This is a genomic window from Pseudomonas sp. B10(2017), assembly GCF_002113295.1.
GTDB classification, from domain to species: domain Bacteria; phylum Pseudomonadota; class Gammaproteobacteria; order Pseudomonadales; family Pseudomonadaceae; genus Aquipseudomonas; species Aquipseudomonas pudica.
In genome coordinates this window covers 55,676-112,415 of the sequence record NZ_NEJU01000015.1, presented here as the reverse complement: position 1 = coordinate 112,415, position 56,740 = coordinate 55,676, and the positions used below count along the sequence as shown (strand labels likewise).

50 protein-coding genes (2 of these 50 cut by a window edge) are annotated in these 56,740 nt (G+C 62.6%); 15 read left to right on the top strand and 35 right to left on the bottom strand.

Annotated features, from left to right (window positions below):
• Positions 1-826, bottom strand: the 5' end (the start) of a protein-coding gene (locus CAF92_RS18435; protein ID WP_085601572.1) for a TonB-dependent receptor. It extends 1,220 nt beyond the left edge of the window; 826 of the gene's 2,046 nt are visible here — the first part of the coding sequence; its start codon is at positions 824-826; its stop codon lies off the left edge, out of view.
• A 165-nt stretch (positions 827-991) separates the two neighbouring features.
• On the opposite strand from CAF92_RS18435, the gene CAF92_RS18430 reads away from it, so the two are divergent.
• The gene (locus CAF92_RS18430) at positions 992-1,213 is read left to right on the top strand and encodes a VF530 family DNA-binding protein (protein WP_003252112.1); all 222 of its coding nucleotides are present in this window, start codon (positions 992-994) and stop codon (positions 1,211-1,213) included.
• A 1-nt stretch (position 1,214) separates the two neighbouring features.
• Positions 1,215-1,850, top strand: a complete 636-nt coding sequence (locus CAF92_RS18425; protein ID WP_085601571.1) for a Pr6Pr family membrane protein — start codon at positions 1,215-1,217, stop codon at positions 1,848-1,850.
• A gap of 119 nt (positions 1,851-1,969) precedes the next feature.
• Here CAF92_RS18425 and CAF92_RS18420 read toward each other — a convergent pair whose 3' ends face one another.
• The 3 genes from CAF92_RS18420 to CAF92_RS18410 all read right to left on the bottom strand — a co-directional run bounded on the left by CAF92_RS18420 (position 1,970) and on the right by CAF92_RS18410 (position 6,508).
• On the bottom strand, positions 1,970-2,731 hold the full coding sequence (locus CAF92_RS18420) for a siderophore-interacting protein (protein WP_046614773.1): 762 nt from the start codon (positions 2,729-2,731) through the stop codon (positions 1,970-1,972).
• Positions 2,724-3,269, bottom strand: coding sequence for a PadR family transcriptional regulator (locus CAF92_RS18415; protein WP_085601570.1), 546 nt, complete (start codon positions 3,267-3,269; stop codon positions 2,724-2,726). The genes CAF92_RS18420 and CAF92_RS18415 overlap by 8 nt, the downstream gene beginning before the upstream one ends.
• An 89-nt stretch (positions 3,270-3,358) precedes the next feature.
• Positions 3,359-6,508, bottom strand: a complete 3,150-nt coding sequence (locus tag CAF92_RS18410) for a transglycosylase domain-containing protein (RefSeq protein WP_046614771.1) — start codon at positions 6,506-6,508, stop codon at positions 3,359-3,361.
• A gap of 472 nt (positions 6,509-6,980) precedes the next feature.
• On the opposite strand from CAF92_RS18410, the gene CAF92_RS18405 reads away from it, so the two are divergent.
• Positions 6,981-8,399, top strand: a complete 1,419-nt coding sequence (locus tag CAF92_RS18405) for an amino acid permease (protein ID WP_085601569.1) — start codon at positions 6,981-6,983, stop codon at positions 8,397-8,399.
• A gap of 123 nt (positions 8,400-8,522) precedes the next feature.
• Here CAF92_RS18405 and CAF92_RS18400 read toward each other — a convergent pair whose 3' ends face one another.
• Together CAF92_RS18400 and CAF92_RS18395 are read right to left on the bottom strand one after the other, a co-directional pair.
• Positions 8,523-10,142, bottom strand: a complete 1,620-nt coding sequence (locus CAF92_RS18400) for an FMN-binding glutamate synthase family protein (RefSeq protein ID WP_085601568.1) — start codon at positions 10,140-10,142, stop codon at positions 8,523-8,525.
• 253 nt (positions 10,143-10,395) lie between these two features.
• Entirely contained in the window at positions 10,396-14,664 is a 4,269-nt protein-coding gene (locus tag CAF92_RS18395; RefSeq protein WP_085601567.1) for a DEAD/DEAH box helicase, read from the bottom strand.
• A 246-nt stretch (positions 14,665-14,910) separates the two neighbouring features.
• Here CAF92_RS18395 and CAF92_RS18390 point away from each other — a divergent pair, with 246 nt between their 5' ends.
• The gene (locus CAF92_RS18390; protein ID WP_085601566.1) at positions 14,911-15,324 is read left to right on the top strand and encodes an NUDIX domain-containing protein; all 414 of its coding nucleotides are present in this window, start codon (positions 14,911-14,913) and stop codon (positions 15,322-15,324) included.
• Here CAF92_RS18390 and metR read toward each other — a convergent pair.
• Entirely contained in the window at positions 15,308-16,225 is a 918-nt protein-coding gene (gene metR / locus CAF92_RS18385; protein ID WP_003258025.1) for a transcriptional regulator MetR, read from the bottom strand. The two genes, CAF92_RS18390 and metR, sit on opposite strands and share 17 nt — an antisense overlap.
• A gap of 196 nt (positions 16,226-16,421) precedes the next feature.
• Here metR and CAF92_RS18380 point away from each other — a divergent pair, with 196 nt between their 5' ends.
• The gene (locus tag CAF92_RS18380; RefSeq protein ID WP_085601565.1) at positions 16,422-17,417 is read left to right on the top strand and encodes an alpha/beta fold hydrolase; all 996 of its coding nucleotides are present in this window, start codon (positions 16,422-16,424) and stop codon (positions 17,415-17,417) included.
• A 117-nt stretch (positions 17,418-17,534) separates the two neighbouring features.
• Here the strand turns inward: CAF92_RS18380 and CAF92_RS18375 are convergent, their stop codons facing one another.
• The 12 genes from CAF92_RS18375 to CAF92_RS18320 form a co-directional block, all read right to left on the bottom strand.
• Positions 17,535-17,870: a GlpM family protein gene (locus CAF92_RS18375; protein ID WP_046614765.1), complete on the bottom strand. Its 336-nt coding sequence runs from the start codon at positions 17,868-17,870 to the stop codon at positions 17,535-17,537.
• Positions 17,871-17,895: 25 nt separating this feature from the next.
• Positions 17,896-19,224 (bottom strand): sigma-54 dependent transcriptional regulator, encoded by a 1,329-nt coding sequence (locus tag CAF92_RS18370; RefSeq protein WP_046614764.1) that lies wholly within the window; start codon positions 19,222-19,224, stop codon positions 17,896-17,898.
• Positions 19,221-21,125 (bottom strand): ATP-binding protein, encoded by a 1,905-nt coding sequence (locus CAF92_RS18365; RefSeq protein ID WP_046614763.1) that lies wholly within the window; start codon positions 21,123-21,125, stop codon positions 19,221-19,223. The genes CAF92_RS18370 and CAF92_RS18365 overlap by 4 nt, the downstream gene beginning before the upstream one ends.
• A 73-nt stretch (positions 21,126-21,198) precedes the next feature.
• Entirely contained in the window at positions 21,199-21,933 is a 735-nt protein-coding gene (locus CAF92_RS18360) for an amino acid ABC transporter ATP-binding protein (RefSeq protein WP_003258023.1), read from the bottom strand.
• A complete protein-coding gene (locus CAF92_RS18355; RefSeq protein WP_043206507.1) occupies positions 21,930-22,601 on the bottom strand; it encodes an amino acid ABC transporter permease in 672 nt (223 codons plus the stop codon). Before CAF92_RS18355 ends, CAF92_RS18360 begins: the two co-directional genes overlap by 4 nt.
• Positions 22,602-23,348, bottom strand: a complete 747-nt coding sequence (locus tag CAF92_RS18350; RefSeq protein WP_046614762.1) for an amino acid ABC transporter permease — start codon at positions 23,346-23,348, stop codon at positions 22,602-22,604.
• 142 nt (positions 23,349-23,490) lie between these two features.
• Positions 23,491-24,408 (bottom strand): glutamate/aspartate ABC transporter substrate-binding protein, encoded by a 918-nt coding sequence (locus CAF92_RS18345; protein ID WP_025340398.1) that lies wholly within the window; start codon positions 24,406-24,408, stop codon positions 23,491-23,493.
• A 323-nt stretch (positions 24,409-24,731) separates the two neighbouring features.
• Positions 24,732-28,880, bottom strand: coding sequence for an NEL-type E3 ubiquitin ligase domain-containing protein (locus tag CAF92_RS18340; protein ID WP_085601564.1), 4,149 nt, complete (start codon positions 28,878-28,880; stop codon positions 24,732-24,734).
• 285 nt (positions 28,881-29,165) lie between these two features.
• Positions 29,166-30,698, bottom strand: coding sequence for a glycerol-3-phosphate dehydrogenase (gene glpD, locus CAF92_RS18335; protein WP_085601563.1), 1,533 nt, complete (start codon positions 30,696-30,698; stop codon positions 29,166-29,168).
• A gap of 252 nt (positions 30,699-30,950) precedes the next feature.
• Positions 30,951-31,706, bottom strand: a complete 756-nt coding sequence (glpR, locus tag CAF92_RS18330) for a DNA-binding transcriptional repressor GlpR (RefSeq protein ID WP_046614760.1) — start codon at positions 31,704-31,706, stop codon at positions 30,951-30,953.
• 282 nt (positions 31,707-31,988) lie between these two features.
• Positions 31,989-33,488: a glycerol kinase GlpK gene (gene glpK, locus CAF92_RS18325; RefSeq protein ID WP_046614759.1), complete on the bottom strand. Its 1,500-nt coding sequence runs from the start codon at positions 33,486-33,488 to the stop codon at positions 31,989-31,991.
• A 51-nt stretch (positions 33,489-33,539) separates the two neighbouring features.
• On the bottom strand, positions 33,540-34,391 hold the full coding sequence (locus CAF92_RS18320) for an MIP/aquaporin family protein (protein WP_015271568.1): 852 nt from the start codon (positions 34,389-34,391) through the stop codon (positions 33,540-33,542).
• A gap of 302 nt (positions 34,392-34,693) precedes the next feature.
• On the opposite strand from CAF92_RS18320, the gene ybaK reads away from it, so the two are divergent.
• Positions 34,694-35,164 (top strand): Cys-tRNA(Pro) deacylase, encoded by a 471-nt coding sequence (gene ybaK, locus CAF92_RS18315; RefSeq protein ID WP_085601562.1) that lies wholly within the window; start codon positions 34,694-34,696, stop codon positions 35,162-35,164.
• Positions 35,165-35,305: 141 nt separating this feature from the next.
• Here the strand turns inward: ybaK and CAF92_RS18310 are convergent, their stop codons facing one another.
• Complete coding sequence (locus CAF92_RS18310) at positions 35,306-36,415, bottom strand: ABC transporter ATP-binding protein (protein ID WP_085601561.1); 1,110 nt, start codon at positions 36,413-36,415, stop codon at positions 35,306-35,308.
• Positions 36,412-37,332, bottom strand: coding sequence for an ornithine carbamoyltransferase (gene argF, locus CAF92_RS18305; RefSeq protein WP_013973960.1), 921 nt, complete (start codon positions 37,330-37,332; stop codon positions 36,412-36,414). Before argF ends, CAF92_RS18310 begins: the two co-directional genes overlap by 4 nt.
• A gap of 397 nt (positions 37,333-37,729) precedes the next feature.
• Between argF and CAF92_RS18300 the strand changes: the two genes are divergently transcribed.
• Both CAF92_RS18300 and grxD read left to right on the top strand, forming a co-directional pair.
• Positions 37,730-39,838: a molybdopterin oxidoreductase family protein gene (locus tag CAF92_RS18300; protein WP_085601560.1), complete on the top strand. Its 2,109-nt coding sequence runs from the start codon at positions 37,730-37,732 to the stop codon at positions 39,836-39,838.
• A 91-nt stretch (positions 39,839-39,929) separates the two neighbouring features.
• A complete protein-coding gene (gene grxD, locus CAF92_RS18295; RefSeq protein ID WP_003254949.1) occupies positions 39,930-40,265 on the top strand; it encodes a Grx4 family monothiol glutaredoxin in 336 nt (111 codons plus the stop codon).
• Positions 40,266-40,322: 57 nt separating this feature from the next.
• Here grxD and bfr read toward each other — a convergent pair whose 3' ends face one another.
• Together bfr and CAF92_RS18285 are read right to left on the bottom strand one after the other, a co-directional pair.
• A complete protein-coding gene (gene bfr / locus CAF92_RS18290) occupies positions 40,323-40,796 on the bottom strand; it encodes a bacterioferritin (RefSeq protein ID WP_003258014.1) in 474 nt (157 codons plus the stop codon).
• Between the two features lie 200 nt (positions 40,797-40,996).
• Positions 40,997-41,215: a bacterioferritin-associated ferredoxin gene (locus CAF92_RS18285; RefSeq protein ID WP_003254947.1), complete on the bottom strand. Its 219-nt coding sequence runs from the start codon at positions 41,213-41,215 to the stop codon at positions 40,997-40,999.
• Between the two features lie 224 nt (positions 41,216-41,439).
• Between CAF92_RS18285 and CAF92_RS18275 the strand changes: the two genes are divergently transcribed.
• Positions 41,440-42,042 (top strand): peroxiredoxin, encoded by a 603-nt coding sequence (locus CAF92_RS18275; RefSeq protein WP_003254945.1) that lies wholly within the window; start codon positions 41,440-41,442, stop codon positions 42,040-42,042.
• Positions 42,043-42,202: 160 nt separating this feature from the next.
• On the opposite strand, the gene rnt is transcribed toward CAF92_RS18275, so the two are convergent.
• Both rnt and pyrC read right to left on the bottom strand, forming a co-directional pair.
• Positions 42,203-42,814 carry a ribonuclease T gene (gene rnt / locus CAF92_RS18270; protein ID WP_225917480.1) on the bottom strand — a complete coding sequence of 204 codons (612 nt, stop codon included), beginning with the start codon at positions 42,812-42,814 and terminating at the stop codon, positions 42,203-42,205.
• 59 nt (positions 42,815-42,873) lie between these two features.
• The gene (pyrC, locus tag CAF92_RS18265) at positions 42,874-43,920 is read right to left on the bottom strand and encodes a dihydroorotase (RefSeq protein WP_046614753.1); all 1,047 of its coding nucleotides are present in this window, start codon (positions 43,918-43,920) and stop codon (positions 42,874-42,876) included.
• A gap of 130 nt (positions 43,921-44,050) precedes the next feature.
• Between pyrC and CAF92_RS18260 the strand changes: the two genes are divergently transcribed.
• Together CAF92_RS18260 and CAF92_RS18255 are read left to right on the top strand one after the other, a co-directional pair.
• Complete coding sequence (locus CAF92_RS18260) at positions 44,051-44,968, top strand: OmpA family protein (RefSeq protein WP_046614752.1); 918 nt, start codon at positions 44,051-44,053, stop codon at positions 44,966-44,968.
• A 273-nt stretch (positions 44,969-45,241) separates the two neighbouring features.
• Complete coding sequence (locus tag CAF92_RS18255; RefSeq protein WP_013973956.1) at positions 45,242-46,459, top strand: argininosuccinate synthase; 1,218 nt, start codon at positions 45,242-45,244, stop codon at positions 46,457-46,459.
• A 70-nt stretch (positions 46,460-46,529) separates the two neighbouring features.
• Here the strand turns inward: CAF92_RS18255 and CAF92_RS18250 are convergent, their stop codons facing one another.
• Positions 46,530-47,012, bottom strand: a complete 483-nt coding sequence (locus tag CAF92_RS18250) for a hypothetical protein (protein ID WP_046614751.1) — start codon at positions 47,010-47,012, stop codon at positions 46,530-46,532.
• A 366-nt stretch (positions 47,013-47,378) separates the two neighbouring features.
• On the opposite strand from CAF92_RS18250, the gene CAF92_RS18245 reads away from it, so the two are divergent.
• Positions 47,379-47,999, top strand: a complete 621-nt coding sequence (locus tag CAF92_RS18245; RefSeq protein WP_046614750.1) for a response regulator transcription factor — start codon at positions 47,379-47,381, stop codon at positions 47,997-47,999.
• 43 nt (positions 48,000-48,042) lie between these two features.
• On the opposite strand, the gene CAF92_RS27480 is transcribed toward CAF92_RS18245, so the two are convergent.
• From CAF92_RS27480 to metG, 7 genes are all read right to left on the bottom strand, one after another.
• Positions 48,043-48,219 carry a PA3496 family putative envelope integrity protein gene (locus tag CAF92_RS27480; RefSeq protein ID WP_003258006.1) on the bottom strand — a complete coding sequence of 59 codons (177 nt, stop codon included), beginning with the start codon at positions 48,217-48,219 and terminating at the stop codon, positions 48,043-48,045.
• Between the two features lie 104 nt (positions 48,220-48,323).
• Entirely contained in the window at positions 48,324-48,962 is a 639-nt protein-coding gene (gene nth, locus CAF92_RS18240; protein ID WP_025340388.1) for an endonuclease III, read from the bottom strand.
• Positions 48,963-48,966: 4 nt separating this feature from the next.
• The gene (locus CAF92_RS18235) at positions 48,967-49,491 is read right to left on the bottom strand and encodes an Rnf-Nqr domain containing protein (protein ID WP_085601559.1); all 525 of its coding nucleotides are present in this window, start codon (positions 49,489-49,491) and stop codon (positions 48,967-48,969) included.
• Positions 49,484-50,086 (bottom strand): RnfABCDGE type electron transport complex subunit G, encoded by a 603-nt coding sequence (locus CAF92_RS18230; protein ID WP_085601558.1) that lies wholly within the window; start codon positions 50,084-50,086, stop codon positions 49,484-49,486. The genes CAF92_RS18235 and CAF92_RS18230 overlap by 8 nt, the downstream gene beginning before the upstream one ends.
• Positions 50,083-51,057: an RnfABCDGE type electron transport complex subunit D gene (locus CAF92_RS18225; RefSeq protein ID WP_085601557.1), complete on the bottom strand. Its 975-nt coding sequence runs from the start codon at positions 51,055-51,057 to the stop codon at positions 50,083-50,085. The genes CAF92_RS18230 and CAF92_RS18225 overlap by 4 nt, the downstream gene beginning before the upstream one ends.
• On the bottom strand, positions 51,054-51,602 hold the full coding sequence (locus CAF92_RS18220) for an Rnf-Nqr domain containing protein (protein WP_046614746.1): 549 nt from the start codon (positions 51,600-51,602) through the stop codon (positions 51,054-51,056). Before CAF92_RS18220 ends, CAF92_RS18225 begins: the two co-directional genes overlap by 4 nt.
• A gap of 106 nt (positions 51,603-51,708) precedes the next feature.
• The gene (gene metG / locus CAF92_RS18215) at positions 51,709-53,748 is read right to left on the bottom strand and encodes a methionine--tRNA ligase (RefSeq protein WP_046614745.1); all 2,040 of its coding nucleotides are present in this window, start codon (positions 53,746-53,748) and stop codon (positions 51,709-51,711) included.
• Between the two features lie 158 nt (positions 53,749-53,906).
• Between metG and apbC the strand changes: the two genes are divergently transcribed.
• Positions 53,907-55,001 (top strand): iron-sulfur cluster carrier protein ApbC, encoded by a 1,095-nt coding sequence (apbC, locus tag CAF92_RS18210; RefSeq protein WP_085601556.1) that lies wholly within the window; start codon positions 53,907-53,909, stop codon positions 54,999-55,001.
• Positions 55,002-55,169: 168 nt separating this feature from the next.
• Here apbC and CAF92_RS18205 read toward each other — a convergent pair whose 3' ends face one another.
• A complete protein-coding gene (locus CAF92_RS18205) occupies positions 55,170-55,379 on the bottom strand; it encodes a cold-shock protein (RefSeq protein WP_003254922.1) in 210 nt (69 codons plus the stop codon).
• 328 nt (positions 55,380-55,707) lie between these two features.
• Between CAF92_RS18205 and dcd the strand changes: the two genes are divergently transcribed.
• Together dcd and CAF92_RS18195 are read left to right on the top strand one after the other, a co-directional pair.
• Positions 55,708-56,274 carry a dCTP deaminase gene (gene dcd, locus CAF92_RS18200; protein ID WP_046614743.1) on the top strand — a complete coding sequence of 189 codons (567 nt, stop codon included), beginning with the start codon at positions 55,708-55,710 and terminating at the stop codon, positions 56,272-56,274.
• A 93-nt stretch (positions 56,275-56,367) separates the two neighbouring features.
• Positions 56,368-56,595: a hypothetical protein gene (locus CAF92_RS18195; protein WP_085601555.1), complete on the top strand. Its 228-nt coding sequence runs from the start codon at positions 56,368-56,370 to the stop codon at positions 56,593-56,595.
• Positions 56,596-56,605: 10 nt separating this feature from the next.
• Here the strand turns inward: CAF92_RS18195 and pdeM are convergent, their stop codons facing one another.
• Positions 56,606-56,740: the 3' end of a ligase-associated DNA damage response endonuclease PdeM gene (gene pdeM / locus CAF92_RS18190; RefSeq protein ID WP_085601554.1), read on the bottom strand. The gene runs 519 nt beyond the window's last position; the window shows 135 of its 654 coding nt (coding positions 520-654); the start codon falls outside the window, past its right edge; its stop codon occupies positions 56,606-56,608.

The following is a 56,740-nucleotide window of genomic DNA, read 5'->3' as shown; positions in this document are numbered from 1 at the left end:
AGTGGTCCTGCTTCATGTCCAGGCGCACACCCGGCTCGGCCACCGAGCCATAGTTGCTGTCGTAACGGCTATACGACAGGCCGGCGTAACCGTGGTCCCAATGGTAGGCACCACCCACGGCGCCACCGTCCTGGCGGCCGTCGCTGTTTTCCAGGCGGTGCTTGCTACCGGGTTCGTCGGCGTCGCGCACCTTGGAACTGCGCGCGTAACCGGGGATGCGCAGGTCGTTGAACTGGCGGCTGTTGGCATCCAGGTGCAGGGCGAAGGTACCGTTGCCGGCCTCCAGCTTGCCTGCGCTGCTGCGGGTGGTATCGGCGCCGCCGTAGCGCAGTTCACCGGCACCTTGAATGCCCTCGATGGGAGCATCCGGGATTCGATTGTCGAAGGTATTGACCACGCCGCCGATGGCGTTGCCGCCGTAGAGCAGGGCAGCCGGGCCACGGACGATCTCGACGCGGTCAACGGTCACCGGGTCCAGCGGCACGGCGTGGTCGTAGGACAGCGATGAAGCATCCAGGGCGCCGACGCCATTGCGCAGGATGCGAATGCGGTCGCCATCCAGGCCACGAATTACCGGGCGACTGGCGCCTGGGCCGAACCAGGTGGAGGCGACGCCGGGCTGCTTGTTCAGGGTTTCACCAAGGCTGCCGTGCTGCTGTTGCAGCAGGTTGTCGCCTTCGAGCACGGTACTGGGGGCGGCCAGTTGGGCGTTGCCCAAAGGGTTGGCGGTGATGACCTGGGGATCGAGTTCCACGGCGTGGCTGGGTGATGCGGCCAGCCACAGCGCGATGGCGAGGGGAGAGAGGCGAAGCGGTGTGTACAGCATGGGGATGGGGCGTTCCTTGGCAGATGCTTTTGTATTGTTACAATATAACATCTCTATTTCAGCACAGAGTTTTTGCGCCTGGCCAGCGGTTTTTCTGTCGACTCACCTGATCCCACCCACCACTACACTCGTGTAAGGTGCGCATCTTTCATACGGAGCACTGGCATGAGCACGGCCCAACACAATGCGCTGCACGGCAAGACCCTCGAACAGATCCTCACCGAGCTGGTGGCGCACTACCAATGGCAGGGCCTGGCCGAGCGCATCGATGTGCGCTGCTTCAAGAGCAACCCGACCATCAAGTCGAGCCTGACCTTCCTGCGCAAGACGCCGTGGGCACGGGAAAAGGTCGAGCAGCTGTACGTGAAGCTGCAGCGCCAGGCCTGACATGCCGCGCCGTCCCTGGCTGACCGGCATGGCCGTGCTGGGCTGGTTCGGCCTGACTGTGCAGGTGTATCTGGTGCTACTGGCGCGCTGGCAGGAGCAGGCCAGCCTGGTGGGTGGCCTGATCAATGTGTTTGGGTATTTCACCGTGTTGACCAATACCCTGGTGGCAACGGTGCTCAGTTATGCGGCGTTTGGCCGGGAAGGCGGTGCCAAACGTTTTTTCCTGTCGCCTGCGGTGAGTTCCGCAGTAGCCGCCAGCATCGTGCTGGTGGCATTGGCCTACAGCGTGCTGTTGCGTCACTTGTGGCAACCGCAGGGCTGGCAATGGCTGGCGGACGAGTTGCTGCACGATGTGATGCCCGTGCTATATGCCTTGTACTGGTGGTGCGAAGTGCCCAAGGGCAGGTTGCGGCTATGGCATCTGCTGGCCTGGGCGGTGTACCCGGCGGCGTATTTTGCCTACGCGCTGTGGCGGGGGAGCGAGATTGGTGTGTATGCCTACCCGTTCATCGATGTGGCGAGCCTGGGGTATGGGCAGGTATTGCTCAATGCCCTGGGGGTGTTGGCGGGGTTCTGGGGGATTGGGCTGGTGTTGCTGGGGCTGGACAGGTGGCGGGGGCTGCACAGGTTGGCTTGACCTGCACTGGCCCTATCGCCGGCAAGCCAGCTCCCACAGGAATTGCGCAGCCCTTGAACGCTGCGGGGTACCTGTGGGAGCTGGCTTGCCGGCGACAGGGCCGGGGCAGCAATAATCAATCACTCGTCGTCCGCAGTCCCGTCGGCACGCCAGTAGGCCACAGCCTTGAGCGCATCCTCAGGCAAACCTTTCTCCAGCAACAGTGCCTTGGCCTGCCGGGTCAGGGCTTTTTCCAGTGCCACCCAGCCAAACAACCGGCCTTGCGGCAAGGTCAGGTTCTTCACCAGCGCCAGCAAGTCATCCTGTTGGCGACGTACCCAGATCACCTCCACCTGCGCCTTGCTTGGCAGTGGCTGGCGTTCCTGCTCGTCTTCGATCTGGATAACCGCCAGTACCTGGCGGCCCGCTGGCAACTCCTCCAGGCGGCGGCCAATGGCCGGGATGGCGGTTTCGTCGCCGATCAGCAGGTAGCTGTCGAAGATGTCCGGCACCACCATCGAAGCCCGCGGCCCGGCGATGTCCAGGGTTTGCCCGGGGGCCGCCTGGGCGGCCCAGGTGGATGCAGGGCCATCGCCGTGCAGCACGAAGTCGATATCCAGCTCATTGGCCACCAGATCGATGCGCCGTGGCGTGTATTCGCGCATGGTAGGCCGCGCGCCACCCTCTCGACCCAGATTACGAGCCTCGATGGCCTGCTGTTGCTCCGGCGTTTCGGCGAACAGCAGTTTGATGTGGTCGTCGCTGCCCACGCTGGTGAAGCCCTGCAGCTCGGCTCCCCCGAGGGTGATGCGGCGCATGCGTGGGGTCAGTTCGGTGACCCGCAGCACCTGCAGGCGGCGTTGGCGGATTTCGTGGTTCACGCGGTGAATGGTGTCACTCATGGGGTGTCTCCCTGACAGGTTCGGTCGGCCCGGAGGCGATGGCCTTTGCGGTGTGGTTGAGCAGGTCGCGGACCCGCTCGATTTCTTCCGGTGTCCAGCGGCCACTGTGCATGTGCAGCGCGTGGCGCAGGTTACCGACCGCTTCATGAATCTCTGGTGGGCGGTCGTGGCCACGCAGGGCGCGCTTGCTGACTTCGATGCGCATGCGCACGCCGTCCAGTGCTACGGCCTGTTCGGCCAGGGCGGTGCGGCCGGCTTCGGTAATGGCATAGAGGCGTTTGCTGCCCTGCACCTGGCCGCTTATCAGCTCGGCCTCTTCCAGGAAGTTGAGGGTGGGGTATATCACCCCGGGGCTTGGGCTGTAGCTGCCGTCGAACAGGTTTTCGATCTGTCGGATCAGGTCGTAGCCGTGGCCTGGCTGCTCGGCGAGCAGAGCCAGCATCAGCAGCTTGAGGTCGCCGGGTGCGAAGACGCGAGGGCCGCGTTCGCCACGACCTGGGCGCCGCTCGAAGGGGTCATGGGGGGTATGTTCGCGCATGGGGGCAGGGCTCCGTCGTTTGCGATATATCGTAAGATATTACTCAAGATATATCTGAAGACAAGCCCTCAATTGCAGATGATTATCATCTAGTTGTTCGATGTGTCCTCTTGCGGCGTGGCTGTGTGCATGGCCACCTGCGGCGGCTTGCACTCGTTCGGATTGCCCGGTTGCAGGTACGGCATGAGAATCGGAGCCATGCCCTTGAGTACCTGCACTGGCAGCGCCGAGGTGAACTTGAAGGCCTCCGCAGAGCGCCCCGGCACGAACGCAGTCAAGGTGCCGAAGTGGTTGTCGCCCAGGAAGAACACGAAGGTGGCGGTACGGTTCAGCGAGCGTGAGCCGATCAGCCGGCCGCCGGCACCAAAGCTTTCGATTCGGTTGTCACCGGTACCGGTCTTGCCACCCATCACCAGTGGCGTGCCGTCCTGCAGTTTGAAACTGCCGGAAATACGCCGCGCGGTGCCGGCATCCACCACCTGCGACATGGCGCCTTTGAGGGCGCGCGCCACTTCGACCGGCAGAATTCGCACACCCCGGTCCGGGTCGGTGATCAGCTTGGTCTCGTAAGGCGTATTGGCCGCGAAGTGCAGGGTGTCGATCCGCAAGGTCGGCAGGCGCACGCCGTCGTTCTGGATGATGCCGACCAGTTCGGAGAGGGCGGCGGGGCGGTCGCCCGAGCTGCCGATGGCGGTGGCCAGGGAGGGTACCAGGTGGTCGAATGGATAGCCCACGCGCTTCCAGCGCTGGTGAATGTCGAGGAACGCTTCGATCTCGACCATGGTGCGAATGCGGCTGTCACGGGCGCCCTGATGGCGGCTCTTGAACAGCCAGCCGTAAACCTCCTGGCGCTCGAAGCGGCTGGCATTGACCATTTCGGTCAAGGTTGAACCGGGGTTCTTAAGCAGGTAACCCAGCAGCCAAAGGTCCAGCGGGTGGACCTTGGCGATATAGCCCTGGTCGGGCAGGTCGTACTTGCCAGGGCCATAGGCGTCGTACATCTCCGACAGGCGGCCATCGGTCAGTTTGCCCAGGACGATCTTGTCACCCTTGAGGTGGGCGCGGACGAAGGCGTTGAAAGTTTCCTGGCCAGCCTCGGGGAACAGGTAGCGGTGCACGGCCGCCAACCGTTGTGGGGTCACGCGCATGCTGTCGAGGAAGGTGTCCAGGCGCTGCTGCGAGGTCTTGCGCTGGTATTTCTTCCAGAAGCGCATCAGGTAGTTGGTGCCTTCCTTGTCGGCGAAACGGGCCAGGTATTCCTGGCGGCGCGGGTCGGAGTCGTCCTTGAGCAGCGGTACGCGGTTGTACGGCTGCTGGTAGGTCACGTAGCGCACCAGGTCGCGCATCAGGCGGATGAACGGAAGGTTGATCGACTCGCGCAATGCATCCTTGAGGGTTGGATTGCGGCTGTTGTCTTCCTTGCGGAAGTTGTTGAACACATGCATGCCGCCACCGGTGAAGAAGGCTTCGCCGGTGTTGGCCGAATACTTGCGTTCCAGCGCCGCATCGAGCATCGCGTCCAGGCTCTGGTTCTTGCTGTTCTGCGCCAGCCATTCCAGCGACCACTGGCTGATACGGTCAAGTTCGGCGACTTCGACTTTCTTCAATTCGGCGGCAGGCTTGCCGGCGTACTTGTCGTGCAGCTCGGCGATGATCTCCAGGTAGGTGGTGAGCACCCGCAACTTGGCGGTGGAGCCCAGCTCCAGCTTGCTGCCCTCGTTGATGTCGAAGGGCTGATCGGTGCTGTCGGTCTGCACCCGCACCCGCGAGCCGTCGGCGGTGCGCTCGAACAGGGTGAAGCTGTAGCTCACCTGATCGGTGGTCTTGGCGGTGAGCAGGCGTTCGCCGATCAGGCCGATCTGCGCTGCAAATTCGGGGTCGGCAAGGTTTTTCAGGTATTGGCTGACCTGCAGCTGCAGGTCGGACTGCAGGGTACTGGTGGCCGAAACGTCGAGCCGGTCGAGGTCGTACAGGGGGCGGTTGAGCATGGCCGCCAGGCGGTTGCGTGCCAGGCTGATGCCCTTGTTGGTGACGATCGGCACGATGGTCGGTTGCGCCACCCAGTCGCGGTATACCGCCTTGCTGGCCAGTGCAGCGTCGGCCAGTGGCTGCTCGATGATCTTGTTGGCGGCCAGCACGCGGATGTGCGCGTCGGTCAGTTCGGCCAGTTCGAGCCGCCCTTTGGACAGATAGTGCGACGGCCGGCGCTGGGCAATCATCAGCGACAGCACCTGGCGCAGGGCCAGGCCGCGTGCGGCCATGCTCTCGGGGTCGCTGGCGGTGGAGTTCAGGGCCTGGTTGACCTGGTCGAAGTCGGCGCCGTACCACACCCGCAGCCCCTCGGCCATGCCATGTACTTCGCCATGCCCAGGCACTGCCGACAGCGGCACGCTGTTGAGGTAGTCCCGCACGATGCGCTGGCGTGCCTCCGTGGTGTCAGGGCCACCCTGGTAGGCACGCACGCTGGCGGAAATCATCTGGCGGATCTTCTCGGCGCCGGAAACGGTCAGGCCGTCTGGTGAATGGCGGTACTTTTCCAGCTGCGTGGCCAAGGTACTGCCGCCAGCGGACTGGCCGGGCAGGGCCAGGTACTTGGCCACCTGGCTGTAGGCGGCCTTGGCGAAGCGTGGCCAGTCCACGGCCGGGTTGTTGCGTGGGTCCTTGGTGTCGAGCAGGTCGCGGTTCTCGATGAACAGCAGGCTGTTGACGATCACCGGCGGGATCGCCGCAAAGTCCGGGTACAGGTGTTGCGGGTAGTTGTACTGGTACAGCATGTCGCCGCGGCAGTCGGTGATCGACAGGCCAGCCTGGATTTTCTCGATATAGGGGGCGAACAGCCCATGGTCGACGTAGTTCATCAACGCCGGCGAGAACCTCACCTGCTCGCTGATCAGGTAGTCGCGCTTGAGCAGGCGCGGCAGGAATTCGCCCAGGGCGCTGTAGCCCAGGCGTTTATCGAACGGCCCTTCGCCGGGGTACACGATGGCATCGCTGGGGCCTGGTTGCAGCGAATAGGTGAGGGTGCTGGCCAGCTTGCTGAATTCCCGCGACTGCAGGTTGGAGGTGCGGAATTCGTCATACGCAGCGAAGCCGATGGCCACCAGCGCCACCAGCAGGATGAGGATGATCAGCCGCCACCATAGCCGACGCTGACGGGGGGATTTGGGTTGTGGCGTCTCGGCCGGAGGTATCTCGGGTGCTTCCGTTCTGCTTGGTTCCGATTGCCACAGTGCGCCCATAGTCTTCTATCCGGCCAGGTATTTTCGTCTTGCTTGTCTGAAGCTTAGACGTTGAGCGGGTCAGGTGAAAAATTTGTAAGAGACGGGAAAGTGGCGTAGGGCTATGCGGCTTTGGTGTGGGTTTCTTCATACGGCGATGTTGCTATGGTGGCCGGGCGATTTTGGGGCCGCTTGCGCCCCATTCGCAGCACAAGGCTGCTTCTACAGGGGAATGCGTATCCTTTGTAGGAGCAGCCTTGTGCTGCGAATGGGGCGAAGCGGCCCCAGAGATCTTGCTGAATTTTCCTGTTTATACAGCGAAAAACCCTGCAACGGTCTTCCTATACTGCTCGCCCCCTTCGCCTTGCCGGGCGCTCTATTCCGGCACACGGGCCGGCCCACAAGGCCAGTTCGGCAAGCCAACGCCATGCCTATCGGCCTGGCCGGTGCTGCACGAAGGTCAAATCCAATAACAAAATGAGGTTGTATTGCTATGCCAGTCGGCAACCACCCTGCCCACGGCCAGGCCACCGAAGGCGGCCCGCTCAAGCGCGAACTGGGCGAACGGCACATCCGCCTGATGGCGCTGGGCGCCTGTATCGGTGTCGGTCTTTTCCTCGGTTCGGCCAAGGCCATCGAAATGGCCGGCCCCGCCATCATGCTGTCCTACATCATCGGCGGCCTGGCCATTCTGGTGATCATGCGCGCCCTTGGCGAAATGGCCGTGCACAACCCTGTCGCCGGTTCGTTCAGTCGTTATGCCCAGGACTATCTCGGCCCGCTGGCGGGCTTCCTTACCGGCTGGAACTACTGGTTCCTGTGGCTGGTGACATGCGTTGCCGAAATCACCGCAGTGGCCATCTACATGGGCATCTGGTTCCCCGACGTACCGCGCTGGATCTGGGCCCTGGCGGCGCTGGGCAGCATGGGTGCGGTCAACCTGGTGGCCGTCAAGGCCTTTGGTGAATTCGAATTCTGGTTCGCCCTGATCAAGATTGTCACCATCATCGCCATGGTCCTTGGCGGCATCGGCATCATTGCCTTTGGCTTCGGCAATGACGGCGTGGCAGTAGGTATCTCCAACCTGTGGAGCAACGGCGGCTTCATGCCCAATGGCGTGACCGGCGTGCTGATGTCGCTGCAGATGGTGATGTTCGCCTACCTGGGCGTGGAAATGATCGGCCTGACCGCCGGTGAAGCACGCAACCCGCAAAAGACCATTCCACAGGCCATCGGCTCGGTATTCTGGCGCATCCTGCTGTTCTATGTCGGTGCGCTGTTCGTGATCCTGTCGATTTACCCGTGGAACGAAATCGGCAGCCAGGGCAGCCCGTTCGTCATGACCTTCGAGCGCCTGGGCATCAAGACCGCCGCCGGCATCATCAACTTCGTGGTCATCACTGCAGCGCTGTCGTCGTGCAACGGCGGCATCTTCAGCACCGGGCGCATGCTCTACAGCCTGGCGCAGAACGGCCAGGCCCCGGCGGCCTTCGCCCGTACGTCGAAGAACGGCGTGCCGCGCAACGCGCTGCTGCTGTCGATCGGCGCGCTGCTGCTGGGCGTGCTGGCCAACTATCTGGTGCCGGAAAAGGTCTTCGTCTGGGTGACTTCGATCGCCACCTTTGGCGCGATCTGGACCTGGGTGATGATCCTGCTGGCGCAGCTGAAGTTCCGCGCACGCCTCAGCGCCACTGAACGCAAGGCACTGAAATACCGCATGTGGCTGTGGCCGCTGAGCTCGTACCTGGCGCTGGCCTTCCTGGTGCTGGTGGTCGGCCTGATGGCGTACTTCGAGGATACCCGCGTGGCGCTGTACATCGGCCCGGCGTTCCTGGTGCTGCTGACGGTGCTGTACTACGCGTTTCGCCTGGCGCCGAAAGACGCGCAGGGTGTAGCCAGTACTGCTTCCTGATCTGAAATGGCTGGGGCCGCTTTGCGGCCCTTTCGCGACACAAGGCCGCTCCCACAAGAGATAGCGTACTCCTGTGGGAGCGGCCTTGTGTCGCGATGGGCTGCGTAGCAGCCCCAGGTTCAATCAGGCCGCCACCTCGCTGTGCGGCTCGAAGCTGTCGGCCCGTGCCAATTGCCACATGCGCGAATAGAACTGCCCGTTCACCTCGCCAGTCAGCAGTTCACCCGGCTTCAAGAACACATGCATCTGTGAGAACAGCTTGATCTCGGTGGCTGAAATGCGCCGTACCAGGTGCTTGGCCTCCAGCTGCGCCGGGTGCTCCAGGCCTGCTGCCGCAAGCATTTCGGCCAGGGCACGCAGGGTATTGTGATGGAAGTTCAGCACCCGCTGGGCTTTGTCCGGCACCACCAGCGCGCGCTGGCGCAGTGGGTCTTGCGTGGCGACACCGGTCGGGCACTTGTTGGTGTGGCAGCTTTGCGACTGGATGCAGCCGATGGCGAACATGAAACCGCGCGCCGAGTTGGCCCAATCGGCGCCAATGGCCAGCACGCTGGCAATGTCGAAAGCGCTGACGATCTTTCCGCTGGCGCCCAGCTTGATCTTGTCGCGCAGGTTCAGGCCGACCAGGGTGTTGTGCACGAACAGCAGCCCTTCGCGCAGCGGTACACCAATGTGGTCGGTGAACTCCACCGGTGCCGCGCCGGTGCCACCTTCCTTGCCGTCGACGACGATGAAGTCCGGCAGGATGCCGGTTTCCAGCATGGCCTTGGCGATGCCCATGAACTCCCATGGGTGGCCCAGGCAGAACTTGAAGCCTACCGGTTTGCCGCCAGACAGCTCGCGCAGTTGGGCAATGAACCGCATCATCTCGATGGGGGTGGAGAAGGCGCTGTGGCGCGACGGTGATATGCAGTCTTCGCCCATCAGCACGCCTCGGGTTTCGGCAATTTCCCGGGTTACCTTGTGCTTGGGCAGGATGCCGCCGTGGCCGGGCTTGGCGCCCTGGCTCATCTTGATCTCGATCATACGCACCTGCGGGCTGCGCGCCTGGGCGGCGAAGCGTTCGGGGTCGAAACGCCCGTCCGGCGTGCGGCACCCGAAGTAGCCACTGCCCAGTTCCCAGACCAGGTCGCCACCATGCTCGCGGTGATAGGGGCTGATGCTGCCTTCGCCAGTGTCATGGTGGAAATTGCCCAGCTTGGCGCCCTGGTTGAGGGCGCGGATGGCGTTGGCGCTGAGCGAGCCAAAGCTCATCGCCGATATGTTGAAGATCGATGCCGAGTACGGCTGGCTGCACTGAGGCCCGCCGACGATGACCCGGAAGCTTGCCGGGTCGGCCAAGGGCGCCGGGCGCATGGAGTGGCCGATGAATTCGAAGCCGGACTCGTACACGTCGATCAGGGTGCCGAAAGGTTTGTCCGAGGCTTCGTTCTTCGCCCGTGCGTACACCAGCGAGCGCTGGGCGCGGGAGAACGGCAGGGCGTCGCTGTCAGCCTCCAGCAGGTACTGGCGGATTTCCGGGCGAATGGCCTCGACCAGATAGCGGATGTTGCCCAGGATCGGGTAGTTGCGGCGTACCGCGTGGCGTTGCTGCAACAGGTCGAACAGGCCGATCAGGCTGAGGATGGCGGTGCTCAGGGTGAACGGCCACAACCATTCGTGGTGGATGAAGGGCAGGGTCGCCAGGGTGAACAGCACACAGGCGGCGAAGAAGGCATAGCGGCTGAGAAGTGACAGGCTCATACAGGGTCCTTGCGATGGCGCGGTCAGGCTCAGGGCCTGGGGCAAACCCCGAACATAGCCAAGTTGCACGGCTGTGCAAATTAAAATCGGGGTAGCGAAAATCATTCTCGCCAAGCCTGGCAATAGTGTTCAGGCCAAGACGGGCTTTTGTAGGAGCAGCCTTGTGAACATTGTCTTCGTCAATAATGGCTTCTTCGCAGCACAAGGCTGCTCCTACAGGTGCTGTGCATGCCTGAAATCAGCATCAAGGGATTCAGATAGAGTCGCGCAGCAGCTTCTGCCGCCAGCATTCCTGCTCTTGTGCCGGCGCTTCGACCAGGTACGAATAGTGCCCGGCCACCCGCACCGCTATCGGCACTCCGTCGCGATACAACAAACGGTTGCCACTGACCGCTGGCACTTTCGCACCTGGCAGCAACGACCCGACCAGATTCAGCGGGTCACTGGCACTTGCCACCACCAGTGCCCCGTCCAATTCACGGCGTCGTACCTGCCGCAGCAGCCCCACCGCCTCCGTCAAGGCGAACTGTTCGCCGGCCAGCCCGGCAATGAAGCGCCCGCCACGAATCTCGCCACGTGCTTCCAGCCGGTGATAGCAGCGCAGCAGTTCGCGCCAGGGCGGCAGCACATCGCTTTCGCGCTCCAGCAGGCGCCAGCAAACCACGCCATAGCGCCGAAGCAGGGCCCGGGCGATGTGCTCCAGGCGCTGGCTGTCGTCTACAGCGCCCCTGCGTAGCAAGGCCCAGCGCCCGGCCTGGGACATGCTGCTGGACAGCGGCGGGTGGCCGCGCCGGCTGTTGCGCGCTGTGCGTTTCGCCGCCGGGGTGATCAGGCTGCGCAGGCCGGTGAAGCTGTCGGCCCCCACCAGGCCTGCGCCTACCAGCTCCTGTAACGCCGTCTCCAGTTCGCTGGGCAGCAGGTGGGCGTCGTGTGCCAGCTCGTCGAAGAACAGCGCGCCATGTGTGTTCAGCACCTCGTGGACGCGTTGCGCCCGTGTACCGAGGCTATCAAGTGCTGGCAGGGGGGCAAGGCTGCGCCACAACCCAAGATGCTCGCGCGGCAGCAGCACCAGTGGTGTGCTCGACAAGGTGTTGCTCGACACGGTTGCCGCCAGCCGGCTCCAGGCGAACTGCCCGCTGCGGCAGGCATCGTCGAGCCAGTGTGGGCTGTAGTCCTTGATACGTGCCGGCAGCAATTCGGCCTCCCAGGCTCCGGCTGCACTCGGGAACCCTTGCAACTGGCCAAGTACCTCGGTCACGGCTTGCGGGCCGCGAAGGCGCGTGTCATCAGCCAGGTGCTGCCAGTCGAACAGAAAACGCATGAAGTCTTGCAGGCTGACCGGCTCGATCTCCCGGCGCAGGCGTTTTACCGTGTAGCGGTGGATGCGCGCCAGCAAATGGCGCTCGCACCACTGCAATTCGCTTGCGCCGGGGCTGAAATACCCACGCAGCACATAGCCTTCGGCCTCCAGGTGGGCCAGTGCCTGTTCGATGGCCGGCAGCGGTTTGCCAAGTGCTGCCGCAATCTGCGCACGGGTCAGCGGGCCATGGCCGCTCAGGCGGGCTCGGAGCAGTTCGACCAGCGCAATGTCCGGCTCGATGGCCTGATCGAAGCCTGGCAGTACCTGCAACGCAGGCTCAAGCCTGGAGCCGGGATACAGCACCTGCAGCAGGTTCAACCGCTCACGCGCCAGCCACAGTTTTTCATCCACCAGGTGCAAGGCCCGGCCGGCCTTGGCCAACTGCCTGAGCAGCAGCTCCCAGCTGGCATTGCCCTGCACTTCGTCCTGACTGATGGCCCCCAGGCCCATCAACGCTTCATGCATCTCATCGGCATTGCCCGGTTGCGGCCATGCCTCGGCTGCGACGGCGGCAATGGCATCGGCATCCAGCGCGCCCAGGTCGTCGCCGCTCTGCACTTCGCTCCAGCGCCGGCTGAGCACCGCCTGAGTGCGCCGTTCTTCCAGCGGCGCGTCATCCAGGAAGGCATAGGGCCGTGCATTGAGGATGGCTGCCGCCAGCGGCGAAGGAGCGGGCAGGTCGCGACACAGCAGGCGCACCGTGCCGCTTTCCATACGCCGCAACAGCGCCAGCCAGCCTTCGCTGTCCATCGCCTCGTGCAGGCAGTCGTCGAGTGTTTGCTCGACCAGCGGATGATCGGGAATCTGCCGCTCGCCGACGATGTTCTCCAGGCAGGCGATCTGGTCGGGGAACACGGCGGCAATCAGGTCTTCACTCTTCATCCGCTGGATCTGTGGCGCCACCTTGCGACCGCCGACAAAGCGCGGCAGGGCCATGGTCACGCTGGCGTTCCAGCGCCAGCGCACCCCGAACAGCGGGGCATCGAGCAGCGCCTGGACAAGAATCGGCTCGGCGCTGCGGCTATTCAGGTAACGCCACACGTCGTCCAGTTCGAAACTGTGGCTGGAAGACAGCGACAGCACGATGGCGTCTTCGCTGGCAGCCGCCTGCAGCTCGAAGTTGAAGGTGCGACAGAAGCGCTTGCGCAGGGCCAGGCCCCAGGCGCGGTTGATGCGGCTGCCGTAAGGCGAATGGATGATCAACTGGGTACCACCGGACTCATCGAAGAAACGCTCCATCACCAGCGTGTCCTGCGAGGGCAGGGCGCCGAGCACTTCGCGGGTGCGGGCCAGGTAGTCGAGCAGCTGGCCAGCGGCGTCTTCGCCCAGTTCGAAGGTAGCCTGCAACCATGCCAGCACCTCGGCCTGGTTGTTGTCAGCCAGCTGTTGGTCGATCTGCGCCTGCAGTCGGGCCACTGCGGCAGACAGCTCATCGCTGCGCCCTGGGGCCTCGCCCAGCCAGAACGGGATGGTAGGTGGCAGGCCCTGGGCATCCTCCACCCGCACCTGGCCCGGCTCGACCCGCAGGATGCGATAGGAGGCATTGCCCAGCTGGAAGATATCGCCGGCGATGCTCTCGACGGCAAAGTCTTCGTTGACGGTGCCAATGTTCAGCGCCTGCGGTTCGAGCAGCACGGCGTAGTCGGCGTTGTCGGGAATGGTGCCGCCGCTGGTCAGGGCGGTAAGCTGGCTGCCGCGTCGGCCACGCAGTGTGCCGCTCACCGCATCGCGGTGCAGGTAGGCACTGCGCACGCCCTGGCGGCCGTTGTAGCCCTCGGCGAGCATGCGCAGCAGGGCCTGGTAATGTTGCTGGTCGAGTTCGGCGTATGGCGTGGCCTGGCGCAGGCAGTCGAACAGGGCCTGTTCGTGCCAGGGCTGGTTGCTGGCTTCGGCGACGATCTGCTGGGCCAGCACATCCAGCGGCGCCCGGGGAATGTGCAGTTCGTCCAGTTCGCCCCGGCGTATGCAGTCGAGCAGGGCCACGCATTCGATGAGGTCATCGCGCGAGGTCGGGAACAAGCGCCCCTTGGGCACGCCATCGACCTGGTGTCCGGCGCGGCCAACCCGCTGCAGCAAGGCCGCGATCGAACCTGGCGAAGCGATCTGGCAGACCAGGTCGATGTCGCCGATATCGATGCCCAGTTCCAGCGAAGCAGTGGCCACCAGCACCTGCAGCTGGCCATTCTTCAGGCGTTGTTCGGCATCCAGGCGTAGCTCCTTGGCCAGGCTGCCGTGGTGCGCGGCAACCGCCTCCTTGCCCAGGCGGTCGCTGAGGTGGCGGGTGATGCGCTCGGCCAGTCGCCGGGTGTTGACGAACACCAGGGTGGTGCGGTGTTCGCGCGCCAGGGTGGCCAGGCGGTCATAGACCAGGCCCCAGACATCGGTGGCCATCACTGCCCCCAGCGGCACTGGCGGCACCTCGATGGCCAGGTCGCGCTGCCGAGCATGGCCGACATCGACGATTGCACAGGGGCGGCCGTTGCCGACCAGGAACTGTGCCACCCGCTCGACCGGGCGTTGCGTGGCCGATAGGCCGATGCGCCGCAACGGCCGGTTGCACAAGGCCTGCAGGCGCTCCAGGGTCAGTGCCAGATGAGCGCCGCGCTTGTTGCCGGCCAAGGCATGGATTTCGTCGACGATTACAGTATGCACGCTGGCCAGGCCTTCACGGCCAGAAGCCGAGCCCATCAGCACGTAGAGCGATTCGGGGGTGGTCACAAGGATGTGCGGCGCCAGCTTGCGCATGGCGGCACGCTCCTTTTGAGGGGTGTCGCCGCTGCGTACGGCGGTGGTGATGCGCGGGGCATTCAGGCCTTGGTCCGCGAGGGCTTGGCTGATGCCTTCGAGCGGGGCTTGCAGGTTCAGGCGGATATCGTTGGACAGCGCCTTGAGTGGCGAAACGTAGACCACCTGGGTTTGCGCTGGTAGCTCGCCGTGGCGCTCCAGGCCTTGGCGGAACAGTTCGTCGAGCACGGCCAGGAACGCACTGAGGGTCTTGCCCGAGCCGGTCGGCGCGGCCAGCAGCATCGACTGGCCCGCATGGATCAACGGCCAGGCCTGGGCCTGGGCATTGGTCACCGTGGCGAAGTGGCGACGGAACCAGGTGCTCACGGCGGGGTGGAACAGCTCGAGCACCGGGTGGTGTTTGGCGGGCAGGTTCATGTGTTGGTTATGGAGGGTGTGGGGCGGGTTGGCAAGGGGCCGTTCGTCTGGCCGGTCGGCTATGTCCTGTGCCGGCCCTTTCGCGGGCATGCCCGCTCCCACAGGTACTGCGTTGCTCTCAAGAGCTGTGGAGGACTTGTGGGAGCGGGCGCGCCCGCGAAAGGGCCGGCACAGGAAACACTGGCCTTGTCAGGCCTGGAACCCCATGGGATCCTCCCCGGCCATTGTTTCAAGCGAGCCCAGCCCATGCCCAACACCATCCGCATCGCCGCCGCCCTGTTGATCGACCCCCAGGGCCGCACACTGCTGGTACGCAAACGCGGGACCCAGGCCTTCATGCAGCCCGGTGGCAAGATCGATGCTGGCGAAACCCCGGTGCAGGCGCTGGTGCGCGAGCTGCATGAGGAACTGGGCCTGCACATCGACCCGTCCCAGGCCGTGCACCTGGGCCAGTTCAGCGCCCCGGCCGCCAACGAGCCGGGCTTCGAGGTACAGGCCGAACTGTTCCGTGTCGACAGCGCCGCAGCCGTGCTGCCGGCTGCGGAGATCGAGGAGGTGGTGTGGCTGGCCGCAGACCAGGTACCCGCCATGCAGCTGGCACCCCTGACCCGCGACCTGATCCTGCCGCTATACCGCCAGGCCGTCAGCGCACCGCGCTGACACCATCGAGGGTGGCGAACGAGGTGTCCTTCGCCGTCAGCAGGAAGTCGCGCATGTATGGCGCATCGAGCATGTCGGTGCGCACGGCAGCATAAAGCGTGGCGAACAGGCCTTTTTCACCCAGGCGCTTGCCCTTCACATACCCGCGCGAACTGTACTCGTGCAGCGCCCAGTGCGGCATGCCGCACACGCCTCGGCCGCTGGCCACCAGTTGCATCATCATCACCGTCAGCTCCGACGTGCGCACGGCGGCGGGCTCGATGTCGGCCGGCTCCAGGAAGCGGGTGAAGATGTCCAGGCGATCGCGCTCCACCGGGTAGGTGATCAGGGTCTGGTCAAGCAGGTCCTGCGGCACGATGTAGGGCTTGCTGGCCAACGGATGCTGGTTGGCCACCGCCAGCATCGCCTCGTAGGTGAACAGCGGCACGTAGGTGATGCCCGCCAGGTCCAGCGGGTCGGAGGTCACCACCAGGTCCAGGTCGCCGCGGGCCAGGGCCGGCAGTGGGGCGAATGCAAAGCCGGAGGCCAGGTCCAGCTCCACCTCCGGCCAGGCGTCACGGAACTGGTCGATGGTCGGCATCAACCACTGGAAGCAGCTGTGGCATTCGATAGCCATGTGCAGGCGCCCGGCGGTGCCACCGGCCAGGCGCGCGATGTCACGTTCGGCGCCGCGAAGCAGCGGCAGGGTGGCATCGGCCAGTTGCAGCAGGCGCAACCCGGCGCTGGTGAAGCGGATCGGCTTGGTCTTGCGCACGAACAGCGGCAGGCCCAGGCGCTCTTCCAGCTCCTTGAACTGGTGCGACAGCGCCGACTGGGTCAGGTGCAGGCGCTCGGCGGCCTCCACCAGGCTGTCGGCCTCGCGCAGGGCATGAAGGGTTTTCAGGTGACGGATCTCCAGCACAGCTGACTCCGGTGTGTGGGCTTGAGGAAACAGGGGGTGAGTTGAGTTTCCCTCATGTTGCTGCGCCTGTCGACTGGGCGTTTGGCCGCACCGCCTGGCGGGAGTCATCAAACTGTCACTGAAGTGTGGCAGCGCGCCCGAACAGAATTCATCAGACTCGCGCTCTACTGGGGATTTGCATTCTGGTGTTTCTTTCATGCGGGCTTATTGGCTTCTTCTTTTCTTTGTATTCGGCGTACCTGCGAGTTTCGCTGAACAGCGTTGTGATGCCCACGTGCCGGTGCAGCGGGCCGAGCTGGGCGCGGTCAGCCTGGTGTACCAGAGCGTCGGTGCGCCACGCGACCCGGCCTTGCTGCTGGTGATGGGCCTTGGCGGGCAACTGATCCACTGGCCGGACGACGTGGTCGAAGCTTTGTGCCGCCAGGGCTTTCGGGTAATTCGCTATGACAATCGCGATGTTGGCCTGTCACGCTGGAGCCAGCTGCCACCGTCGGCCAACCTGACGGTCGAACTGCTGCGCTACAAGCTGGGCCTGCCGGTGGCTGCGCCATATACGCTGACCGACATGGCGGACGATGGCCTGAGCCTGATGGATGCGTTGGGCGTGCACCAGTTTCATGTGCTGGGGGTGAGCATGGGCGGCATGATTGCCCAGCACCTGGCAGCCATGGCGCCCGAGCGCGTGCGCAGCCTGACGTTGGTCATGTCCAGTTCAGGGGCGGCGGGGTTGCCGGCGCCGGATCCGGCGCTGGTGCAGCTGCTGGCCCGGCGCAGCGCGCCGAACCGCGAAGTGGCCATCGAACAGCAGGCCGACCTGCTGGCGGCGCTGGGCAGCCCCGAGGTGCGTGACGACCGTGCGGCCTTGCTGCAGCAGGCGGCCGTGGCCTATGACCGGGCGTTCAACCCTGAAGGCGCCAAGCGCCAGATCATGGCGATACTGGCCGAGCCGAGCAGGGTCGAGTTGTTGAACCAGTTGCGGGTGCCGACCCTGGTGGTGCATGGCACGGCCGACCCGTTGCTGCCGGTGATGCATGGTGTGCACCTGGCCGCGCATATCCGGGGTAGCCAACTGCGTTTGATACCGGGGTTGGCGCACCGCTTCCAGGAGCCGTTCAAGGCGCCGTTGCTGGGGGCAGTGTTGCCCTACCTGCAGGCACATCGGCAGGATGTCACGCATATCGCAGGGCTCTGAATCGACGCTGGCCTCTTCGCGGGTAAACCCGCTCCCACAGGTACGGCACAGACCTCAGACAATGTGAGTAACCTGTGGGAGCGGGTTCACCCGCGAAGAAGCCAGCGCCGATTCCGATCAGTGCATCCGCACCCACAAGGTCACCAGCACGGTGGCGGCCATCAGCCAGGCCACCGTGGCCAACGCCAGCGATGCCTCCAGGCGCATGCGGTCGACCAGCACATACAAGGTCGCCAGGTACACGAAATACGGAATGATCGACCACATGCCGAACAGGATGGTGGTCTTCAGGTCGGTAATGCTGCGCCCCTTGCCAACTATGTAGTGGGCAATCAGGGCAAAGGTGGGGAATAGCGGCACCAGCCCGGCGATGTAGTAATTGCGTGTTTTCGACAGCACCGCCAGCAGGAGCACCACGCCAGCGCCCAGGGCAGCTTTGAATACCAGGTCCACGATGTGTTTCCAGGTTGGGTTGAGGTCAGCCGAGGCCGTATTTCTTCACTTTGTCGAACAACGTGGTCTTGGCCATGCCCAGCTCCTGGCTGGCCTGGCTCAGGTTGCCGCCAGTGCGTTGCAGGGCGTCGCCGAGCAGGTTGCGCTCGAACGCTTCCACCGCCTCGGCAAAGCCCAGGCCTTGGCTGGCACCACCGCTGGGGCCTTTCTTGAACGCTGGCAGGCCGAGGGCATAGCGTTCGGCGACGTTGCGCAGTTCACGCACGTTGCCCGGCCAGTCGTGGGCCATCAGGCGCGACAAGGTCTGGCTGTCCAGCGCAGGCGTTTCGCGGTCGAAGCGCAGTGCCGATTGCTGCAGGAAGTGCTCGAACAGTTGCAGGATATCTTCGCGGCGCTCGCGCAGCGGCGGCAGCTCCAGGGTAACCACGTTCAGCCGGTAATACAGGTCGCTGCGGAACTGGCCGCTCTGGCCCATGGCATCCAGGTCGGACTTGGTGGCCGCGATCACCCGGCAGTCCACCGGAATGCTCTGGTTCGAGCCCAGCCGCTCCAGGGTGCGCTCCTGCAGCACGCGCAACAGCTTGATCTGTAGGTTGATCGGCATGCTCTCAACCTCGTCGAGGAACAGCGTGCCGCCATTGGCATGTTCAATTTTGCCGATGCGGCGTTTGCCGGCACCGGTGAAAGCGTTGGCTTCGTGGCCGAAAATCTCGCTTTCGAACAGGTTTTCCGGCAGGCCGCCGCAGTTCAGTGCCACGAACGGCTGGCCCTGGCGGCGGCTGAAGTCGTGCAGGCAGCGGGCGACCAGTTCCTTGCCGGTACCTGTCTCGCCTTCGATCAGCACGTTGGCCGAGGTATCGGCGACGTTGGCGATCAGTTCGCGCAAGTGCTCCATGGCTGGCGAGCGGCCAATGATGCGCCCCTCCAGGCTGCTTTGCTCGGCCAGCTGGCGGCGCAGGGCCACCACTTCGCGCGACAGCCCGCGCTGTTCAAGGGCGCGGCGCACCACATCGACCAGGCGCTCCGGGGAGAAAGGCTTTTCCATGAAGTCGTAGGCGCCATTGCGCATCGCGCCGACCGCCATGTCGATATCGCCGTGGCCGGTGATCAGCACCACCGGCAGGCTGCGGTCGCGGGCCTTGAGGCGGTTGAGCAGCTCCAGGCCATCGATGCCCGGCAGGCGGATATCGCTGACGACGATACCGGCGAAGTCGTCGCCGATGCGTTCCAGCGCCTGCTCGGCGCTGCCCACGCCTTCGCAGGCGATGTCTTCCAGGGCCAACGCCTGTTGGCAGCCGAGCAGCACATGCGGGTCGTCTTCGACGATCAGGACGGTAAGAGGCGCTTGGTTCATGGTTGCTCTGCCGATTCGCTAGGGGGTGAGACCAAGGGCAGGGCCAGGACGAAGGCCGTGCCGCCGCTGGCGGGGTGCTCGACGTTGAGGCTGCCCTTGGCGGCGGCGGCAAGGCTCGCCGACAGGGTCAGGCCCAGGCCCAGGCCGTGTTCGCCCGGTTTGGTGGTGAAGAAAGGTTCGAAAAGATGCTTGCGCGCCTCGGCATCGATGCCGTGGCCATTGTCGCGCACCTGCAAACGGTACTTGTCGCCCTGCAGCTCGCCTTCCAGCCACAGTTGCGGAAGCGGCTGGGCGGTCATGGCATCCAGGGCGTTGCCGATCAGGTTTACCAGGATCTGCTCCAGGCGGGTCTGGTCGATGGCCAGCTGTTGGTCCTCGAACTGATTGTGCAATTGCAGGTGGCAGGCGCTGATGCGGTTGGCCAGCACCTGCAGGGTAGCGTCCACGGCCTTGGCCAGCGAGGCCTGGCCGCTGTCGTCGCTGCGTCGGGCGAACGAGCGCAGGCTGGCGGTGATGCGGCCCATGCGGTCGATCAGGTCGTTCATGGTGCGCAAGTTGGTGCTGGCGGTTTCCAGTGCCCCACGCTCGAGGAAGCGCACGGTGTTGCCGGACAACGTGCGCAGCGCGGCCAGCGGCTGGTTCAGTTCGTGGGCGATGCTGGTGGACATCTGCCCGATGGCGGCCAGCTTGCCGGCCTGTACCAGTTCATCCTGGGCGTGGCGCAGGGTCTGCTCGGCATGTCGGCGCTCGCGAATCTGGCCCTTAAGGCGCTCGTTGCTGGCGCGTAGGTCGGCCGTGCGTTCGGTAATCCGTCGCTCCAGCTGGCTGTTGGCTTCCTGCAGGGCCTCGCGGGCTGCCAGGCGGGTGGCGATGACCTTGCGCCGTTCGTTCCAGGCGATGCCCAAGATCGCCAGCAAGGCGAAGGCAACGCCCACCAGCACGCCCTGTACCATGGATTCGCGGCGCAAGTCTTGCAGCGGTGTCAGCAGGGTGAAGTGCCAAGGCGTGTCGACCAGGCGCCGGGTCTGGGCCAGGTAGGCCATTTCGCTGGCCTTGCCCTGTGCGGTTTCGCTGTTGGCCGGGAAGGTCAGCTTTTCCACACCATCGGCCAGGGTTTCCCGAGCCAGAGGCTGCAGTTCGTTCAGCGGCCACCAGTAGTACTGCAGGCTACGGGCCAGGCGCTCCTTGATCTGCGGGGTCAGTGGGCGTACCGACTTCAGGCGCCGTGCCGGGTCGCTGGAAAGAATGATGATGCCGTTCTCGTCGCTGACGAACGCTTCCAGGCGGGCACGTTGCCAGCGCTCCTCGAGAGTGTCCAGGCGCACTTTTATCACCGCCACGCCAATGATCTTGCCGTGCTCCTCCAGTCCGTGGGCCAGGTAATAACCGGCCTCGCCGGTGGTGCTGCCGATACCGTAGAAACGCCCGGGCTCGCCGCGCACGGCGGTCTGGAAGTAGGCACGGAACGACAGGTCCTCACCCAGGAACGAGTCGGCATCGCGCCAGTTGCTGGTGGCCTGGACCCGGCCATTGGTGTCGAGGACGAAGATGGCCCGGCTGCGGCTGCGCCGGTTCAGGCCTTCGAGGTATTCGTTGACGATCTGCCGCGAGCCACCGTCAGGGTCGGTGAGCAGGTGCGAGACGCTGTCTTCCAGCTCCAGCAGGCTCGGCAGGTAGGTGTACTTGCTGATTTCGCTCTCGACCGTGCGCGCGTGAAGCTCCAGCTGGCGCTCGCCGTTTTCGCTGAGGGTGCGGATGCCGTTGCTCTCGCTGATCAGGTAGCCAGCCATTCCCAGGCCGACCATCAGCAGGATGATCAGTGGCGGCAACAGCAATTGGCGGAGCAGGCGGGATTTCACGGCAGGCTTGGCAGGGAGAAGAAGCGAAGGATCGCATTTCATCACAGTGGCCTTGTCACGACCAGCGCCTGCTGCCCGAAAGGACAGCGGCGCCGACCGCTTCAGTGAGGCAAAATCAGTGTTGCAGGATCTTGCTGAGGAAGTGCTGGGTACGCTCGTGGCGGGCGCTCGGGTTGCCGAAGAAGTCTTCTTTCTGGCAATCCTCGATGATGTTGCCCTTGTCCATGAAGATCACGCGGTTGGCCACCTTGCGGGCGAAGCCCATTTCATGGGTCACGCACATCATGGTCATGCCTTCGTGGGCCAGCTCGACCATCACGTCCAGTACTTCGTTGACCATCTCCGGGTCCAGTGCCGAGGTCGGTTCGTCGAACAGCATGACGATCGGGTCCATCGACAGGGCGCGGGCGATGGCCACGCGCTGCTGCTGGCCGCCGGACAGCTGGCCCGGGTGCTTCTTGGCGTGGGCACCGAGGCCGACACGGTCGAGCAGGGCCAGGCCCTTCTTGGTCGCTTCCGCTTCGCTGCGGCCAAGCACCTTGCGCTGGGCAATGGTCAGGTTCTCGGTGATGGACAGGTGCGGGAACAGCTCGAAGTGCTGGAACACCATGCCAACGCGCGAACGCAGCTTGGGCAGGTTGGTCTTGGGGTCGGCGATCGAGGTGCCATCGACCACGATGTCACCTTTCTGGAACGGCTCCAGGGCGTTGACGCACTTGATCAGGGTGGACTTGCCCGAACCCGACGGGCCGCATACCACCACCACTTCACCCTTCTTGACCTCGGTGCTGCAGTCGGTCAGTACCTGGAAGTCCCCGTACCACTTGTTGACGTTCTTGATGGAAATCATACGGTGATCCTTTTTTGCAGGCGCTTGACCAGCCACGAAGCGGAGAAGCTGATGAGGAAGTACACGACACCGGCGAAAATCAGGAACTCATGGGAGCGCCCGATGATGTCACCGTTGGAGCGTGCCGAGTTGAGGAAGTCCACCAGGCCCACGGTGTATACCAGCGAGGTGTCCTGGAACAGGATGATGCTCTGCTGCAGCAGCAGCGGGGTCATCTTGCGGAAAGCCTGGGGCAGGATGATCAGGCGCATGGTCTGGCCGTAGGTCATGCCCAGCGCCTGGGCGGCGCCCATCTGGCCCTTGGAGATCGACTGCACGCCGGCGCGGACGATTTCGCAGAAGTACGCGGCCTCGAACATCATGAATGCCACCACGCAGGAGGTGAAGGCACCCACCGGGGTGTCTTCACCAGTGATCCAGCGCAGCACGAACGGTACCGCCAGGTAGAACCAGGTGATGACCAGCAGCAGCGGGATCGAGCGGAAGTAGTTGACATAGGCGCCGGCCAAGTTCGACAGCAGCTTGCTCGACGACAGGCGCATCAGGGCCAGGATGGTACCCAGCACAATGCCGCCGACCACGCCCATGACCATCAACTGCAAGGTCATGACCATGCCTTCCCACAGGGCAGGCAGGGCCGGGATGATTTCGCTGAAATCCATGTCCATTTATTTGCCCCCTACGGAAATCAGGCCGGGCACCGAGACTTTCTTCTCGACCATGCGCATCAGCAGCATCAGGCCCATGTTCAGGGTGAAGTAGATCAGCGTGGCCAGGGTGAAGGCCTCGAACAGGTTGGCCGAGAATTCGGCGGTCTGCTTGGTTTGTGCCAGCAGCTCCATCAGGCCGATCAGCGACGCCACCGACGAGTTCTTGAACACGTTCAGGAATTCCGAGGTGAGCGGCGGAATGATGATCCGGTAGGCTTGCGGCAGCAGCACGTTGGTGTAGATCTGCGGCAGGCTGAAGCCCATGGCGCGGGCGGCGGCTTCCTGGCCCCGGGGCAGCGCCTGGATGCCGGTACGTACCTGTTCGCACACGCGGGCGGCGGTGAACAGGCCCAGGCAGATGACCACGCTGATCAGCGCCGAAGTGGTCGGGTTGAGGTCCTGCTTGAACCATTCCTGCAGGCCTTCTGGCAGCAGGTCCGGCACCAGGAAGTACCAGATGAACAGCTGCACCAGCAGCGGTACGTTGCGGAACAGCTCCACGTAGGCAGTGGCGATACCTGCTACCACACGGTTCGGCACGGTACGCATGACACCGAGGACCGAGCCCAGCAGCAAGGCGATGATCCAGGCGGAGATGGCGATGGCGATGGTCCATCCCAGGCCGGTGATGTACCAGTCCAGATAGGTTTCGCTGCCCACGCCGGTGGACTTGAAGAACACGCCCCAGTCCCAGTTGTAATTCATCGGGATTTCCCCTCAGACGATCGTTTCACGGGCACCTTCGAGCATCCGAGGGCGCTTGGCGCCCTCGGATGAAAGGTTAGACACTAATGAGTGGCCTGCAGTATTGATTGGTGCTGTTGAGCACCAGGCCACTATCTGAGAGTCAGGACTTCTTCTCGTCCGCAGCCTTGTCGGTCGGCTCGGCGATCAGTTTCTTCAGCTCGTCGCTCATCGGGAACTGCAGGTTCAGGCCCTTTGGCGGGATTGGCTGCTGGAACCACTTGTCATAGCTCTTGTTGACTTCGCCCGACTTGAAGTAACCAACGATGGCGTCATCGACCGCTTTCTTGAAGGCCGCGTCATCCTTGCGCACCATGCAGCCATAGATTTCGTACGACTGCGGGGTACCGGTGATGACCCAGTCCGACGGCTTGCGAGCCTTGGCCATTTCGCCGGCGAGCAGGGCGTCGTCCATCATGAAGGCCACGGCGCGGCCGCTTTCGAGCATGTTGAAGGCTTCACCGTGGTCCTTGGCGGAGATCACGTTCATCTTCATCTGCTTGTCGGCATTCATCGCCTTGAGGATGCGCTCGGAGGTGGTACCGGCGGTGGTCACCACGTTCTTGCCGGCCAGGTCCGGGAAGTCCTTGTATGCCGGCTGACCGTCCTTGACCTTGGTCAGCAGGCGGGTACCGACTTCGAAGATGCCGACCGAGAAGCCGACCTGCTGCTGGCGCTCGACGTTGTTGGTGGTGGAGCCGCACTCGAGGTCCACGGTGCCGTTCTGCACCAGCGGGATGCGGGTCTGGGAGGTGACGAGGTTGTAGCGGACCTTGATGTCCGTGCCCAGCTGCTTCTTCAGGGCGTCGACGACAGCCAGCTGGATGTCATGCGAGTAGCCTACGGGCTCGGGCTTGCCGGCCAGGTAGGAAAACGGGATGGAGGAGTCGCGGTGGCCCAGGGTGATGGTGCCCGAATCCTTGATCTTCTTCAGGGTGCCGGTCAGTTCCTCGGCCATGGCCGGCGAAGCGATCACAGCGGCCGCGATGGCGGCGCCCAGCAATTGACGAACGATGCGCATCAAATTTTCCTCGACGTGTTTGTTTTTTTTATGGAGCCGTTGGCGGACTCTTCGTTCAACGAATACAGAAATAAACGATTGCATTCGGCTACCAAGTGTAGAGCATGAGTCGTGCCAAGCCCTGACATTGATCATAACGCCGCGGATTCATTGGGAATCAAACTTTATTGCGCATCTTGTGACGGTACGTTTCATCCGCCATTCCGAATGAATTGCTGTTTTCTGTTCGGAAATCCGAACGAATTTGCAATTCCCCGGCTACCAAGCACTGGGGCGATCAGGCCGCCGTCACGAGAGGCCTGATCGCAGCGCTGTCCGCCATTTCAGTGGGGCATCAGCCGCTCTAGCGGCGACTGGTTCCAGCGCGCCCAAGCCTCGGTAGTGAGGGTGCGTATCAGCGTTGATTCCTCGGCGGCAAGTTCGCGCATCAGGTTCCGGGCGCGGTCTTCATAGCCTGCTTCCTGGCCGGCCATGGCTTGTGCCTCGAGCGCTTCCATTCGCTCGTGATAAGGCCGTGCTATCGCCTCGAAGCGGTCAGCATAGGTTTCTCGCAAGTAGTTCTGCCAGTAAGGGCGGCTTGCCAGCGCGTCCAGCATCGACAGGGTACTGTAGGTTTGCAGCACTTCTATTTCTGCCGCGTTCAGATCCCGCGTTGTAACGTGGGCGAATGAAGCGAAGTGCATTTCATCCGGTGGTGCTGGCAAGTCAAGTGCCCCTGTCAGCTGCAGGCGATAGAAAAGCCGAACTTCGATTTCATCCACTCCGCGCCCTGCTTCGCGCAGGGCCTGGACGTGGCGGTTGGCAATATCGTCAAGCAGGTCCAGGCGGTGCAACTGGCCTCCCAGATACAGCAGGCGGCTCTCTCTCATTGCAACCGGCACGCCTTCGATGCCCTGAAAGGCCAGCACACCCACCTCCATCTGGTTGAGCAGCAGCAACAGGCGATCCTCGCAGGTACGCGGCCCGTCGGCCTCGCGAAATAACTGCTCGCGTAACGCTTCGTTGTTTTCGCAGGCTTCGAGGATATGCCAGATGCGGCGTCGATAATGCCGGGGATGGGCCTCGAAGTCCTCGCTCTGGGCGAAGTCAGCCAAAAATCTGAACAGGCCTCCCGAACCCGGCTCCTCGCTCAGGCGGTCCCAGGCTGCCTCACGTTCTGCACGTAGCAGCACGTTTCTGGATGCTACCCAGTTCGCGCGGGTCTCCTCACCGATCGGCTCGTGGACATACGACGCGCTGCCTCGGGCACCTGCTTCGCTGGCTCCTTGTGCCTGGTCCAGATACTCGATGCTGTCTTCGCTCAAAGGGTTGTCGTGCAGATTCAGCCGTTGCAGGCGCAGGCGCAAGCCGCGCATCTCGCGTTGCAGTTCGCTGATTCTGTTGTCGCGCAAGTCGATATGGGCGCGTAGCGCCACGTTCTGGTGGACCAGGCCAATGTCCGCCTGACCCGTTGCTCGCAGGTGCAGGTCCCGCACATGTGGCAAGGCCGAGAGGTCGGGCATGCCGTTGAGCGGGTTGTTGTTGAGTATCAGCGTGTTCAGCCGTTGCAGTTGAGCCAGGCGGCTGTTGCCTGCGGCATCCAGCGCAATCAGGTTGTTGCTCAGGTTCAAGCGCCGTAGCTGGCCGAGAGCCTCGATGCCCTCGGGGACCAAAGTCAGCCGGTTGCCGCTGAGGTCCAGGTCCACGACGTTGGGGAACAGCCTGAGGAACCGCGCGTCGATCTGTTGCAAGCGCATGTTGCGCAAGGTCAGCCGGCGCACATGTCGGTATTCCACACCCTCCGGCAGGCCTGGCAACGCATTGATGTGCTCGCCATCGATGGTCAGTTCATACTGGTCGTTGCCGTCCACCAGTTTGCGCCGCCAACTGCGGCGAAGGGTATCGGCTATGCGGCGTCTGCGAATGGCGTCGATTGGCGATTGCCAATCGGCCTGCCAGATCTGTAGTGCTTCGCGCAGGTCGGCAAGCTGGCGTTGCAGCGCCTGGTAATGGTCCCACAAGCTCTCCCCGCGCTGGCGCACCGCTTCCAGATAAGCGTCCAGTTGCAGTTCGGAGAGTGTGGGGAATATTTGATGGATCCCTTGGCGAATAGCGCTCTGGCTGCTTTCACCTCCGCCGCTGAGTGCATAGGCCAGCCTGCCGTCGGCGAAACGCCGGGGCGGCCTGATATTTGCGCGGATGCCGGAAATGCCGAGCAGGCTAGCCGTAGAGTTGCGATCCTGTTCGGCCGCCATGGCCAGTACGTCACGTAATTGCTTGAGCTGCAGGTTGCGGTTTCCCAGGCGGGTTTTCTGCTCGTCGTCCAGGCACCCCAGGACCGCTGCCAGCAAGGGCTTCCCCTGGCTGTCTTCGCCTGCCAGGGCGTAGCCTTGCGTGTTTTTGACAATGGTTCGTACGTTCTGCGCGGTCTCGCTCTGGCTGGCAAATATCAGTAATCCATCCTGGGCGCCTTGGCGTAACTCTATTCGCACGGAGTCTGGCCATGGGGCGTCCCGTTCGATGAGGCGCAGCGCCAATAGGTCGCTATCTGTGTTGGCCAACTTTTGCAGACGCAAGCCAAGGCAAGCCCGATCAATACGGCTGGCGCTTTCATACCACCGCGCATGTTGCGCCATGCTCAGTGGCATCCGTCCGGAAACTCGCAACTGTTCTATCTGGGCGGTACTACTATGGTCGATGATTTCCTGGGCGCCCCTAGGTGACAAACCCCGGAAAACCCCGATCAGCCTGGCCTGGTCGGCAGATTGCGGTGTTTGCCACGCCTGAAGTTGCTGCTCGAAGGCGTGTCCTTTCAGGGTCGGATCCTGCTGGTGCAGCTTGATCCGGTCGTGGAGATCGAGCAGCCGCGCGGGTGGTGCAGCGTTCTCCAGGCAAAGTCGGCGCAACTGGTCCACGTTGAGGCCTGTGGCCTGTAGAAGTATCCGGCCATGATCTGACAAAGTATCGGCAAAGTGCTCCCCTTGCAGGCTTTCCAATAATACCGAGACATCTTCCTCGGCAGGCAGGTAACGGGAGTTTCTGGCCAGCCTGATGCCACCGGCAGGCAACACCATTGGCGCAAGACTGTCGACAAAAGGTGTTCGTCTCAGCGTGTGCAGAGCCCCTGCAGTCAGGCCTGTGGTCGCTATGCCCTGGGCTATGTTGAACAAATGCTCCAGCGCTCCTTGGCGGTTACCTAGCTGCCAGTCCTGATAGCCTTCATAGACTTCATCGAGCAATTGCGCCGCGCTGACGACCAGTAGCAGGTCACCGAGCACCGGTACGACCAAAGCTGCCAGCCCCAGCAGGTCCAACCCGGCGCTCAGCATGTCCTGCAAGCGCCGGTGCCTGCTCAGGCGATCTTCAAGGTCCGTTGGAACAGCAAGGTAGGCTGCATCATCGAACATTCGCCCGAGCAGTAGCCCCCGTACATGTGCGAACACATTCCCCTTGACGGGCAGGTTTCGCCCGTCGAGCTGCAGTTTCATTGCTCCAGGCGACGCTGCGAGCCGTTGTGCAAGTTCCCTGGCGAACTCGCTTGTGTCCCGTGCCGTGATGAAACGCCGGAAAAACTGGCGGAATGACCACTGCTTGAGGCGAGTGGCCAGGTCGTTGTAAACGCTGTCCCAACTGTCGTAAAAGCGCAGGCTTTGCCCGGCGGCATCGGGTATCCAGACGATGATTTCGTCGATGTCTTCAGCCGGAGCAGGGCGCCACTCAAGTGTGATGACCCCCGTCACGCACTTGCCGAGCAGATAAAGTTGGCGAGCTGTCAGCGTGCCCTTGCCATAGGGTGCAAGGGCAGGGGCTTCGAGCATCGGCCGCAGCCGAAGCAGATCCCGCTCGTCCAGCTGCCCCTTGAACCGGGCCTCGTAAACCGCTGCCTGCATGCGCGTACGTACGCCGCTTTCAAAAAGGTGCTTTATTGTCGTGCGCGCTTGATCGCCCGACTGGCCACGGCCAGCCTTGGGCTCGAGCACCGTCCTGAGCAGCGTCTGATACTTGCCGCCCAGGTCCAGTGAGCGGCACAGGCGAACGAAGTGCTCGAAGGTCATGGCCAGCTTTTCGCCTTTCTCGTTCTCCAGGTGCGCTTTGCGCAACAGCCACGGTTCAGCTTCGTGTGCTTCGAAATTATGCAGGGCAGCGGCCAACAGCGTTTGTCGCGTTCTATGGGTAACCGTCGGCGTATAGAAATGCTCCGCCGCCGAAGGCAGTTGAAACTCTTCGCTGACGACGACGTGCCCAAGTTGCGGGTCGACATGCCCCAGCCCCTGCTCACGCAGGGCGCGTTCGAGCAGGGGCCTGGCGAAGTCTTCGAGGCGAGGGATTCTTTCGAGCAGATGGCCAAGCCTGTCCGCGGCCTGTTGCTGTGCAAGCAAGGCCCTGCCGTAGGCTTCCAGGTGCGTCGCATCGGCGCTGGTCAACCAGCCAGGTAGTTGCCGGGCGATCAGGGTGTCGACGGAGTACGACGGGTTGTATTCGGTGGGGGGCACGAGATATCTCCGGGTCTGAAAGACACCAGAGCATCACTGCCGGGAACGTGGGGTGGTGGTAGTTACTGCTGCACCGACCGACTGTGCCATCCGGGCCCGCTGGCGACTGGCCGGACGAGCCAAGGGGCGCTGGATGAGCATTGATTAATGCTCATCCCAAGCACGCAAGGCTGTGTTTGCGATAATCGCTCGATCGACCACGCCCGCCGGGCACGATACATTTGAAGACTTCGCCAACGTCAAAGACTGATTGTGGCGTTCCAGTACGTGCAAGCAGGCCATGGGTCACGCCGCTTGCGTGCGCGCCTGTTGCTCTCGTTGCAGATAGTCTGCAAGCGCCTGTTGCTCGCCCGTGCTGGTGAACAAGCCCAGCTTGGTGCGGCGCCAGAGAATGTCTTCAGCGCTGCATGCCCATTCGTTGTGTGCAAGGTAGTCCACCTCCCGGCCAAACAACCCACCGCCAATTGCCTGGCCCAGGTCTTCCGGCCCTTGAACGCCCTCCAGCAACTGCCATACACGGCTGCCATAGGTCAGCACCCAGCGCTTCGCGATATCGACAGGCAACCAGCCACAGCGCGCCAGCACCGCATCGACCAGAGCCTGCACCGTGGTCATGTACTCACCACCTGGTAGCGGCGCGCCAGCGGTCCAGCTGCCGCGCATCTGCGGGAAGTGCGGCTTGAGCTCGGCCATGGCCGACTCGGCCAGTTTGCGGTAGGTAGTCAGCTTGCCACCGAAAACCGAGAGCAACGGCGCTTGCCCTTCAGTGGCAGACAGCGCCAGGGTGTAGTCGCGGGTGACCGCGGACGGGTTGTCCGATTCGTCGTTGCACAGCGGGCGCACGCCGGAATAGGTGTGCACGATGTCGCTGCGGCTGATCTGGTGGTTGAAATGGGCATTGACCACCTTGAGCAGATAATCGGTTTCCTGCTCGGTGATCGCGACTTTGGCGGGGTCGCCGCTGTACTCGCGATCGGTGGTGCCGATCAGCGTGAAGCGCTCCAGGTACGGGATGCAGAAGACGATACGCTGGTCCTCGTTCTGCAGGATGTAGGCATGATCGCCTTCGTACATGCGCGGCACGATGATATGGCTGCCCTGGATCAGGCGGATGCCATAGGGCGCATCGAGCTTGAGGTCATCCTTGATGAAGCTGGCCACCCATGGCCCGGCAGCATTGACCAGAGCGCGGGCGCGAATGGTCTGCAGGCGGCCGTCAGCATGCTGCAGCTCGACCTGCCACAGGCCATCCACACGCTCCGCGCGCAGGCAACGGGTGCGGGTATGGATATGGGCACCTTTTTCACGTGCTGCCATCGCATTCAGCACTACCAGGCGGGCATCGTCCACCGCGCAGTCGGCATATTCGAAGCCACGGCTGATTGCAGGCTTGAGCGGGTAACCCGGGCCGAAGCGCAGGCTGCGCGAAGCACCCAGGCGCTTGCGCTTGCCGAGGTGATCGTAGAGGAACAGGCCGGCGCGAATCATCCAGGCCGGGCGCAGGTGCGGGCGGTGCGGCAGCACGAAGCGCATCGGCTTGACGATGTGGGGGGCTTTGGCCAGCAGCACTTCACGCTCGGCCAGCGCTTCACGTACCAGGCGGAACTCGTAGTGCTCCAGGTAGCGCAGGCCGCCATGGATCAGTTTGCTGCTGGCCGAAGAGGTGTGCTGGGCAAGGTCGTCCTTTTCGCAGAGAAATACCTTGAGGCCACGCCCGGCGGCGTCGGCAGCAATGCCCACGCCATTGATGCCGCCGCCGATCACGGCGAGGTCATAGCAGTCGGCGACTGGTGGCTGGGACGAAACGGGCTGGGACACGGGCAAGGCCTCCTGGGGCTGTTCACATCGAATATGAACATTGATGTTCGTTTTCGAAAATACTAGCGCAACAGAAAGCCGGTCGCCAGTCAGTCTTTATAGAAAAAACTGATCAGATGACAATGAAATGAACATTTACGAAAATTCTGGATGATCGGTTTGAAAGTTGTGGCGTCTGTGGGATCGAGCGCTGCGCGGACGACGCTCGATCTCACAGGCGCGACAAGCCTTGCGGCATGCGCCTGTCAGCCCTCAAACCACCTCAAGCCGGATCTTGTACTGGTTCAGCAGCTGGGTGAGTGCGGGGGTTGGCGCCTGGTCGGTCACCAAGCAGTCGACCAGGCTGATCGAGCCCATGCGCACCATGGCGTTGCGCCCGAACTTGCTGGAGTCGGCGGCAAGGATCACTTGACGGGCATTGGCGATGATCGCCTGGGACACCCGCACTTCCTGATAGTCGAAATCGAGCAGGCTGCCATCTTCGTCGATGCCGCTGATGCCCACCAGGGCGAAGTCGACCTTGAACTGGTTGATGAAGTCGACACTGGCCTGACCGACAACGCCGCCATCACGGCGCACCGTGCCACCTGCCACCAGCACTTCGAAATCGTCCTTGGCAGCAAGGATTGCGGCCACGTGCAGGTTGTTGGTGATGACTTTCAGGTGGTTGTGGTTGAGCAGCGCCCGGGCGATGGATTCGGTGGTGGTACCGATGTTGATGAACAGCGAGGCATGGTCGGGAATCTGCCGGGCAACCGCTTCGGCGATGCGTTGTTTTTCGTCACGCATCTGGTCGGCGCGCATGGCGTAGGCGGTGTTCTCGATACTCGAGTCGTAGGCTGCGCCCCCGTGGTAGCGGCGTAGCAGATTGAGCTCGGCCAGCTGGTTGATATCACGGCGGATGGTTTGCGGTGTTACGACGAACAGCTGCGCCATTTCTTCGATACTGACGTAACCGCGTTCGCGCACCAGTTCGAGGATTTGTTGTTGGCGAGGGGGCAGATTCATGGGCGGTCCTTTGGGGCTGCCGGACAAATGCTGCAATGATGCCGTAGGACGCGGACTACGACCAGTAGACTATCGGGCCTGCTGTTTCACGCGGTCCCCTGTGGGAGCGGCCTTGTGTCGCGAAAGGGCTGCAAAGCAGCCCCAGCAATTTCAACTATTGCGCATCAATCCTGGGGCCGCGTTGCGGCCCTTTCGCGACACAAGGCCGCTCCCACAGGTACAGCGACAACCTCGAGATCAACGCTGCACCCACAGAATTTGGACAAGCTATCGCGCCGGGGATCAGGCCTCGTGATCTTCCCAGTCACGGGTACGGTCGACTGCCTTCTTCCAGCCGGCATACAGCTTCTCTTTCTGCGCTTCATCCAGCTGCGGGCTGAATTCGCGCTCGATGATCGCCTTGTCGCGCAGCTCGTCCAGGCCGCTCCAGAAACCACAGGCCAGGCCTGCCAGGTATGCTGCACCCAGCGCGGTGGTTTCGCGCATCTTCGGCCGCTCCACGCAGGTGCCGAGGATGTCGGCCTGGAACTGCATGAGGAAGTTGTTGGCCACCGCACCGCCGTCCACGCGCAACTCGGACAGGCGCTGGCCGCAATCCTGCTGCATGGCGTCGAGCACGTCGCGGGTCTGGTAGGCGATCGATTCCAGTGCGGCGCGGATGATGTGGTCCACCTTCACGCCACGGGTCAGGCCGAACAGTGCACCACGGGCATATGGGTCCCAGTACGGGGCACCCAGGCCGGTGAAGGCAGGCACCAGGTATACCCCGTTGCTGTCCTTGACCTTGCTGGCAAAGTATTCGGTATCGAGTGCGTCGTTGACGATCTTCAGTTCGTCGCGCAGCCACTGTACGGTGGAACCACCATTGAACACCGCGCCCTCCAGCGCGTAGGCCACTTCGCCTCGCGGGCCGCAGGCGATGGTGGTGAGCAGGCCATGGGACGACTTGACCGCCTTGTCGCCGGTGTTCATCAGCAGGAAGCAGCCGGTGCCATAGGTGTTCTTGGCCTGGCCCGGCTCAACGCACATCTGGCCGAACAGCGCCGACTGCTGGTCACCGGCGATACCGGCAATGGCGATGCCGCTCTTGGTGTGGCCGTAGATCTCGGAGGAAGGGCGTACCTCGGGCAGCATCTGCCGTGGGATGCCGAGGATTTCCAGGAGCTTGTCGTCCCACTGCAGGCTGTGAATGTTGAACATCAGCGTGCGCGAGGCGTTGGTGTAATCGGTGACATGCACCTTGCCGCCAGAGAACTTCCAGATCAGCCAGGTATCGATGGTGCCGAACAGCAACTCGCCGCGTTCGGCGCGTTCGCGGGCACCCTCGACATTGTCGAGGATCCATTTCAGCTTGGTGCCAGAGAAGTACGGGTCTGTGACCAGGCCGGTGGTCTCGCGAATGTAGTCTTCATGCCCGTCGCGCTTGAGCTGGGCGCAGATCTCGGTGCTGCGGCGGCACTGCCAGACGATGGCGTTGTACACCGGGCGGCCGGTTTCCTTGTCCCATACAACGGTGGTTTCACGCTGGTTTGTGATACCCAGTGCGGCGACCTGGGCGTGGCTGATGCCTGCCTGGGCCAGGGCCTCGACCATGGTCGCGCTCTGCGTGGCGAAAATTTCCATCGGGTCGTGTTCGACCCAGCCCGCTTGCGGGTAGTGCTGGGCGAATTCGCGCTGGGAGGTACCCACCACATTGGCGTCGCGATCGAAAATGATGGCCCGCGAACTGGTGGTGCCCTGGTCCAGGGCGATGATGTAGTTCTTATCCTGGGTGTCTGTCATGGTCGTAGGCCTTGCGGAAATAGGGGGTCAGGGCTGGGCGTGATGCCGGCGTCAGTTGACTTGAGTATCGCCCTGGCGATTGTCATTTGTCTCAGGGTTCACGGCGGCTGCCATTGGCAGGTTGCGGGCGATCAGGCCGCGATAGGTCGCAGCACCCAGGCAGGCGCCAAGGATCGGTGCGAACACCGGAACCAGGAAATAAGGCATGTCCCGACCGCCAGTGAAGGCGATTTCGCCCCAACCGGCCAGGAAGGTCATGAGTTTTGGCCCGAAATCACGGGCCGGGTTCATGGCAAAGCCGGTCAACGGGCCCATGGCGCTACCGATCACGGCGATCAGCAGGCCGATCAGCAGTGGGGCCATGGCACCGCGCGGCAGGCCGTTGTTGTCGTCGGTCAGGGCCATGATCACTGCCATGAGGATGGCAGTGATGATCACTTCGACCAGGAACGCCTGGCCGGTGGATAGCGAAGGGTGCGGATAGGTGGAGAACACCGAGGCCAGTTCCAGGCTGGCTTCGCTACCGCGCAACATGGCATGGGCCTGTTCGAAATCGAAGAAAAGGTTGCTGTACAGGGTGTAGACCAACGCTGCACCACAGAATGCGCCGCATACCTGGGCCAGCATGTAGAAGGGCAGCTTGCGCTTGTCGAAACCGGCGAACAGGGTGAGGGCGATGCTCACCGCAGGGTTCAGGTGCGCGCCGGAAATACCGGCGGTGAGATAGATCGCCATGCTGACGCCCACGCCCCAGATGATACTGATTTCCCACAGGCCGAAGCTGGCGCCCGCGACCTTGAGCGCTGCGACGCAGCCGGTACCGAAGAAGATCAGCAGGGCAGTGCCGAGGAACTCGGCCAGGCATTGGCTGGACAGCGTGGGTTGGCGTAGAGCAGTCGTCATGTAGGACCTCGTTTTTTTTGTTGTGAGGCGCGTGGCGCTCGACAGCAACGCCCGGAGTCTATCCCCGTTGACTCCAGGCAGATGTAGGAAATGCACCTTAAAAGTGCACCATTTATTCAGAAACGAAAAAATATAGACAAGAAACGCTGATGTCAAAGGTCGAAAGTGAACGGTTGGTCACGATGTGGATGCTGATTTCAGGCGCGGATCCGCGTACTAGACGCGCGCGACTGCGGTGCGCTGGCTGTGGTGTGGGAATTGTCCTAAAGTAGCCGCCGAGCTGTCCCGACCGGAGCCCCCGCATGACCCCCGCCCTAGACCTGTTGAAAAAACACCGTGCCGAGCATCGTGTGCACAGTTACGAACATGACCCCAAGTCGGCGTCATATGGCCTGGAGGCGGCGGAAAAGCTCGGTCTCGACCCGCAGCAGGTGTTCAAGACCTTGCTGGCGAGCAGTGAGAAGGGGGAGTTGCTGGTGGCGGTGGTACCTGTGGTGGGTACACTCGACCTCAAGGCCCTGGCCCATGCTGCCGGGGTGAAAAAGTGCGAGATGGCCGACCCGGTGGTTGCGCAGCGGGCCACGGGGTACCTGGTGGGCGGGATCAGCCCGCTGGGGCAGAAGAAGCGCCTGCGTACATTCATCGATGATTCGGCGCAGAACTTTGCAACCATCCATGTCAGCGCCGGGCGGCGTGGGCTGGAGGTAGAGTTGGCGGCAGCGGTATTGGCCGAGCATACCCAAGGCAAGTTTGCCGGGATCGGGCGGGGCTGAGAATTTTCGGGGCTGCTTTGCAGCCCTTTCGCGACACAAGGCCGCTCCCACAGGTACAACGCCGCCCGTGAATGGTGCGCTGTACCTGTGGGAGCGGCCTTGTGTCGCGAAAGGGCCGCAAAGCGGCCCCAGGGTTTCGAATCAGGTCGCCGAACTGTACCGGCGCACGCCGTTTTCCTGCCGCGGCAACTGCGCTGCCACGCTGCCCGGCACCGGGAACAGCACCAGGTGATCGGCCTTTACCGCAATCCCCACATCCTCACCGACCTGATGGTCGTCATGGCTAGGGAAAATCGCCTCCAACTGGCTGCCGGTCGGCAACTGCAGGCGGTACAAGGTCGATGCACCCAGGAAGCTCTTGCCGACGATGTTCGCCTGCAGTGCACTGCCCGGCGCGTGGACGATATCGTCAGGGCGCAGCAGCACATCTACCGAACTGCCCGGCGCCATGATGTAGGCACGGTTGCCGCGCAGTTCACCCAGTTCGGTATTGACGGCCTCGTGGCTGATCATCTGCCCACGGATGAAATACCCCTGGCCAATGAAGCTGGCCACGAACGGCGTCTGCGGCTCGTGATAAAGGTTGTAAGGCGTGTCCCACTGCTCCAGGCGGCCTTCCTTGAACACGCCGACCTGGTCGCTGACGGCAAAGGCCTCTTCCTGGTCATGGGTCACCAGGATGGCGCTGGTGCCGCGGCTCTTGAGAATGTCGCGAACCTCATGGCTCAGGCGTCGGCGCAGCTCCACGTCGAGGTTGGAGAATGGCTCGTCAAGCAGCAGCAGTTGCGGCTCCGGTGCCAGCGCACGGGCCAGGGCGACCCGTTGCTGCTGGCCGCCGGACAGTTCATGCGGGTAGCGCCCGCCCAGGCCGCCCAGCTTGACCAGTTCGAGCATCTCTTCGATGACCTCGGCCTGGCGCGGGTGCTTGGCAATACCGAAGGCAACGTTCTGCGCCACGGTCAGGTGCGGGAACAGCGCGTAGTCCTGGAACACCATGCCGATGCGGCGTTTTTCCGGGGCCAGGGTGAAGCCAGCCCGGGAAATGACCTCGCCAGCCAGCTGTATCTCGCCGTCGTGCACGGGTTCGAAACCGGCGATGGCGCGCAGGGTGGTGGTTTTGCCGCAACCGGATGAACCCAGCAGGCAACCAATGTCGCCTGCGTTCAGGTGCAGGTTGAGGTTCTGGACGATGCGCTGGTCGCCATAGCCGCAGGCGAGGTTGCGCAGGTTGAGCAGTAGGGGTTGACTCATGCGTGGTGGTAAGCCGGTTCTACAAGGAATTCGAGAAGGGCCTTCTGTGCATGCAGGCGGTTTTCAGCCTGGTCCCAGGCGACCGAACGTGGGTCGTCGAGCAGGTCATGGCTGATTTCCTCACCACGGTGGGCTGGCAGGCAGTGCATGAACAGGGCGTCGGGTGCCGCCAGGTCGAGCAGTTCGCGGGTGACCTGGTAAGGCGCGAAATGCGCCAGGCGCCGTGCAGTTTCCTCTTCCTGGCCCATGGAAGTCCAGACATCCGTGGTCACCAGATGGGCGCCGCGCACGGCTTCCTTCGGGTCACGCACGATCTGCACGTGGTCACCACCGATGGCCATGAAGCGTGGGTCCGGCTCGTAGCCTTCCGGGCAGGCGATGCGCAGCTGGAAGTCGAACTGCCTGGCTGCCTCGATGTACGAGTTGCACATGTTGAAGCCATCGCCGATCCAGGCCACGGTCTTGCCCTGGATCGAGCCGCGGTGTTCGAGGAAGGTTTGCATGTCGGCCAGCAATTGGCACGGGTGCGACTCGTCGGACAGCGCGTTGATCACCGGCACACGCGAGTTGGCGGCGAATTCGGTCAGGGTGCTGTGGGCGTGGGTACGGATCATCACCACATCGAGCATGCTCGACAGCACGATGGCGCTGTCGCCGATCGGCTCGCCACGGCCCAGCTGGGTGTCGCGCGGGGACAGGAAGATGGCTTGGCCGCCGAGCTGGATCATGCCGGCCTCGAACGACACGCGGGTACGGGTGGAGGACTTCTCGAAGATCATGCCCAGCACGCGGTTTTTCAGCGGCTCGAAGAGCACGCCTCGCTTGCGCAGGTCCTTCAGCTCGATGCCGCGGCGGATCACCCCGAGCAATTCGTCGGTGGTGAAGTCCAGCAGGGAGAGAAAGTGCCTAGCGCTCATGATTGACTACCTTATCTGCAACGGTATGCAGGTCGACCGTATGGTTTTTTTTGACAACGGGAGTGACCTGCGGCGTAAGCCGCACGGGGGCGGACGAAATAGGGAAAGGCGCAATACTATAAGTAAATGTCGCCTGAAGCCAAGAGGGGAAACAGCTGCCCAGTACCAAAGGGTGTTGCAAAGGGTGTCTTTGCCCGACGGACAGTGCTGTTTTTTATTTGCTACAGAGGGTTGTACACGGCTTGCCGCCAATTTGGCAAATGGCTGTCGCAAATCGTGTGCCTGATGTCGGTGGATTCACGCCGCGAAGCGCGCTGGCCGGCGGCAGGGGCTGGGTGCATAGTCGATGTTCGACAACCCTCTACACATCCTCCATAACAACAAGGCAGAGGCGGCCATGACCAAGACCCTGCATCACCGTGCCTGTCACCTGTGCGAAGCGATCTGTGGGCTGAATATCGAAGTCAGCCATGACGACGACGGGCGGGCGCTGATCAGTTCGATCAAGGGCGACCCCCAGGACCCGTTCAGCCGCGGCCATGTCTGCCCAAAGGCCGTGGCCCTGCAGGACATCCAGAACGACCCCGACCGCCTGCGCCAGCCGCACAAGCGGGTGGGCGAGCATTGGCAGGCAATCGGTTGGGACGAGGCCTTTGCCCTGGCCGCCGACAGGCTGTGGGCGATCCAGCAAACCCACGGGCGCAATGCGGTGGCGGTGTACCAAGGTAACCCGAGCGTGCACAACTACGGCCTGATGACCCACAGCAACTACTTCCTGGGCCTGCTGAAAACCCGCAACCGCTTCTCTGCCACCTCGGTGGACCAGTTGCCGCAACACCTGGTCAGCCATCTCATGTACGGCCATGGCCTGCTCCTGCCGATTCCGGATATCGACCAGACCGGTTTCATGCTGATCCTTGGTGGCAACCCGCTGGCCTCCAACGGCAGCATCATGACCGTGCCGGATGTGGAAAAACGCCTCAAAGCCCTGCAGGCAAGGGGTGGGCGCCTTGTGGTGGTGGACCCGCGGCGCAGCGAAACGGCGGCTATGGCCGACAGTCACTTGTTCATTCGCCCTGGAGGGGATGCGGCCTTGTTGTGTGGCTTGCTCAACACCCTGTTTGCTGAAGGCCTGGCGCGCGGCTCGCACTTGCCTGTCATCGGGCTGCAGCAGGTGCGCGAAGCGATCGCGCCGTTCAGCGCGGAGGCCATGAGCGCGCACTGTGGCATTGCCGCTACAGACATCCGCCAGCTGGCACGGGACTTCGCCGCGGCCGACAAGGCGGTGTGCTATGGCCGCATGGGGGTTTCGACCCAGGCCTACGGCACCCTTTGCCACTGGCTGGTGCAACTGATCAACCTGGTGACCGGCAACCTTGACCGTGAAGGCGGCGCGTTGTGCACCGAGCCTGCCGTCGACTTGGTGGCGACCACCTCGGGTGGCCATTTCAATGCCTGGCAGAGCCGGGTGTCGGGCTTGCCCGAATACGGCGGCGAACTGCCCGTGGCGGCCTTGGCCGAGGAAATGCTGACACCCGGCGAAGGGCAGGTGCGTGCGCTCGTGACAGTGGCTGGCAACCCCGTACTGTCCACGCCCAACGGCCGCCAGCTGGATGTGGCGCTGGAGGGGCTGGAGTTCATGCTCAGCATCGACCTGTACATCAACGAAACCACCCGACATGCCGACCTGATCCTGCCCTCCACCTCGGCCCTGGAAAACGACCATTACGACAGCACGTTCAACTTGCTGGCCGTGCGCAACGTGACCCGCTTCAACCGGGCGATCCTGGCCAAGCCCGAAGGGGCATTGCATGACTGGGAGATTTTCGTCGGGCTCGCACAGGCGTTCGCCAAACGCGCCGAGCTGGAGTTGAAACCGACCTGGGCGCCAGCGCAGATGATCGACCTGGCCCTGCGCAAGGGACGCTATGGTGAAGCGACGCCCTGGCAGTTGTCGCTTGCAGCGTTGGACAAGCACCCGCATGGCCTGGACCTGGGGCCATTGCGCACCAACCTCGCTGCGCGCCTGGCGACTGCCAGCAAGGCTGTCGAAGCGGCGCCCCAGGTGCTGCTGGACGACCTGGGGCGGCTGGCGCAACAAGTCCCTCCGGCACCGGGCGAACTGCTGCTGATCGGCCGTCGCCATGTGCGAAGCAACAATTCGTGGATGCACAATTTTCATCGGCTGGTGAAAGGAAAGCCGCGACATCAGTTGTTGATGCACCCGCAGGACCTGCAGCACAGGCAGCTGCAGGATGGCCAGAGGGTTCGTATCCGCTCGCGTACGGGGGAGCTTGAAGTCGAGGTGCAGGCCTGCGCGGACATGATGCCGGGCGTGGTCAGCCTGCCCCATGGCTTCGGTCATTCTCGGCAGGGCGTGCACATGCAGATCGCCAAGGCGCAGCCTGGCGTGAGCGCCAACGACCTAACCGATGAGCGCCTGCGTGACCAGGTTTCCGGTAATGCCGCCCTCAATGGCGTACCTGTGCAGGTAGAGGCCGCGTAAGGAACGGTAAGGCCGAGCATGCTGCTCGGCTTTCCGTTACAATGCGTCACCGTGCCGACGACCGTGTCGGAAAGTTCAGCCGAGGTGCTACATGGATATCATCGAAACGATCAAAGAGCAGATTGCCAACAATACCATTCTGCTTTACATGAAAGGCTCGCCGAATGCCCCGCAGTGTGGCTTCTCTGCGCGTGCATCGCAGGCCGTGATGGGTTGTGGCGAGAAGTTCGCCTACGTCGACATCCTGCAGAACCCGGAAATCCGTGCGAACCTGCCAAAGTACGCCAACTGGCCGACCTTCCCGCAGCTCTGGGTAGCCGGTGAGCTGGTCGGCGGCAGCGACATCATGCTGGAAATGTTCGAGAAGGGTGAGCTGCAGACACTGATCAAGGAAGCGGCTGCCAAGGCCAAGGCCTCCGAGGCCTGATTTTCCGGCAAGCATGAAAAAACCCGCTGATCGCGGGTTTTTTCATGGGGCGAATATTTATTCTTCGCCCATCTGCGACTGCAGGTAGTTCTCGATACCAATCTTGTCGATCAGCCCCAGCTGGGTTTCCAGCCAATCGATATGTTCTTCCTCGGACTCGAGGATGTCTTCGAGCATGTCACGCGAGCCGAAGTCGCCAGCGGTTTCACAATGGGCGATGGCTGCTTTCAGGTCGACCAAGCCTTTCTGTTCGATCTTCAGGTCGCATTCGAGCATTTCCTTGGTGTGCTCACCAATCAGCAGCTTGCCCAGGTCCTGGACGTTGGGGATGCCTTCGAGGAAGAGAATACGCTTGATCAGTTTGTCAGCGTGTTTCATCTCGTCGATGGATTCCTTGTACTCGTGCTTGCCGAGTTTGTTCAGGCCCCAATCTTCATACATGCGTGCGTGCAGGAAGTACTGGTTGATCGCGACCAGCTCGTTTCCGAGGATCTTGTTGAGATGCTGGATGACGCTTACGTCGCCTTTCATGTCGGGTTCCTGCCCTGTAGAAGTGTGCCAATACACGCAAGTTTGAGCCCGATACTTAGGTGTGTCAAACCTAAGTTCTTGAATAATAAGTGAAAATTAATGGAAATAAGAATGTTTGTGAACCGCGTTGGAGCGCTAACTTATTGAATTGCGGGCATAAAAAAACCGGACACAAGGTCCGGTTCTTGGAATTCTGGGTTTCAGGCCGCGGTAAATTCCACGGGGTAGGGCAGGGCTGCCTGGCTGACCTGGAGCTCGGTCAGGGTCTCGCGGACCACCTGCTTGGCCACGCAGGCACATTTGCCACACTGGCTGGCGACGTTGGTCGCGGCTCGCACTTCCTTGTAGCTGCAGCATCCTTCATAGATCGCATCGCGGATCTGTCCGTCGGTGACGCCGACACAAAGACACACATACATAAAGGCTGACCATCGTTGGTGGGCTCGATGGGGTGGAGCTTAATGTTAATGAGAATGCTTGTCAAAGGAGTTTCTGAAAGGACCGTGCTTGAGCGACCGGCGGCTGCTTCGTCGTTGGAGTCGGCCTGTCACCAGAAGCCGTGTATGATGGTCGGCCTTTGTTGGATGTCGGGCAAGCCCGTCTGGCCCGGCAAACGGTTTTTCACCCTCATCAGGAGATTACAATGAGCGTACTCGTTGGTAAGAAAGCCCCCGATTTCACCGTTCCGGCCGTGCTGGGCAATGGCGAGATCGTCGACAGCTTCAACCTGGCTTCGGCCATCAAGGGCAAGTACGGCCTGGTGTTCTTCTACCCGCTGGACTTCACCTTCGTCTGCCCGTCCGAGCTGATCGCCCTGGACAACCGCATCCCTGACTTCCAGGCACGCAACGTCGAAGTGATCGGCGTGTCGATCGATTCGCACTTCACCCACAACGCCTGGCGTAACACCCCGGTCAACAACGGCGGTATCGGCCAGGTCAAGTACACCCTGGCTGCCGACATGACCCACGAAATCTGCAAGGCCTACGACGTCGAGTCCGAAGGCGGCGTGGCCTTCCGTGGCGCCTTCCTGATCGACACCAACGGTGTTGTCCGTTCGCAGATCGTCAACGACCTGCCACTGGGCCGCAACATGGACGAGCTGCTGCGCCTGGTCGACGCCCTGCAGTTCCACGAAGAGCATGGCGAAGTCTGCCCTGCCAACTGGAAAAAAGGCGACAAAGGCATGAACGCTTCGCCGGAAGGCGTTGCAGCCTACCTGAGCGAGAACGCTGGCAAGCTGTAATTGCCGCGTGCATGAAAAAACCGGCCCTTGTGGCCGGTTTTTTTGTGCCGTTCTGTGCCGGCCTCTTCGCAGGTAAACCTGCTACCACAGGTATCCCAAAGGCCTCAGCCATTGTGCGATCTCTGTGGGAGCGGGCATGCCCGCGAATGCTTTTTTCAACTCAATCGTTGAAGTCGCGCCAGCCGCCCATTTCTTTCCAGCGGTTGACGATGCCGCAGAACAGCTCGGCCGTCTTCTCGGTGTCATAACGCGCCGAGTGCGCCTCACGCCCGTCGAAGTCGATGTCGGCGCTCTGGCAGGCCCGCGCCAGTACGGTCTGGCCATAAGCCAGGCCCGCCAGGGTAGCGGTGTCGAAGCTGGAGAACGGGTGGAACGGGTTGCGCTTCAGGTCATTGCGCGCCACCGCCGCATTGAGGAAGCCCAGGTCGAAGCTGCTGTTGTGTCCCACCAGGATAGCCCGCTTGCAGCCATTGGCCTTGAGCGCCTTGCGTACGCCGCGGAAGATGTCGGTCAGCGCGCTTTCCTCGCTGACCGCCATGCGCAGCGGGTGGTCCAGCTTGATGCCGGTGAACTCCAGCGCTGCTGCCTCGATGTTGGCGCCCTCGAATGGCTCCACCCGGTGGAAGTAGGTGTGCTCGGGGAACAGGAAGCCCTTTTCGTCCATGCCGATGGTGACGGCGGCAATTTCCAGCAGGGCGTCGGTAGCGCTATTGAAGCCGCCGGTTTCAACATCTACCACTACCGGCAAATAGCCGCGGAAGCGCTCGGCCATGGGGTGGCGCGAGCCGCTGCTGCCTTGGTTGTCCAGATCGTCTTCGTAGAGGTCTTCGCTCACGCGTTTTCCTCCAGCAGGCGCCAGCGCAGTTTTTCGCCGGCGCGCAGCGGGACCACGGTCTGCTCGCCAAATGGCAGGCTGTCCGGGGCGGTCCATTCCTCGCGGACCAGGGTAATGGTGTCGGTGTTCGCCGGCAGGCCATAGAACGCCGGGCCGTGCAGGCTGGCGAAGCCTTCCAGCTTGTCCAGCGCGTTACGCTGCTCGAACGCTTCGGCGTACATCTCGATGGCTGCGTAGGCGGTGTAGCAACCGGCGCAACCGCAGGCGGCTTCCTTGGCGTGGCGGGCGTGCGGAGCCGAGTCGGTACCCAGGAAGAACTTCGGGTTGCCGCTGGTGGCCGCGTCCAGCAGCGCCACCTGGTGCGTGTTGCGCTTGAGGATCGGCAGGCAATAGAAGTGCGGGCGAATGCCGCCAACCAGCATGTGGTTGCGGTTGTACAGCAGGTGCTGCGCGGTGATGGTCGCGCCAACGTTGGCCGGGGCCTCGGTGACGAACTGCGCGGCATCGCTGGTGGTGATGTGCTCGAACACCACCTTCAGCGTGGGGAAGCGCTCGACCACACGGCGCATGTGCTCGTCGATGAAGCGCTTCTCGCGGTCGAACACGTCGATCTCGCTGCGGGTCACTTCGCCATGCACCAGTAGCGGCATGCCAACTTCCGCCAGCGCCTCGATGGCCGGGAAGATGTTGTCGATGCTGGTCACGCCAGAGTCGGAGTTGGTGGTGGCACCGGCAGGGTACAGCTTGGCGGCGTACACGAAGCCGCTGGCCTTGGCCGCGCGGATGTCCTCGGGGCTGGTGCGGTCGGTGAGGTACAGCACCATCAGCGGCTCGAAGCGGCTGCCAGCCGGGCGGGCGGCCAGGATGCGCTCACGGTAGGCGCCGGCCTCGGCGGCATTGCGCACCGGCGGAACCAGGTTGGGCATGATGATGGCACGGGCGAAAGTACGCGCCACGTCGCCAACGGTGTGGGGCAGGACGGCACCATCGCGCAGATGGATGTGCCAGTCGTCGGGACGCAGGAGGGTCAGGCGATCGGACATTGGGGATTCCAGGCGGGTCGAACTCAAGCCCCAATGCTACCGGAAAACCCTGGGTGGAGCACGGCTATCAAGTTTTCCGCCCAGCGTCCGATAGCCTGCAGGTAAGCCGTCAGAATTTGTGGAGCCGCCCGTGCGCCAGCGTTACCTAGCCCTGTTGACCCTGTTCGCCAGCCTGCCGGCCGGCGCGCTGACCTTCCAGACGCGCATGGAGAACATCGCCTGGAAGGTTGAGGGTGACCAGTTCGAATGCCGGCTGATCCAGCCGATCGACGGCTTCGGCAGTGGCGAGTTCGTGCGCCGCGCGGGCGAGCAGCCGGTGTTCCAGCTGCGTTCGGACAGCAACGTTCTGGGGGCGGGCACGGCCACTTTGCTGGCAGCCGCTGCACCGTGGCAACCCGGGCGCAGCGACATCAACCTGGGCAGTGTGCGGATGGCTCGCACCGGGGTGCTGTTCAGTTCGTCCCAGGGCCAGGCCAGCCGCCTGATCAACGGCCTGCTCGATGGGCGTAGCACGGTGGTACGCAATTACGCCGGCGAGGCGGGCAGGCCGATGGAAGTGCGTGTGCTACCGGTCAGCTTCGCCAAGGCCTACAGCGACTATCAGGCCTGTGCCGGCAAGCTGCTGCCGATGAATTACGACCAGGTGCGCCAGACCCAGGTGGGCTTCCCCGGGGGCGGCTTCGAGCTGGATGGCGCGGCCAGGGCGCGGCTGGACGTGATCCTCGACTACATGAAGGCTGACCCGACGGTGAACCATGTCGAGCTCAACGGCCACTCCGACAACAGTGGCAACCGCCTGACCAATCGCGACATGTCGCGCCGCCGGGCACTGGCGGTGGCCGACTACCTCAAGGCCCATGGCGTTCCGGAAGAGCAGATTACCGTGCGTTTCCACGGCGAGCGTTACCCATTGGCGAAGAACACCAATGCTGCCAATCGGGCGCGTAATCGTCGGGTGAATATTGAACTGGATCGGGTGACGGTAATCGAGAAGCCGGTTGAGAAGCCTGTCGAAAAGGCCCCTGAGCCAACACCTGCCAAGTCCTGAAGGCTGCGGAGCTTTCTGTAGGAGCGGCCTTGTGTCGCGATGGGCTGCGCAGCAGCCCCGGCAGTTTTCGCTGCATAGCTGAGATCCAGGGGCTGCTGCGCAGCCCATCGCGACACAAGGCCGCTCCTACACGGCATTTCATACTTTCCGACGGTAAGTCGCCCTTCCGAAACTTCCTGTCGCTTTGTCGTCAGAAGCTGTCGCCCCACTGTAAATTTATCCGTAACGTCGTTAGAATCGATCCCTTTCCGTACAACCCCGTGGAGTGATGGCATGGCGGACGTAAAAAAGGTCGTACTGGCGTATTCCGGCGGCCTTGATACTTCGGTGATTCTCAAGTGGCTGCAGGATACCTACAACTGCGAAGTGGTGACCTTCACCGCTGACCTGGGGCAGGGCGAAGAGGTCGAGCCTGCTCGTGCCAAGGCCCAGGCAATGGGCGTTAAAGAGATCTACATCGATGACCTGCGCGAAGAGTTCGTGCGTGATTTCGTGTTCCCGATGTTCCGCGCCAACACCGTCTACGAGGGCGAGTACCTGCTGGGTACTTCCATCGCCCGTCCGCTGATCGCCAAGCGCCTGATCGAGATCGCCAACGAAACCGGCGCCGACGCCATTTCCCACGGCGCCACCGGCAAAGGCAACGACCAGGTGCGCTTCGAGCTGGGTGCCTATGCCCTGAAGCCAGGCGTCAAGGTCATCGCCCCATGGCGCGAGTGGGACCTGCTGTCCCGCGAGAAGCTGATGGACTACGCCGAGAAGCACGGCATCCCGATCGAGCGCCACGGCAAGAAGAAGTCGCCGTACTCGATGGACGCCAACCTGCTGCACATTTCCTACGAAGGCGGTGTCCTGGAAGATACCTGGACCGAGCACGAAGAAGACATGTGGCGCTGGAGCGTCTCGCCCGAGAACGCCCCGGACCAGGCTACCTACATCGAGTTGACCTACCGCAACGGTGACATCGTTGCCATCGACGGCGTCGAGAAGACCCCGGCCACCGTACTGGCCGACCTGAACCGTATCGGTGGTGCCAATGGCATCGGCCGTCTGGACATCGTCGAGAACCGTTACGTTGGCATGAAGTCGCGTGGCTGCTACGAGACCCCTGGCGGTACCATCATGCTCAAGGCCCACCGTGCCATCGAGTCGATCACCCTGGACCGCGAAGTCGCTCACCTGAAGGATGAGCTGATGCCGAAGTACGCCAGCCTGATCTACACCGGCTACTGGTGGAGCCCGGAGCGTCTGATGCTGCAGCAGATGATCGACGCTTCGCAGGTTAACGTGAACGGTGTGGTTCGCCTGAAACTGTACAAGGGCAACGTCACCGTTGTCGGCCGCAAGTCGGACGACTCGCTGTTCGATGCCAACATCGCTACCTTCGAGGAAGATGGCGGCGCCTACAACCAGGCGGACGCAGCGGGCTTCATCAAGCTCAACGCGCTGCGTATGCGCATTGCTGCCAACAAGGGCCGCTCGCTGCTCTGATAGCGGCCACGTGCATCAAGGACCCCGGCCCAGGCCGGGGTTTTTTTGGCCTGTGGAAAACCTGAGGCATTCAACGGCCGTCGTTCGCCACCTGTCCATCAAGCGTGCTGATCGATAGTTGTGCACACTGACGCCTATCCAGATTGCAAAAACGCCAGGTGCGCGCTTGCTGAGGCGGTTGGGCAAGGGCGGATAGCAATTGCTGCTCCATCATGCGATAGGCATCGGGGCCGGAAAACATGAATGTGACAGGCTCGCCCTGCAGCGCTTCGCTGGTGTTGCCGGGCATTGCATGTTTCGCCACATCGCTCTGTGTCGACTTGTTGTCATTTGCCGTCCTGTTTGACGAGGGATCATAGAACGACTTGTAATTGAAGTTGAGCGTGAGGAAGAACAGTGCCGTCAGGAAGAATGGGAAGCCCACCAGGAACCAAGTATAGAGCTTCTGGCTGGACTCGCTGAGAAACGGCAATGTGGCAAGGGCGGAGGCTTCGATAATCCCTGCGAAGATGGCAATGATCGTCAGCGGGGCGACAGGTTGTACTTGGTGCATATGGGTCGTCTCCAGCGATTTTGCACATCTTTACCTTACGGCGTTGCTCAACTAAAGACTGGACTGTTTCCCGGGTGAGAATAATCGCTCGAAATCCTGATGGCCGCGTCTGTTCAGCGTATTTGAATCGAATATTTCCCTAAGTGTCGGCCGGTTTTCAACTGGTGCACTTTTACAGGCCGGTGATACCGTTTATTTGGTAACAAGGAATTTGATTGTTACAAGCACATCGGTTGAGTGTAGGAAATTTCTGTAAGTGTTGTAGGTTCCATCTGTTCATATATTTCGCCGGTAAATCACCGCACCAGCCAAGCGTTGTGTAGGTTATCTTGGCGGGCCAAAGCAAAAGCAATGAATGGATATCGCATGAATAAAGTGCTTATCGTGGATGATCATCCGGTCATACGCCTGGCCGTACGCATGCTGATGGAGCGGCATGGGTATGACGTCGTGGCGGAAACCGACAACGGGGTGGCTGCGCTGCAACTGACACGGCAACACCTGCCGGATATCGTGGTGCTCGATATCGGTATCCCCAAGCTGGATGGCCTGGAGGTGATCGGCCGCATGACAACCTTCAGTCCGGGTAGCAAGGTACTGGTGCTGACATCGCAGGCACCCGGCAACTTCTCGATGCGCTGCATGCAGGCGGGGGCGGCGGGGTATGTGTGCAAGCAGCAGGAACTCACCGAACTGCTGAGCGCCATCAAGGCCGTACTGTCGGGCTACAGCTACTTCCCCAACCAGGCGTTGCATGTGTCACGTGGGAGGGGAGGAAGCGAGGCGGATATGGTCAACCGCCTCTCGGCGCGCGAGATGACCGTCTTGCAACAGCTGGCGCGAGGGCGTTCCAACAAGGAGATTGCCGACAGCATGTTCCTCAGCAACAAGACGGTCAGTACCTACAAGTCGCGCCTGCTGCTCAAGCTCAATGCGCGGTCGCTGGTGGACCTGATCGAGCTGGCGCAGCGGCAAGGGTTGAACTGACCGCCAGGGCCGTAAAGCCTCCAGTCAGGAGGCTTTGCCAAGGTTACAGATCGTAGTCGAAGTCGGCCAGCTGCTTCTGCAGGCGCCTTTCTTCCAGCATATTGTCGATGGTGCGGCGCTTGCTCAGGTTGGTCTTTGCGGTTTCCACCTGGGGTTCCGCTTCGTCGTCCGCGGCAACAAAATCATCTTCGATCGACAGGTCGTCTTTATCGCTACTCATGAGTCGCTCCAAGCCAAGGGGCCATTGGCCGTCCTTATAACCAGAAAGCAGACGCCGGTAAAAAAGATTTTTTCAATCGAAACAGGTGGTTTCCAACTATCGACTCAATCGTCGGAGGTCTTGTGCTTGTACTCGCACAAGTCTTCGATCCTGCAACTGCCGCAGCGAGGCTTGCGTGCCTGGCACACATAGCGCCCATGCAGGATCAGCCAGTGGTGGGCGTCCAGCAGGTAATCCTTTGGTACGAACTTGATCAGCTTTTTCTCCACTTCCAGCACTGTCTTGCCTGGTGCAATGCCGGTACGGTTGCTGACCCGGAAGATATGGGTATCCACAGCCATGGTCGGCTGGCGGAACGCCGTATTGAGCACTACGTTGGCGGTCTTGCGGCCCACGCCTGGTAGCGCCTCCAAGGCTTCGCGGGTTTGCGGTACCTGGCTGCCATGGCGCTCGATCAGCAGCCGGCAGGCTTCGATGACGTTCTTGGCCTTGCTGTTGTACAAGCCAATGGTCTTGATGTACTCGCTCAGGCCTTCGACGCCCAGCGCATAGATGGCCTCGGGGGTGTTGGCGACCGGGAACAGGCGTGCGGTGGCCTTGTTGACGCCGACATCGGTGGACTGCGCAGACAGGGTTACGGCGACCAGCAGTTCGAACGGGGTGGTGTAGGCCAGTTCGGTCTTCGGGTCGGGGTTGTCTTCGTGCAGCCTGCGAAAGATCTCCAGGCGTTTGGCGGCATTCATGAAATCAGAGCTTTCCTTGACGACGTGGTTGGGCGGTGCCCGGACGCAGGCGATTGTACAAGGCCAACAGCAGTCCGAGCAGTAGCAAGGCGCCCGGGGCCAGGCTGGCCAGGTGCAGGCCGGTACCGTCGGCCAACCATTGGCGGCTGGCGCCGAGCAGCAGGCATGTGGCAAGCAGTGCGCAAAGGTGGCCGGCGAGCAGGCGCCAGCGCCCTTGATCGGGCAGCAGGTGGTCAGTGGCCAGGCATTGCAGGCACAGCAGTGCGGGATAGTGGCCGAGGGCAAGTGCCACTGGCAGCAGCCAGGCACGCAGTGCCAGTTGCAGGCAACTGGCCAGGGCCGCCAACAGCAGCAGGCTGGCCAGCACATAGGTCCAGGTGGCAAGCCGCTGGCGCAGGGGCGCCAGCAACAGCTGGTGAAGGCTGCTCATCAGCACTGCACACACGCCGATGGTGGCCCCTTCGCTCAGTGTTTGGGTGGCGCCCAGCAGGGGCACCAGGCTTGCGCCGAGCAAGTAGAACCTATTCATGCATGGCGCCCTCCAGCAACGCGCTGCGCTGCTCATCGAAGTATCTCAGCGCCTCTTGCAGCGCGCCGATTACTGCTCGTGAGGTCACGGTTGCGCCAGCCAACTGGTCAAAGTCGCCCTGGTCGCGCTTCAGCGCCCAGCGATCGCCCAACTGGCGGTTGGCAAATTGCTCCAGCCAGTTCAGTTGCGGATCTCCCAGGCGTGCACCTAATCCGGGGCTTTCCTGTTGTTCGACCACCTGGCTGCCGATCAGCCGGCCGTCCGCGCTAATGGCCACGCTGAGCACGATCGGCCCGGCATAGCCCTGGGTCTGGGTGACCAGGATGATGGCGGCCGGCTTGCCCGCCAGCGTCGCCCGGTAAGCTGCCAGGATCCGGCTGTTTGGCCGCTGTGCGGCGGGCCTGGGCAGCGGGTTGTCCAGGGGGTGGTTGTCGTAACTGCCTTCTGGCAGCACCGCCAGCCGCTGGCGGCTATTCAGTTGTTTCTCTGCGTCGGCGATGGCCGCGCTGGTCCAGTGTCGCCAGGCCAGGGTTGCCGACAGTGCCAGTGCCCCGGTCAGTACCAGCAGGCCGACATCACGTACCAGACGCTTCATCGTGCAACCTGCTGGCGCTGCGCAGCCAGGCGTTCGAGGCTCGGCGCCATGAGGTTCATCAGCAGGATGGCGAACGCCGTGCCGTCCGGGTAGCTGCCCCAAGTACGGATCAAGTAGATCAGCAGGCCCGCCCCCAGGCCGAACCCCAGCTTCGCCCACTCCTGCCGCGGGCCGGACACCGGCTCGGTGGCAATGAAGAACGCCGCCATCATGGTCGAGCCGGAGAACAGGTGCAGCAGGGGGGAGCCGTTGGAGTCCGAACCCGAGCCATTCCAGCCCAGCAGGCTGAACAGGAGCAACCCTGCCAGCAGGCCAACCGGCGCATGCCAGCTGATCACCTTGCGTTGCAGCAAAAACAGGCCGCCCAGCAGGAACGCAAGGTTGACCCATTCGCTGCCCCACCCTCCGATGCTGCCGAATCCCGGGTGGCTGGCGAACAGTTCATCGATGGTCAGGCTGCGATTGTGGCGCAGGCCGTCGAGCAGTGTCGGCCGGGCCCAGGCATCGATCTGCTCGCCGCCGGCGAACACCAGCTGCAGGCTATCGAGCAGGCCAGGTGCCGGCCCCGGCCAATGGTTCATCTGCAACGGGAAGCTCAGCAGCACGAAGGCATAGCCGACCATGGCCGGGTTGAACAGGTTGCGCCCGACCCCGCCAAAGGCCTGCTTGCCGATGCCTATGGCAACGCTGGCTGCGACTACCGGCAACCACCACGGCGTCAGGGTCGGCAGGGCGGCGGCCAGCAGCACGGCAGTCACCAGCGCGCTGCCGTCGTTCAGCGCCGTGCTCAGCGGTTGTGCTCGCAACTTGAGCGACAACATCTCGCACAGCAGCGCGGCACTGGCGCATAGCAACAGGTTGATTAGCATGCTCCAGCCATGCAGCCAGAACAGCGCCAACAGGCCAGGTACGCAAGCCAGCAACACCAGCCCCATGCTGGTGCGTAGCCGCGGGTCGGGCTTGGCAGTCATTGGGTGAGCAGCCCGTTGAAGCCGGAAAACGCCATCGCCATTACACTGGCACCGAGCAATTCGATGGGCAGGCCGCGCATTGCCCCGGGGACGTCGGCATGATTGCTACGCTGGCGCAGGTCGGCGAACAACACCAACGCCAGCCAGAAGCCGCCGCCGGCCAGCAGGCCTTGCAGCACGGTAGCGAGCCATGTGCTGTCGTCGTTTGTCTGTTGCAGGGTCAACCCCAGTACTACCGCGTTGCTCAACAGCAGCGCGGGCAGTTGCGTCACTGGCCAGCTCGGGCGCCACCTTGTCAGCAGCCATGGCGCGCCCCAGGCAAGCACGGCCAGCCAGGGCAACAACAGGAACAGGGCAAGGTCCTGGGCTTGCAGCGGGGCAAGCACCCCGCGCACCAGTATTCGTGCGCCGATCATGCCCAAGGCAATGCACAGTGCGCAGGCGAGGCCGTGCACGTGGAGGTGCAGCCTGGGAAATGGCTGTTGTTGCAGGCACAGGTGATTGACCAGCGCAGCGCTGATCAGGACCAGGATGTAGTCGCTCATGAGATGACGATAGCCGGGAATCGGGGCGATTGTCCGGGTTGGCGTCAAGGTGCCGGAATCATTGTGGGAGCGGGCAGGCCCGCTCCCACAAGTTCCAGCAGTTTTGTTACTTGATGCGCTGGCCCGGCTTGGCACCGCTGTCCGGGCTAAGCAGGTAGATCTCTTCGCCGCCAGGCCCGGCCGCCATGACCATGCCTTCGGACACGCCAAAGCGCATCTTGCGTGGCTTGAGGTTGGCCACCATCATGGTCAGGCGACCTTCCAGCTGGGACGGGTCGGGGTAGGCCGACTTGATGCCGGAGAACACGTTGCGGCGCTCATCACCAATGTCCAAGGTCAGTTGCAGCAGCTTGTCGGCACCCGGTACGGCCTCGGCCTTGACGATCAGCGCCACGCGCAGGTCGACGGCAGCAAAGGTGTCGAACTCGATTTCCGCCGACAGCGGGTCCTTGGCCAGCTCGCCGTTGCCGGCTGGGGCCGTGGTTTCGGAGGCCAGCAGGTCTTCCTTGCTGGCGGCGACCATGGCTTCGACCTTGGCCGGTTCGATGCGGCTCATCAGCGCCTTGAACGGGTTCAGCTGGTGGTTTTCCAGGCGTGACAGGTGGTCGTTCCAGGTCAGCGGTGCCACGTTGAGGAAGGCCTCTGCGTCCGCGGCCAGCACCGGCAGCACCGGCTTGAGGAAGATCACCAGTTGGCGGAACAGGTTGATGCCTTGGGCGCAGATGGCCTGCACTTCATCCTGTTTGCCTTCCTGTTTGGCCAGCGACCATGGGGCCTTGTCGGCGATCCAGGCGTTGGCGCGGTCGGCCAGCGCCATGATTTCGCGCATGGCACGGCCGAAATCGCGGCCTTCGTAAGCGTCGGCGATCGACGGAGCTGCCGCCAGGAAGGCTTCGGTCAGCTCCGGTGCGGCATCGCCAGCCACCATCACACCTTCGTTGCCCTTGTGGATGAAACCGGCGCAGCGGCTGGCGATGTTTACCACCTTGCCTACCAGGTCGGAGTTGACCTTCTGCACGAAGTCTTCTAGGTTCAGGTCCAGGTCATCGACGCCACGGCCCAGCTTGGCGGCGTAGTAGTAGCGCAGGTATTCCGGCTGCAGATGGTCGAGGTAGGTGCGGGCCTTGATGAAGGTACCGCGCGACTTGGACATCTTGGCGCCGTTCACCGTCAGATAGCCGTGCACGTTGACCGCGCTTGGCTTGCGGAAGCCTGCACCTTCGAGCATGGCTGGCCAGAACAGGGCGTGGAAGTTGACGATGTCCTTGCCGATGAAATGGTACAGCTCGGCCTTGGAGCCCTCGTTCCAGAACGCGTCGAAATCCAGCTCCGGGCGGCGTGCACAGAGGTTCTTGAAGCTGGCCATGTAGCCGATCGGTGCATCCAGCCACACATAGAAGTACTTGCCTGGCTCGCCCGGGATCTCGAAGCCGAAATACGGCGCGTCGCGAGAGATGTCCCATTCCTGCAGGCCCGAGTCCAACCATTCGGCCAGTTTGTTGGCTACAGCGTCCTGCAGCGTGCCGCTGCGGGTCCACTGCTGCAGCATGGCCTGGAAGTCCGGCAGCTTGAAGAAGAAGTGCTGGGAATCGCGCAGTACCGGAGTGGCACCAGAAATGGCCGACTTGGGGTTCTTCAGCTCGGTGGGCGCGTAGGTGGCGCCGCATTTCTCGCAGTTGTCGCCGTACTGGTCTTCGGCCGCGCACTTGGGGCAGGTGCCCTTGATGAAGCGGTCGGCGAGGAACATGCCCTTTTCCGGGTCGAAGTACTGGGTCACCGAACGGGTGGCGATGTGCCCGGCGTCACGCAGGCGTGCGTAGATCAGGCCCGAGAGCTCGCGGTTCTCTTCGCTGTGGGTGGAGTGGAAGTTGTCGAAGTCCACGAGGAAGTCGGCAAAGTCGCTGCTGTGTTCGGCCTGGACGTTGGCGATCAGTTGCTCCGGGGTGATGCCTTCCTTCTCGGCGCGCAGCATGATGGCCGAACCGTGGGCGTCGTCGGCGCAGACGTAGATGCACTGGTTGCCGCGCAGCTTCTGGAAGCGGACCCACATGTCTGTCTGGATGTACTCGAGCATATGGCCCAGGTGGATCGAACCGTTGGCATAGGGCAAGGCGCTGGTGACGAGAATCTGACGTGGCTCGGACATGGTGGCTTGGCTACTTATCTGGCGACGGGGTAAAAATGAGGTTGATCGGCCACTATAAAGGGCTGGCGAAGATATTTCACCCCGCATGCGCATCTGCTGACGATTGACGGGTTAGGATAGGCGTCTGTTTTACATTCAGTTTGCCATTGGGAGTCTCCATGAGTGCCGTCACCCGTGCCGCCGTCGAGGGCGTGCTTCGCCAGTACACCGACCCCTATCTGAACCAGGACCCGGTCAGCGCCGGCTGCGTGCGCGCCATCGATATCCAGGGCGAGCAGGTCAGCGTGCAGTTGCAGCTGGGTTATGCCGCAGGGCTGTTCAAGAACGGCTGGGCCCAGGTGCTGCAGACCGCCATCGGCAACCTTGAGGGTGTCAGCAGTGCCCAGGTGTCGATCGACTGCGTGGTGGCCGCGCACAAGGCCCAGGCTCAGGTGCCGGCCATGGCCAACGTCAAGAACATCATCGCAGTGGCCTCGGGCAAGGGCGGTGTGGGCAAGTCGACCACCGCGGCCAACCTGGCCCTGGCGCTGGCCCGCGAGGGTGCGCGGGTGGGTATTCTCGATGCCGATATCTATGGCCCCAGCCAAGGCGTGATGTTCGGCATCGCCGAAGGCACCCGCCCACAGATTCGCGAGCAGAAGTGGTTTGTGCCGATCAAGGCCCATGGCGTGGAAGTCATGTCCATGGCGTTTCTTACCGACGACAACACGCCGATGGTATGGCGTGGCCCGATGGTTTCCGGCGCGCTGCTGCAGCTGGTGACCCAGACCGCCTGGGACGACCTGGATTACCTGGTGATCGACATGCCGCCGGGCACCGGTGACATCCAGCTTACCCTGGCGCAGAAGGTGCCGGTGGCCGGTTCGGTGATCGTCACCACCCCGCAGGACCTGGCCCTGCTGGATGCCAAGAAGGGCGTGGAAATGTTCCGCAAGGTCAACATCCCGGTGCTGGGCGTGGTGGAGAACATGGCCGTGCACATTTGCTCGAACTGCGGCCATGCCGAGCACCTGTTCGGCGAAGGCGGTGGCGAGAAGCTGGCGAGCCAGTACGGCGTCGACCTGCTGGCGTCGTTGCCTTTGTCGATGCTGATTCGCGAGCAGGCCGATAGCGGCAAGCCGACGGTTATCGCCGAGCCGGAAAGCCAGATTGCCATGGTCTATCAGGAACTGGCCCGCCAGGTGGGCGCACGGATCGTGCTACAGGAAGCTGCGGCGCCGGCGATGCCGAGCATTACCATCAGCGAAGATTGACTGGCAGACCGAGTCGCCTGCTTCGCGGGGACAGCGCAGCCTTCAAGCACCGCGCTGTCCCTGTGGGAGCGGGTTTACCCGCGAAGCAAGCGACTCGGTCTTTCGGCCAGGCATAAAAAAACCCGCCGGAAGGCGGGTTTTTTTGAAAGCTAGGAAGCTTCGATCGACTTAGGCGATCTGAACTTCTTCAGCCTGCATGCCTTTCTGGCCGCGGGTAGCGACGAAAGTAACAGCCTGGCCTTCTTTCAGGGTTTTGAAGCCGTCAGCTTGGATGGCTTTGAAGTGCACGAACAGGTCGTCGCCCGACTGAGGGGTGATGAAGCCGTAGCCTTTTTCATCGTTGAACCACTTAACAACACCGGATTGACGGTTGGACATTTTTCTGTCTCCTTGGACAATTTGATAACGGTCAGGAAAAACCCTGGCCGGGACTGAGCGCAAAGAGAGCAGAAAATTCAGCGATGGGCCGATCAGGATCGTGCATCAAACTAGAGATTCTCGGTGTCACGTGCAGCACAGTGGCGCCACCTTACCCCACTTTCCGCAACCTGCCAATGGTCAGAAGGCGCTTTACGCAAATTCGGATCGACGGCGGCTGCAGCCCCCGCCCGGCGCGGGATGAGGCATGGAACTTTAACCTGGGCGCCGGGACCGGTAAGATGCGCGTCTCGAATTTTCACCTCGCAACTCTTCAGGACACCCCGCCATGAGCATCAAATCGGACAAGTGGATTCGCCGCATGGCGCAGGAACACGGCATGATCGAACCGTTCGTCGAGCGCCAGGTGCGCGGCGAACAGGACAGCCGGGTGATCTCCTTCGGCGTTTCCAGCTACGGCTATGACGTGCGCTGCGCCGACGAATTCAAGGTGTTTACCAACATCAATTCGGCCACCGTCGACCCGAAGAACTTCGATGCCGGCAGCTTCGTCGACATCAAGAGCGACGTATGCATCATCCCGCCGAACTCCTTCGCCCTGGCGCGCACCGTCGAGTATTTCCGCATTCCGCGCGACGTGCTGACCATCTGCCTGGGCAAGAGCACCTACGCCCGTTGCGGCATCATCGTCAACGTCACCCCGCTCGAGCCCGAGTGGGAAGGCCATGTGACGCTGGAGTTTTCGAATACCACCACGCTGCCGGCGAAGATCTACGCCAACGAAGGTGTGGCCCAGATGCTGTTCCTGCAGTCCGACGAAGAATGCGACGTGTCGTACAAGGACCGTGGCGGCAAGTACCAGGGCCAACGCGGCGTCACCCTGCCGCGTACCTGAGCCGACGAGCGCGGGGAATTCCCCGCGCCTTTGGCACTCCAACTGGATAACGCCGGTGCGCATGATGCGCAGCGGCCTTGTCAGGAGCAGCCAATGAAACTCCACCCCGCAATCAGTGCCAAGCTGGCAGTTCTGCAGCCCAACCACGTCGGGTTGCTGCAATGGTCACTGCTGGCACACCCGCTGCCCATGCAGGCGGGCGGCGTGCCCCACCAGCCTGACCCGGATACCCCGCAACCGCCGGAGCCCGGTGAAGCACCACCCATGGAACCGGGCGAGCCAACCTTGCCTGATGAGCCTCCTCCGGCGCCTGTAGCCTGAATGACCTCGGCTAGAGTGCCCAGACACGGTTTGCTCCGGCGAGATACACCCGGCTGGTGCTCGTGGGCGCGATTTCCCAACCCCCGGTGAATTCACCGAACGCCGGCAGCAGGCTGACTTGGCCGTCGATCAGGAAGCAAGGTAG

Excerpts from the sequence above, each read along its gene's own strand:
- CAF92_RS18430 (WP_003252112.1), top strand. The coding sequence starts at position 992 with ATGAGCACGGCCCAACACAATGCGCTGCACGGCAAGACCCTCGAACAG.
- CAF92_RS18425 (WP_085601571.1), top strand. The coding sequence starts at position 1,215 with ATGCCGCGCCGTCCCTGGCTGACCGGCATGGCCGTGCTGGGCTGGTTC.
- CAF92_RS18420 (WP_046614773.1), bottom strand. The coding sequence starts at position 2,731 with ATGAGTGACACCATTCACCGCGTGAACCACGAAATCCGCCAACGCCGC.
- CAF92_RS18415 (WP_085601570.1), bottom strand. The coding sequence starts at position 3,269 with ATGCGCGAACATACCCCCCATGACCCCTTCGAGCGGCGCCCAGGTCGT.
- CAF92_RS18410 (WP_046614771.1), bottom strand. The coding sequence starts at position 6,508 with ATGGGCGCACTGTGGCAATCGGAACCAAGCAGAACGGAAGCACCCGAG.
- CAF92_RS18405 (WP_085601569.1), top strand. The coding sequence starts at position 6,981 with ATGCCAGTCGGCAACCACCCTGCCCACGGCCAGGCCACCGAAGGCGGC.
- CAF92_RS18400 (WP_085601568.1), bottom strand. The coding sequence starts at position 10,142 with ATGAGCCTGTCACTTCTCAGCCGCTATGCCTTCTTCGCCGCCTGTGTG.
- CAF92_RS18395 (WP_085601567.1), bottom strand. The coding sequence starts at position 14,664 with ATGAACCTGCCCGCCAAACACCACCCGGTGCTCGAGCTGTTCCACCCC.
- CAF92_RS18390 (WP_085601566.1), top strand. The coding sequence starts at position 14,911 with ATGCCCAACACCATCCGCATCGCCGCCGCCCTGTTGATCGACCCCCAG.
- CAF92_RS18380 (WP_085601565.1), top strand. The coding sequence starts at position 16,422 with ATGCGGGCTTATTGGCTTCTTCTTTTCTTTGTATTCGGCGTACCTGCG.
- CAF92_RS18370 (WP_046614764.1), bottom strand. The coding sequence starts at position 19,224 with ATGAACCAAGCGCCTCTTACCGTCCTGATCGTCGAAGACGACCCGCAT.
- CAF92_RS18365 (WP_046614763.1), bottom strand. The coding sequence starts at position 21,125 with ATGAAATGCGATCCTTCGCTTCTTCTCCCTGCCAAGCCTGCCGTGAAA.
- CAF92_RS18360 (WP_003258023.1), bottom strand. The coding sequence starts at position 21,933 with ATGATTTCCATCAAGAACGTCAACAAGTGGTACGGGGACTTCCAGGTA.
- CAF92_RS18355 (WP_043206507.1), bottom strand. The coding sequence starts at position 22,601 with ATGGACATGGATTTCAGCGAAATCATCCCGGCCCTGCCTGCCCTGTGG.
- CAF92_RS18350 (WP_046614762.1), bottom strand. The coding sequence starts at position 23,348 with ATGAATTACAACTGGGACTGGGGCGTGTTCTTCAAGTCCACCGGCGTG.
- CAF92_RS18345 (WP_025340398.1), bottom strand. The coding sequence starts at position 24,408 with ATGCGCATCGTTCGTCAATTGCTGGGCGCCGCCATCGCGGCCGCTGTG.
- glpR (WP_046614760.1), bottom strand. The coding sequence starts at position 31,706 with ATGAATCTGCCCCCTCGCCAACAACAAATCCTCGAACTGGTGCGCGAA.
- glpK (WP_046614759.1), bottom strand. The coding sequence starts at position 33,488 with ATGACAGACACCCAGGATAAGAACTACATCATCGCCCTGGACCAGGGC.
- CAF92_RS18320 (WP_015271568.1), bottom strand. The coding sequence starts at position 34,391 with ATGACGACTGCTCTACGCCAACCCACGCTGTCCAGCCAATGCCTGGCC.
- ybaK (WP_085601562.1), top strand. The coding sequence starts at position 34,694 with ATGACCCCCGCCCTAGACCTGTTGAAAAAACACCGTGCCGAGCATCGT.
- CAF92_RS18310 (WP_085601561.1), bottom strand. The coding sequence starts at position 36,415 with ATGAGTCAACCCCTACTGCTCAACCTGCGCAACCTCGCCTGCGGCTAT.
- argF (WP_013973960.1), bottom strand. The coding sequence starts at position 37,332 with ATGAGCGCTAGGCACTTTCTCTCCCTGCTGGACTTCACCACCGACGAA.
- CAF92_RS18300 (WP_085601560.1), top strand. The coding sequence starts at position 37,730 with ATGACCAAGACCCTGCATCACCGTGCCTGTCACCTGTGCGAAGCGATC.
- grxD (WP_003254949.1), top strand. The coding sequence starts at position 39,930 with ATGGATATCATCGAAACGATCAAAGAGCAGATTGCCAACAATACCATT.
- bfr (WP_003258014.1), bottom strand. The coding sequence starts at position 40,796 with ATGAAAGGCGACGTAAGCGTCATCCAGCATCTCAACAAGATCCTCGGA.
- CAF92_RS18285 (WP_003254947.1), bottom strand. The coding sequence starts at position 41,215 with ATGTATGTGTGTCTTTGTGTCGGCGTCACCGACGGACAGATCCGCGAT.
- CAF92_RS18275 (WP_003254945.1), top strand. The coding sequence starts at position 41,440 with ATGAGCGTACTCGTTGGTAAGAAAGCCCCCGATTTCACCGTTCCGGCC.
- rnt (WP_225917480.1), bottom strand. The coding sequence starts at position 42,814 with ATGGCCGAGCGCTTCCGCGGCTATTTGCCGGTAGTGGTAGATGTTGAA.
- pyrC (WP_046614753.1), bottom strand. The coding sequence starts at position 43,920 with ATGTCCGATCGCCTGACCCTCCTGCGTCCCGACGACTGGCACATCCAT.
- CAF92_RS18255 (WP_013973956.1), top strand. The coding sequence starts at position 45,242 with ATGGCGGACGTAAAAAAGGTCGTACTGGCGTATTCCGGCGGCCTTGAT.
- CAF92_RS18250 (WP_046614751.1), bottom strand. The coding sequence starts at position 47,012 with ATGCACCAAGTACAACCTGTCGCCCCGCTGACGATCATTGCCATCTTC.
- CAF92_RS18245 (WP_046614750.1), top strand. The coding sequence starts at position 47,379 with ATGAATAAAGTGCTTATCGTGGATGATCATCCGGTCATACGCCTGGCC.
- CAF92_RS27480 (WP_003258006.1), bottom strand. The coding sequence starts at position 48,219 with ATGAGTAGCGATAAAGACGACCTGTCGATCGAAGATGATTTTGTTGCC.
- nth (WP_025340388.1), bottom strand. The coding sequence starts at position 48,962 with ATGAATGCCGCCAAACGCCTGGAGATCTTTCGCAGGCTGCACGAAGAC.
- CAF92_RS18235 (WP_085601559.1), bottom strand. The coding sequence starts at position 49,491 with ATGAATAGGTTCTACTTGCTCGGCGCAAGCCTGGTGCCCCTGCTGGGC.
- CAF92_RS18230 (WP_085601558.1), bottom strand. The coding sequence starts at position 50,086 with ATGAAGCGTCTGGTACGTGATGTCGGCCTGCTGGTACTGACCGGGGCA.
- CAF92_RS18225 (WP_085601557.1), bottom strand. The coding sequence starts at position 51,057 with ATGACTGCCAAGCCCGACCCGCGGCTACGCACCAGCATGGGGCTGGTG.
- CAF92_RS18220 (WP_046614746.1), bottom strand. The coding sequence starts at position 51,602 with ATGAGCGACTACATCCTGGTCCTGATCAGCGCTGCGCTGGTCAATCAC.
- metG (WP_046614745.1), bottom strand. The coding sequence starts at position 53,748 with ATGTCCGAGCCACGTCAGATTCTCGTCACCAGCGCCTTGCCCTATGCC.
- apbC (WP_085601556.1), top strand. The coding sequence starts at position 53,907 with ATGAGTGCCGTCACCCGTGCCGCCGTCGAGGGCGTGCTTCGCCAGTAC.
- CAF92_RS18205 (WP_003254922.1), bottom strand. The coding sequence starts at position 55,379 with ATGTCCAACCGTCAATCCGGTGTTGTTAAGTGGTTCAACGATGAAAAA.
- dcd (WP_046614743.1), top strand. The coding sequence starts at position 55,708 with ATGAGCATCAAATCGGACAAGTGGATTCGCCGCATGGCGCAGGAACAC.
- CAF92_RS18195 (WP_085601555.1), top strand. The coding sequence starts at position 56,368 with ATGAAACTCCACCCCGCAATCAGTGCCAAGCTGGCAGTTCTGCAGCCC.